General features: G+C 34.0%; 41 protein-coding genes and 1 tRNA gene (2 of these 42 running past the window's edge). 22 read left to right on the forward strand and 20 right to left on the reverse strand.

Going from position 1 to position 57,671, the window contains the following annotated elements; genetic code table 11:
• From J8H85_RS08510 to J8H85_RS08540, 7 genes are all read right to left on the reverse strand, one after another.
• Positions 1-2,080 carry the 5' portion of a glycosyl hydrolase family 95 catalytic domain-containing protein gene (locus tag J8H85_RS08510; RefSeq protein ID WP_209654560.1) on the reverse strand. Its footprint begins 263 nt before the window's first position, so 2,080 of the gene's 2,343 nt are visible here — the first part of the coding sequence; the start codon lies at positions 2,078-2,080; the stop codon falls past the left edge of the window.
• A 310-nt stretch (positions 2,081-2,390) separates the two neighbouring features.
• Positions 2,391-3,866 carry a sulfatase-like hydrolase/transferase gene (locus J8H85_RS08515; RefSeq protein WP_209654562.1) on the reverse strand — a complete coding sequence of 492 codons (1,476 nt, stop codon included), beginning with the start codon at positions 3,864-3,866 and terminating at the stop codon, positions 2,391-2,393.
• Between the two features lie 6 nt (positions 3,867-3,872).
• Positions 3,873-4,694: an alpha/beta hydrolase gene (locus J8H85_RS08520; RefSeq protein ID WP_209654564.1), complete on the reverse strand. Its 822-nt coding sequence runs from the start codon at positions 4,692-4,694 to the stop codon at positions 3,873-3,875.
• A gap of 3 nt (positions 4,695-4,697) precedes the next feature.
• Positions 4,698-6,023, reverse strand: coding sequence for a sugar porter family MFS transporter (locus J8H85_RS08525; RefSeq protein ID WP_209654566.1), 1,326 nt, complete (start codon positions 6,021-6,023; stop codon positions 4,698-4,700).
• Positions 6,024-6,247: 224 nt separating this feature from the next.
• Positions 6,248-7,333 (reverse strand): glycoside hydrolase family protein, encoded by a 1,086-nt coding sequence (locus tag J8H85_RS08530; protein ID WP_209654568.1) that lies wholly within the window; start codon positions 7,331-7,333, stop codon positions 6,248-6,250.
• A 62-nt stretch (positions 7,334-7,395) separates the two neighbouring features.
• Positions 7,396-9,705, reverse strand: coding sequence for a glycosyl hydrolase family 95 catalytic domain-containing protein (locus J8H85_RS08535; protein WP_209654570.1), 2,310 nt, complete (start codon positions 9,703-9,705; stop codon positions 7,396-7,398).
• A gap of 43 nt (positions 9,706-9,748) precedes the next feature.
• Entirely contained in the window at positions 9,749-11,500 is a 1,752-nt protein-coding gene (locus J8H85_RS08540) for an alpha-L-fucosidase (protein ID WP_209654573.1), read from the reverse strand.
• Between the two features lie 417 nt (positions 11,501-11,917).
• Here J8H85_RS08540 and J8H85_RS08545 point away from each other — a divergent pair, with 417 nt between their 5' ends.
• The gene (locus J8H85_RS08545) at positions 11,918-15,121 is read left to right on the forward strand and encodes a SusC/RagA family TonB-linked outer membrane protein (protein WP_209654575.1); all 3,204 of its coding nucleotides are present in this window, start codon (positions 11,918-11,920) and stop codon (positions 15,119-15,121) included.
• A gap of 44 nt (positions 15,122-15,165) precedes the next feature.
• Positions 15,166-16,941, forward strand: coding sequence for a RagB/SusD family nutrient uptake outer membrane protein (locus J8H85_RS08550; protein WP_209654577.1), 1,776 nt, complete (start codon positions 15,166-15,168; stop codon positions 16,939-16,941).
• 503 nt (positions 16,942-17,444) lie between these two features.
• Here the strand turns inward: J8H85_RS08550 and J8H85_RS08555 are convergent.
• From J8H85_RS08555 to J8H85_RS08575, 5 genes are all read right to left on the reverse strand, one after another.
• A complete protein-coding gene (locus J8H85_RS08555; RefSeq protein WP_209654579.1) occupies positions 17,445-18,668 on the reverse strand; it encodes a glycoside hydrolase family 88 protein in 1,224 nt (407 codons plus the stop codon).
• Between the two features lie 262 nt (positions 18,669-18,930).
• Complete coding sequence (locus J8H85_RS08560; protein WP_209654581.1) at positions 18,931-21,465, reverse strand: alginate lyase family protein; 2,535 nt, start codon at positions 21,463-21,465, stop codon at positions 18,931-18,933.
• A gap of 230 nt (positions 21,466-21,695) precedes the next feature.
• Entirely contained in the window at positions 21,696-22,565 is an 870-nt protein-coding gene (locus tag J8H85_RS08565) for a hypothetical protein (protein ID WP_209654583.1), read from the reverse strand.
• A 12-nt stretch (positions 22,566-22,577) separates the two neighbouring features.
• Positions 22,578-23,801 carry a glycoside hydrolase family 88 protein gene (locus tag J8H85_RS08570; RefSeq protein ID WP_209654585.1) on the reverse strand — a complete coding sequence of 408 codons (1,224 nt, stop codon included), beginning with the start codon at positions 23,799-23,801 and terminating at the stop codon, positions 22,578-22,580.
• A 176-nt stretch (positions 23,802-23,977) separates the two neighbouring features.
• Positions 23,978-28,147: a hybrid sensor histidine kinase/response regulator transcription factor gene (locus J8H85_RS08575; RefSeq protein ID WP_209654587.1), complete on the reverse strand. Its 4,170-nt coding sequence runs from the start codon at positions 28,145-28,147 to the stop codon at positions 23,978-23,980.
• A 343-nt stretch (positions 28,148-28,490) separates the two neighbouring features.
• On the opposite strand from J8H85_RS08575, the gene J8H85_RS08580 reads away from it, so the two are divergent.
• The 6 genes from J8H85_RS08580 to J8H85_RS08605 all read left to right on the forward strand — a co-directional run bounded on the left by J8H85_RS08580 (position 28,491) and on the right by J8H85_RS08605 (position 33,065).
• Positions 28,491-28,575, forward strand: a tRNA-Leu gene (locus J8H85_RS08580).
• A gap of 91 nt (positions 28,576-28,666) precedes the next feature.
• Positions 28,667-29,566, forward strand: a complete 900-nt coding sequence (locus J8H85_RS08585; RefSeq protein ID WP_209654589.1) for a MerR family transcriptional regulator — start codon at positions 28,667-28,669, stop codon at positions 29,564-29,566.
• A gap of 45 nt (positions 29,567-29,611) precedes the next feature.
• A complete protein-coding gene (locus tag J8H85_RS08590; RefSeq protein ID WP_209654590.1) occupies positions 29,612-31,078 on the forward strand; it encodes a phytoene desaturase family protein in 1,467 nt (488 codons plus the stop codon).
• Positions 31,075-31,914 (forward strand): phytoene/squalene synthase family protein, encoded by an 840-nt coding sequence (locus J8H85_RS08595; RefSeq protein ID WP_209654592.1) that lies wholly within the window; start codon positions 31,075-31,077, stop codon positions 31,912-31,914. Before J8H85_RS08590 ends, J8H85_RS08595 begins: the two co-directional genes overlap by 4 nt.
• 9 nt (positions 31,915-31,923) lie before the next feature.
• Positions 31,924-32,379, forward strand: a complete 456-nt coding sequence (locus tag J8H85_RS08600) for a sterol desaturase family protein (RefSeq protein WP_209654594.1) — start codon at positions 31,924-31,926, stop codon at positions 32,377-32,379.
• Positions 32,376-33,065 carry a lycopene cyclase domain-containing protein gene (locus J8H85_RS08605; RefSeq protein WP_209654596.1) on the forward strand — a complete coding sequence of 230 codons (690 nt, stop codon included), beginning with the start codon at positions 32,376-32,378 and terminating at the stop codon, positions 33,063-33,065. Before J8H85_RS08600 ends, J8H85_RS08605 begins: the two co-directional genes overlap by 4 nt.
• Here J8H85_RS08605 and J8H85_RS08610 read toward each other — a convergent pair.
• The 6 genes from J8H85_RS08610 to J8H85_RS08635 all read right to left on the reverse strand — a co-directional run bounded on the left by J8H85_RS08610 (position 33,062) and on the right by J8H85_RS08635 (position 36,750).
• Positions 33,062-34,027: a D-2-hydroxyacid dehydrogenase gene (locus J8H85_RS08610; protein ID WP_209654598.1), complete on the reverse strand. Its 966-nt coding sequence runs from the start codon at positions 34,025-34,027 to the stop codon at positions 33,062-33,064. The two genes, J8H85_RS08605 and J8H85_RS08610, sit on opposite strands and share 4 nt — an antisense overlap.
• 70 nt (positions 34,028-34,097) lie before the next feature.
• A complete protein-coding gene (locus J8H85_RS08615; RefSeq protein ID WP_209654600.1) occupies positions 34,098-34,658 on the reverse strand; it encodes a TlpA family protein disulfide reductase in 561 nt (186 codons plus the stop codon).
• Positions 34,659-34,730: 72 nt separating this feature from the next.
• Positions 34,731-35,180: a DUF5606 family protein gene (locus J8H85_RS08620; protein ID WP_209654602.1), complete on the reverse strand. Its 450-nt coding sequence runs from the start codon at positions 35,178-35,180 to the stop codon at positions 34,731-34,733.
• Between the two features lie 55 nt (positions 35,181-35,235).
• Positions 35,236-35,826 (reverse strand): peptide deformylase, encoded by a 591-nt coding sequence (gene def, locus J8H85_RS08625; RefSeq protein WP_209654725.1) that lies wholly within the window; start codon positions 35,824-35,826, stop codon positions 35,236-35,238.
• Between the two features lie 91 nt (positions 35,827-35,917).
• The gene (ruvX, locus tag J8H85_RS08630; protein WP_209654604.1) at positions 35,918-36,328 is read right to left on the reverse strand and encodes a Holliday junction resolvase RuvX; all 411 of its coding nucleotides are present in this window, start codon (positions 36,326-36,328) and stop codon (positions 35,918-35,920) included.
• Positions 36,329-36,441: 113 nt separating this feature from the next.
• The gene (locus tag J8H85_RS08635; RefSeq protein ID WP_209654606.1) at positions 36,442-36,750 is read right to left on the reverse strand and encodes a hypothetical protein; all 309 of its coding nucleotides are present in this window, start codon (positions 36,748-36,750) and stop codon (positions 36,442-36,444) included.
• Positions 36,751-37,079: 329 nt separating this feature from the next.
• Here J8H85_RS08635 and J8H85_RS08640 point away from each other — a divergent pair, with 329 nt between their 5' ends.
• From J8H85_RS08640 to J8H85_RS08650, 3 genes are read left to right on the forward strand one after another with little or no spacing between them, the layout of a single operon-like run.
• The gene (locus J8H85_RS08640; protein ID WP_209654608.1) at positions 37,080-37,895 is read left to right on the forward strand and encodes a 2,3,4,5-tetrahydropyridine-2,6-dicarboxylate N-succinyltransferase; all 816 of its coding nucleotides are present in this window, start codon (positions 37,080-37,082) and stop codon (positions 37,893-37,895) included.
• Positions 37,896-37,907: 12 nt separating this feature from the next.
• The gene (locus J8H85_RS08645) at positions 37,908-38,954 is read left to right on the forward strand and encodes a glycosyltransferase family 9 protein (protein WP_209654610.1); all 1,047 of its coding nucleotides are present in this window, start codon (positions 37,908-37,910) and stop codon (positions 38,952-38,954) included.
• 29 nt (positions 38,955-38,983) lie between these two features.
• Positions 38,984-39,739: a glycosyltransferase family 2 protein gene (locus J8H85_RS08650; RefSeq protein ID WP_209654612.1), complete on the forward strand. Its 756-nt coding sequence runs from the start codon at positions 38,984-38,986 to the stop codon at positions 39,737-39,739.
• A gap of 5 nt (positions 39,740-39,744) precedes the next feature.
• Here the strand turns inward: J8H85_RS08650 and J8H85_RS08655 are convergent, their stop codons facing one another.
• Positions 39,745-40,503 (reverse strand): lipopolysaccharide kinase InaA family protein, encoded by a 759-nt coding sequence (locus tag J8H85_RS08655; RefSeq protein WP_209654614.1) that lies wholly within the window; start codon positions 40,501-40,503, stop codon positions 39,745-39,747.
• Between the two features lie 78 nt (positions 40,504-40,581).
• On the opposite strand from J8H85_RS08655, the gene J8H85_RS08660 reads away from it, so the two are divergent.
• The 6 genes from J8H85_RS08660 (at position 40,582) to J8H85_RS08685 (ending at position 45,791) form a co-directional block, all read left to right on the forward strand.
• Positions 40,582-41,667, forward strand: a complete 1,086-nt coding sequence (locus tag J8H85_RS08660; protein WP_209654616.1) for a glycosyltransferase family 4 protein — start codon at positions 40,582-40,584, stop codon at positions 41,665-41,667.
• Positions 41,651-42,211, forward strand: coding sequence for an L-threonylcarbamoyladenylate synthase (locus tag J8H85_RS08665; RefSeq protein WP_209654618.1), 561 nt, complete (start codon positions 41,651-41,653; stop codon positions 42,209-42,211). The genes J8H85_RS08660 and J8H85_RS08665 overlap by 17 nt, the downstream gene beginning before the upstream one ends.
• 36 nt (positions 42,212-42,247) lie before the next feature.
• The gene (locus J8H85_RS08670) at positions 42,248-42,634 is read left to right on the forward strand and encodes a GxxExxY protein (RefSeq protein WP_209654620.1); all 387 of its coding nucleotides are present in this window, start codon (positions 42,248-42,250) and stop codon (positions 42,632-42,634) included.
• A gap of 25 nt (positions 42,635-42,659) precedes the next feature.
• The gene (locus J8H85_RS08675) at positions 42,660-44,078 is read left to right on the forward strand and encodes a CCA tRNA nucleotidyltransferase (protein WP_209654622.1); all 1,419 of its coding nucleotides are present in this window, start codon (positions 42,660-42,662) and stop codon (positions 44,076-44,078) included.
• A gap of 146 nt (positions 44,079-44,224) precedes the next feature.
• Complete coding sequence (locus J8H85_RS08680; protein ID WP_209654624.1) at positions 44,225-45,238, forward strand: COX15/CtaA family protein; 1,014 nt, start codon at positions 44,225-44,227, stop codon at positions 45,236-45,238.
• Positions 45,239-45,275: 37 nt separating this feature from the next.
• Entirely contained in the window at positions 45,276-45,791 is a 516-nt protein-coding gene (locus J8H85_RS08685; RefSeq protein ID WP_209654626.1) for an IS1096 element passenger TnpR family protein, read from the forward strand.
• A gap of 7 nt (positions 45,792-45,798) precedes the next feature.
• Here J8H85_RS08685 and J8H85_RS08690 read toward each other — a convergent pair whose 3' ends face one another.
• Complete coding sequence (locus J8H85_RS08690) at positions 45,799-46,860, reverse strand: hypothetical protein (protein ID WP_209654628.1); 1,062 nt, start codon at positions 46,858-46,860, stop codon at positions 45,799-45,801.
• A gap of 349 nt (positions 46,861-47,209) precedes the next feature.
• On the opposite strand from J8H85_RS08690, the gene J8H85_RS08695 reads away from it, so the two are divergent.
• From J8H85_RS08695 to J8H85_RS08715, 5 genes are all read left to right on the forward strand, one after another.
• Complete coding sequence (locus J8H85_RS08695) at positions 47,210-48,118, forward strand: ABC transporter ATP-binding protein (protein ID WP_209654630.1); 909 nt, start codon at positions 47,210-47,212, stop codon at positions 48,116-48,118.
• 4 nt (positions 48,119-48,122) lie between these two features.
• Positions 48,123-48,947, forward strand: coding sequence for an ABC transporter permease (locus J8H85_RS08700; RefSeq protein ID WP_209654632.1), 825 nt, complete (start codon positions 48,123-48,125; stop codon positions 48,945-48,947).
• Positions 48,948-48,973: 26 nt separating this feature from the next.
• Positions 48,974-51,697 carry a T9SS type B sorting domain-containing protein gene (locus J8H85_RS08705; RefSeq protein WP_209654634.1) on the forward strand — a complete coding sequence of 908 codons (2,724 nt, stop codon included), beginning with the start codon at positions 48,974-48,976 and terminating at the stop codon, positions 51,695-51,697.
• 184 nt (positions 51,698-51,881) lie between these two features.
• Complete coding sequence (locus J8H85_RS08710) at positions 51,882-56,720, forward strand: T9SS type B sorting domain-containing protein (RefSeq protein ID WP_209654636.1); 4,839 nt, start codon at positions 51,882-51,884, stop codon at positions 56,718-56,720.
• Between the two features lie 55 nt (positions 56,721-56,775).
• Positions 56,776-57,671, forward strand: partial view of a T9SS type B sorting domain-containing protein gene (locus tag J8H85_RS08715; protein WP_209654638.1) — the start only. Its footprint extends 1,414 nt past the window's final position; the window shows 896 of its 2,310 coding nt (coding positions 1-896); the start codon lies at positions 56,776-56,778; its stop codon lies beyond the right edge, outside the window.

The following is a 57,671-nucleotide window of genomic DNA, read 5'->3' on the forward strand; positions in this document are numbered from 1 at the left end:
AAGGTTCTCCTGCTTCACTTTTTATAGATACCCAATCCGTTTTACTGTTATTTCTAGAGGCGCTAACCAAAAATCCTCCTTGTGCTCTTAGTTTATCAAATGATGCTTCATTCCAAGCATCCGGTACAGCTGGAAATACTCTAATTTTATCGCCCCAGCTCTGTAATACTAATTCCATTACAGAAGAAGCTGCGCTCAAGGGTGTTTCAATTACAGGGTTTTTTCCATTATTCTCAACGTAAAATGTATTTGGCAACAATTTTGCTTGTCCAGTTCCTATCTGTTTTGTTAAAAAATGTTGTAGCATGTCATTTGCATCATTTCCCCTGCGTAGAGCGGCATACAAAGACGCTCCGCCAGTATAGGAATATCCAACAAGCCCATTACCTTCTTCTATTTTATGCCAATGAACTACAGATTTATCTACAAGATCACCGTCTTCTTGACTATCAGGATCAAGTTGAAACAAAGGGTATAAAGCTAATAGATGTGAATAATGCCTGTGCGACATATCAACTGGCTGGTCACTACCAATCATCAAACCATTCTCATCAACGGGATAAGGGATTAGGTCTTCTAAAGTCTGTTTCCACTTAGCCACAAGTTCTGCATTGGTGTTTGCTCTTTCATTCGATTCTATTAACGTGTTTAAAAGCCAACGCAAAAGCGCTAAATTGTAATTTGTGTTTTTAAAGGATTTAAACCCTTTGTATTCAGGTGAAGCCATCGAAGTTAATTCAATCTGTCCGTTTTCATTGCGAACTTGCATACTTTCATAAATCTTTGCCACTTCCATAGCTTTAGGCACCCATTTCTTTTGAATAGATTCCCAGTCGCCTTTGTAACTATAAATCAGCCAGTAATTATGTAATGCCCAAGCATAATCTCCTAAGGTTCTTCCGCTGAAATGACTTTTTAGCATGCCATCTCCATGATTATCTATTAATGTGATAAAATTTTTAGCAATTTCTAAGTGGTTACTTGTATTAAAGGGCCAATACGTTAATTGCACATTTAAGTTCCACCATAACCCTGGCCATGAAGTAACCTTTAAAAATGGGCCATTTAAATCTAAAGCAGGGCCATCAGCTCTTGAACTAACTCCCATTTTATAAATTTGAATCCAATAAAACGATTCCATTCTCCCATCAGGAATGGATAAAAATGATTTTTGGTAATACTTGTGCCACCATGATTGATGCTGGTTTTCTATATCAGTAATAGGAAGCTCAAAAGCATCTTTAACTGTTTTCATAGCTACTTTTTCTGAAACATTACTCCCTGGAATTTCATTAGCAGTTGAAAGGTACATGGTTGATTTAGATTCAGAACTTTTTACTTCTTTCCAAACCGTTGCATAATCGCCACCCGCATTCAAACGTTGTACACAAACATTCATATCCTCCTTTTTAGAAACCACAGGCTTAGGATTTAACTTAATATCTTTATATCTATCTGGATTTGTAAGCACTCGTGGGGAAATAGGATTACCTGCTTTCCATTCCCAAGTATAATCTACATATTCCCCATTTCTTTTTTCGGTTGAATTTACCTCAACAACATTTAACATACGATTGTAAGGCGTAAACGCTTTAAAAGTAAGCGCTCCTAAATCCGTAATTATGGTACCTCTAACTTCTGCGTTCCATAAGTGCTGACGAACTTTAATAGACAAAATTTTACCAGCAGGACGTAAGTACATACGACCAATATCATGACGAGAGAAATCCATTAAATTGGCTCCTTTTGTACCCATAGAAGTTTTTTTATTGGGCGCTTTTTGGTGATCGGTAACATCTTGTCTTCCCATATGAAAATCAAGACGATTGTCTTTCATAGTAGCATAAATCATCATCCCTACTTGTCCGTTTCCAGTAAATGCCCCTTCATTCCATTGTAAAGGCGTTTCCTCCCATATTAAATCATGTTGAGCCATAAATTCTGGCCAGTTAATGTTGCGTTCTATCACTACTTTTTTTGAACTGCAAGCGGAAAACAAAAGTGTAGCAAAGGAAACTATGGCTACAAAATGGTGATGTTTCAAGTAGCCCAAAAGGTTGATATATTTTTTATTATTCATAAGTTTTAAAATAAATTAAGATTCATTTTATATCATTTTTGTATTAATTAAATACCCTAAAAAATGGTTAATGTTTTTTTTAAACTGACTTATATATTTTAGAATACTGGTTCTAAATGCTATGCATGAAGACTTTAACGGATGAAATATTTCTGTTTCAGACAATATTTCATCTCTACTCACTTCAGAAGAAATTAAACTTGGTTGTGCTCTTTTAATTCCATTAGGGAATATAAACTGAGAAGCAACGTCTTTCACAAAAAAGATACTGACACAATAAAACAATAAAGAAATTTCTTTTAACATATGTTTATTCTTCCCTAATCCAAATATGAGTTTCGTCCAATAATTTTTTGTATTCTACGTTCAACAGTTGTTTCATGTCTTCAAAAAACTCTGGTTTTGTTGAAGATAAATCTTCCGATTCGTGGATGTCGTTCTTCAAATTAAACAACACATAATCTGTTAGTTTTGCATTTTTTACCAAAGCTTCATTGCCATCATATAAATTATGAAGATTTTCTAACGTTTTACCATCAGCTTCAATTTTTGCCATAATTTTCCAATCGCCTTTTCGCATGGCGACTTTATGATCGTTAATAGCATCATAAAACGCCCAAATTAAAGGTTTGCTTCGGTTGAATTCTCCATTACTTAAAAGTGCTTTGAATGATTCCCCATCCAAATTCCTATTTGGTAACTTAGCTCCTGAAAGTTCTGCGAATGTTGGTAAAAAATCTAAAGCAGATACCACTTTATCTGAAGTTCCCGTAAAGGTTTCTTTACCAATCCAATTGATGATTCCCGGAACTCTAAAACCAGCTTCGTTGGTCCAAAGTTTCATGCCTCGTAATTCACCCGGAGAACCATATGAATGTCTTGCTTTATCACCATAGCGCAATAATGTTTCGGGGCCATTATCTGAACTGAAGACGATTAAAGTATTTGTGATGTTATTTTTTTTGAAATATTCCAATAAACGCCCCACAGCAATATCTACATTTTCAACATTGGCAAAGTATTCCGCCTGTTCTTTGTTTTTTGAAAGTGGCAAATATTTTTGCACCAAATCTTCGGGTGATGCAATAGGCTCGTGTGGTTCGTGAAAAGTCACTTCTAAAAAAAATGGTTTTTGTCTATCTTGTTTATCCAACCAATTCATGGCTTCATTAACAACAATTTGACTGCTATAACCTTCAATTTCACCAACTTCTTCGCCATTACGCACAAAGTTTTTAGGGTTTTTATGGCTTGGAGCTGCATTGTTGTGTGTTGCAAACCAGTGGTCGAAACCAAAATCATTAGGCTGTGGTTGCTTATCAGAATTAAATCTAGACGAACAGTGCCATTTACCAACCAAACAAGTAGCATAACCTACCGATTTTAATATAGCGGGAATGGTTGCTTCGTGTGCTTGAAGATGTACCAAATCTCTATTATCTTCACTCTTTTTTAATCCGGGAATAAAGTCATAAATACCGGCTTTATTCGGACTTCTACCAGTAAGCAATCCTGCGCGAGAAGGTGAACACACTGGCGCTGTAGAATAAAAATTGGAAAGCTTAATTCCTGTTACTGCCAATTTATCTAGATTTGGTGTTTTGATGATGGGATGACCGAATGATGACAAATCACCATAACCTAAATCGTCGCACAGCAACACCACAATATTAGGTTGTGTGTTTGAAATCGTAGTTGGCTCTTGTTTTTTAGAAGTTTCATTGCTTTTACAAGAAAAACTTATAACAGCAAGAATCAAAAAAAGATAAACTATTCTAAAACTCATTACTATTTATTCTTTACCTTGATTGAAAAAATCATTAAAAAAAAGCATTTGATATTTTATGGAATTAGACCAATAATTGTTGGTATGCCCTCCTGGACGCTCTATATAATCATGCGGAATATTGCGTTCTAAAAGCTTTTTATGCAGCCTTACATTGGCGTCATAAAAAAAGTCATCTATCCCACAATCAAAAAGAAACTTTAAGTTTTTTCCGTTTAATAAATGTACTAAATTAATAACGGTATTATTTTCCCAATTTTCAGGATTATCAGCATAATTGCCCAACCTCTTAGATATTTCCCATTGCAAAGGAAAAGGTCTAATATCAACACCTCCACTCATACTTGCAGCGATACCCCAAATATCAGGATGTTTAAAAGCTAAATACAAAGCTCCATGACCACCCATACTGAATCCGGTAATGGCTCTGTTATCTTTATTGAGGGTGGTATTATACTTTTCATCAATTTCTGTAACCAACTCTTTTGAAATGTATGTTTCATATTTCATACTTTCATCCACAGGGCTATCAAAATACCAACTGAATTTATCTCCGTCAGGGCATACCAAAATTACATTGTACAAATCCGCATATTTTTTTATTTTCGGAGCTTTACCTAACCAAGCTTTATAATCTCCATAAGCTCCATGTAACAAATAGACCACCGAATACTTTTTTCCCTTTTCAGGATACGAATCTGGTGTAATAACCAAATTTTTTATGGTCTTATCCATAGATTTACTATACACCAAAAGCGTATCTACATTTGATGCAAATACGCTAACGGTAAAAAGGTAGGTTATTATTAATCCTAATATTTTTTTCATGAATTACTTTTTCAAAATAATATCTTCTAATTCTTCTAATGTTTTTCCTTTTGTTTCAGGCATCATAAAGGCAACAAATAATAGTTGTAATACCATCATTCCTGTAAATACTAAAAATACAACACCTGGTCCAATCATGGGATGACTGAATAAAAACGGAATTAACGATGGAATAATGGCCGCTAAAACCCAATGCGTTGAACTACCAAAAGCTTGTCCAGAAGCACGTAAATGATTCGGGAATATTTCAGAAATAAACACCCAAATTACGGCACCTTGACCAATAGCATGTGCTGCAATAAACAAAAACAAGAAAACAGGCACTGCCATTCCTGTCCAGCCTAAAAAAAACGCTGCAGATACTAAGCCTAAAGAAACTATATATCCTATGGAACCAATATACATCAATGTTTTTCTTCCTAATTTATCAATTAGAAAAACACCAAGCAATGTAAAAATAAGGTTGGTTACACCAATACCGATACTACTTAATAAGGCGGTACTTTCTCCCAAACCAGCTTCTTCAAAAATTCGAGGAGCATAATATAAAAATGCGTTGATACCTGAAAATTGATTAAAAAACGCTATTAAAAATGCCAACATTAAAGGAAATCTGTATTTTTTAATGAAAATAGTTTCAGACTTATCACTTTTATCAGAATGCGCATTGTATTCATGTATCAATGCATCGATATTCGCATTTGGCTCAATAATTTTTAATACGTCTCTTGCTTCTGTTTCTCTGCCCTGAGATAATAACCATCTTGGACTTTTTGGAACTTTCAAAGCAAATAAAATATATAAAACTGCTGGGATAGCTTCAACTCCTAACATCCAACGCCATGCGTTTTCACCTATTCCACTTAATAAATAATTGGACAAAAAGGCAATCATAATACCAAAAACAATATTGAACTGATACATGGCTACTAAACGTCCTCTGTCTTTTGCAGGTGCAATTTCCGAGATATATGCAGGAGCTGCTATCGTTGATGCCCCAACACCTAAACCACCTATAAAACGAGCAAAAGCAAACACAAGAGGATCATTAGCGAAAGCGGAACCTATCGCAGAAACCGCAAATAAAACCCCAATAACAATTAAGGTGTTTTTTCGCCCATATTTATTTGTTGGAAAACCACCAAATATGGCACCAACGACTGTGCCCCATAGAGCTGCTCCCATAACTACCCAACCATGAAAAGAATCGGATGATTCCCAAATTGCCTGAAGTTTTTTATCGGCTCCAGATATAACAACTACGTCAAATCCGAATAAAAATCCAGCAAGTGCAGCTGTGATAGACCATAAAAGAATTTTTTTGTTCATTTTTATATGTTTGTTTAAATAGTTTGTATTGTTTTTTTTTATTAATATTTATGTTTAAAATTTTACCATATTATCCAAAAACAATAATAGTCAGATAAAATAAAAACTTGTATAATTTATGATTCAGAATATATAAACTATTGCCTATTTAGTAGGCAAACCGCTTTATATTGGTGTTTTAAGCTGAAGTATTGAAAGAAAACAAAATTGAATTCTATATTTTATTACTTTAAAGGAATCACCATATTCCAAGTTTTAGTTCCGTTTCCAAAACCTCCGGGACCATCCATGGTAGCGAAAAAGATGTGGGTAGGTTTCCCCTTTTCAACAAAAACGAAAGGTCGTTCTAACTGCCCTTGCTTAATAGTTTTCCCATTATCCCATTTAACGGTTTTGGTATATGCTTTTGGATTTTCATCAACTATCCAATTTATGCCGTCTTTAGAATGCGCTAACAAACCATCACCTGCACCTCCAGTAATAGCACCTCGTTGATCTTTAGCCACCATATGAAAACCAGTATCATCACTCCATAAATGTGGGTCTTCAACTTCTCCAAAATGTTCTAAAGAAAACAATGGTTTATCTCCAATCACGGTATATTTTCCATCGTAAGATGGTGCCGTTGCCACCCCAATGCTCATGTCGCTATTTGAGATACCATCTTCTTTATATGAACGCCCTTTGAATAACAAAACTACCGAACCGTCCTCTTTAATTAAGGGTGAAGGGTTTGAAGTTAAAAAACTATAATATGAATTTGGTTTTACATCTAAAATAGGTGCATCTAAGCGTTTCCATGGACCATACGGACTTTTGGAAGTCGCAATACCAACACGCTTGCCCCAACGCGCAGCAATACACCATTTGCTATTCAAATCAAATGCCGAAACATTTTCGTTGGTAACTTCTTCAAACGGATGGGTAGACCCCATGTAGTACAAAATATAAGTATCTTTATATTTTACGATTTTTGGGTTGTGGCAGGACCTACCATCCCAAAACTGTGCGCCTCTTGCGCCTAAGGCTACATCTTGGTATTTATAAGGACCTTCAGGTGTATCCGAAACGGCATGCACAATTTCTGAAGCAACCATCCACCCAGGGTGAAACGGTAGAAAATTTGGCCACCTAGATGCATACATATGGTATTTACCATCTTCACCTTTTATTACGGAGCTTCCCCATACCCAATAATCATCCATTTGTAAGCCACCGTTTACGGGAGCTTCTTTTAAATTGTTGAAAATTTGGTTTTGGGCACTACAAGACGTACTAAATAAAATTACTAAAACTATTAAAAGTCGCATTAAGTTTTTCATGTGCTTATACAAACTAGTTGTTGTTTTTAAGGTGAATTAGGTTTTCAGATTTACTTTTTATATTTGAATTCTGGCACCGTGTACTCCATTCTATATTTTAAACTCTTACCCTTTTTCACACCATATTGATTGATTTCAGATTTAGAATGCATTATGGGTATGATGCTTATATCTTTTAATCTCTGGTTGGAAGCCAAAACTATGGTTTCCCCTTTTTTTAAATCTATAGCAAATTCGTTTTCTGAAATTTTTTCTATTTTAATTTTTGTTCCTTCACTTATTTGATAAGCTTCCTCCCAATCTGGAACTTTTATAACACAAGGTTTACCTACTAAACTTGTAACAGAAACCCATTGTGTTTGTTTTTCTTGTCTATTTGCACTTACTAAAAACCCACCACTTGCTCTTAAATTTTTAAAAGAAGCTCTATCCCAAGAATCTGGTATTGCGGGAAACACTCGTATTTTATCTCCCCAACTTTGCAACTGAAGTTCCATGACGGAAGCTGCAGCACTCAATGGTGTTTCTATAACTGGGTTTTTTCCATCACCTTCCATATAAAAAGTATTGGCCAATAATAAAGCGGTACCAATTTTACCATCTAAAAAACTTTGCAACAATCCATTGGCATCATTTCCTCTACCTAATGCAGCATATAAGGATGCTGCCCCAGTATATGAATAACCAACAAGTCCTTTACCATTTTCAATTTTATGCCAATGCACTACAGATTTATCAACCAATTCTCGATCTTTTTCAGAATCAGGATTCAATTGAAACAAAGGGTATAAAGCCAATAAATGTGAATAATGCCTGTGTGATATATCAACTGGTTGGTTACTCCCTATCATCAATCCATTTTCATCTACAGGGTAATCTATCAAGTCTTTTAACGTTTCTTTCCATTGGTCAATCTCGGTAGCAGCAGTATTAAAACGTGTATTCGACTCTATCAAGGCATTTAGCAACCAACGTAAAATAGCTAAATTATAATTGGTGTTAGGGAAGGATTTGAATCCCATATATTCTGGAGAACCCATGGGGCTCAACTCAATTTTACCTTCAGAATTACGAACCATTTTTTGTTTATAGCGCTCCAGAATCTCTTTTGCCTTTGGCACCCATTTATTTTGAATGGCCTCATCATCGCCTTTATATTTAAAATACAACCAATAATTATGGGTTGCCCAAGCAAAATCGCCTAGATTACTACCACTTTTATTTTCAATCATATAATCAAAATGATCATCAATTAAGTTGATAAAGTTTTCTGCTATATCTAAATGATTACTTGTATTGAAAGGCCAATATGTTAACTGAACATTTAAATTCCACCATAAACTTGGCCACCCCGTATTTTTATAAAACGGACCCATTAAATCTAAAGCAGGACCATCAGCACGAGAACACGTAGCCATTTTGTAAATTTGAATCCAATAAAAAGATTCCATTTTAGCATCTGGCATTGTTATAAATGACTTTTGATAGTAGTTATGCCACCAGTTTCTATGGGCCGACTCTATGTTTTTTAAGGTTGCTGCTTTCGCATCATTAATGGTTTTAATAGCTACTTTTTCTGAAACATCAGCTTTAGGAACCTCATTTGCTATTGAAACATATAATGTAGAATTATTTTCTGATGTTTTGTTCTCTGTCCATGCCGTTGCATAGTCGCCACCTGCCAATAAAGGCTGCGTACAAATTGAAATACCTTTCTCAGACTTTACTATTGGGTTAGGGTTTGGTTTATAGTTTAATGTATGTGGATGATCAGGCTTTGCATACACACGAGGGGTTATCGGATTTCCTGCCATCCACTCCCATCTATACGATAACTTTTTATTCTGTTTCTTTTCTGTTGAATGAATTTCTATCACATTCATCATGCGATCATAAGGTGTGAAGGCACGAAACGTAATTTCACCTAAATCTGTATAAATAGTCCCTCTTACTTCAGCATTCCATAAATCTTGTCGAATAGATGCTGATTGAATTTTACCAACGGGATACAATGCCATTCTTCCAACATCCAATCGAGAAAAGTCATACAAACCAGTTCCTTTTACGCCCATAGAAGTCTTTTTATCGGGTGCACCTCTGTGGTCGGTAACATCTTGACGTCCCATATGAAAATCTATACGATTGTCTTCCATAGTGGCATAAATCATCATTCCCACTTGACCATTACCTGTAAATGCACCTTCGTTCCATTGCAAAGGAATTTCTTCCCAAATCAAATCGTGCTGTGCCATAAAATTAGGCCAATCAATCTTGTTGGATTCTTGACCATTTACAGTAACGACCACACCAATAAAGATTATAAAAAAGATACTTTTTAAAAAACTGTTATTTTTCATCATTAAAATGTTGATTTTATAAATATTATAATTGTACTTAAATTTTTTAATTCTGTTTTAATGTTACTTCTTTCAAATTAATAGTATGCCATTTTCCAGCTACGGGCATTAAAGAGAACTCATATTTACCAGCTTTATCAATATTGAAATCACCTAACTCTACGGATTTAAAGCGTTTTAAATTTTCGCCACTTGCAGGAATTTTTACGGTTTTTGATTGTCCATTTAGGGTCACCATTATTTCAGTTTCCTTATTTCCAGAATAGCCTGCAACAACGTTTAAACTGCCTGGTTTATCAACTTCAAATGACCAATAAACACGTGCTGTTTCGCTGTCCCAACTTCCTACGCAATCTAAATGATCATCATATTGTGCACCGGGACCTTGTAAGTTTTCATATTGTGCTCTAACCGCTGGCAAGGTTACAATACCTGTTTCATCTTGACCCAGAGGTTTTTGAGGCAAGGCGTTGGGCATTTCCTTTAATTTTAAAACAATTACAGGTACTACGCTATCTGGTGCTTCACCGGTTAATTGCACTTGAATACCATCTTCAAAAGCATTGGTTTTAAACGTTCTTTTTTTATTAGCAAGTAAATAACAGGCTTCTACATTATTTTTAAGTCTTATTGGTAAGGAAGCGCCATCTTTCCAATCGTAAACATGTAGATATAACAAACCTTTATTGTCAACGGTTTTCATGGTAATTCTACCCCACTCTGGAATATTGCTGGTTGGGCTTGCCTGCGTGCCGTAAATAGCTTCACTGTTTTCACGCATCCAGCCTCCAATAGCTTTTAAACGCTCGGTAGCTTCTGTTCTTAAAGTACCCTCACGTGTTGGACTCACATTCAATAAGAAGTTACCTCCTTTACTACTTTGGTCAATTAAGTCGCGGATTAAAGTTTGAACCGAGTTAAAATTGTTATCATCGCTACGGTATCCCCAACTTCCACTAATTGGTTTGCATAATTCCCAATATTTTGCTTCTGGTTGGTATCTTGGTCCGTTTCTTTCAAAGGTTTTATGATCGCCTGGGTAATCATCGCCCAAACGATCGTTGGTGATAATTCTTGGTTGTAATGCGGTGGTGATATGATGTAAACTATCTACGACAGATTTGGTCATAGCTCGTGGCGTATCCCACCAAAAAATGGCAATGGAGCCATATTCTGTTAATAGTTGTTTTACTTCCGGAAGCGCTTTTTCATATACATATTCGTCGCTACTTACACGCTTTAAATCTTTATCCCAATTGTTTCCTAAACCACCTGGATGGTGCCAATCTTGAGCCTGTGAGTAATAAAATCCAAATTTAATCCCTTGTTCTTGACACGCTTTTGCTAATTCCTTTAACACATCGCGTTTAAATGGTGTTGCATCAACAATATTATAATCGCTTGCTTTAGAATCGAACATTGAGAATCCATCATGGTGTTTTGCTGTAATCACCATATATTTCATACCGGCTTGTTTTGCCAAAGCAACAAATTCTTTAGCATTGAATTTTTCCGGATTGAATTCATCTGCAAATTTTTCATACTCCGCAATTTGAATTCTACCTTTGTTCATAATCCACTCCGCACTATTGGTTTGGGCTTCACCTTTATAAAAACCTGCAGGTACGGTATAAATTCCCCAATGGATAAACATACCAAAACGAGCTTCTTCCCACCAAGCCATGCGCTCTTTATCTGAAATCTCTTTTGTTTTTGTTAATTCAGGCTTCACAACTTTTTGCGCACATGCCGAACCAAAAACCAATACAACTAATACCCCACTAATGATTCTTTTCATACAAACTTCAATTTAACTTTTCAATTAATTTAGCTTAACATAAAGATGATTTCAACCTCCTTTACAATACAGTTTAAGCAAATACAATTTTAAAAACTACTACTGTCTTATTGTATAAATTATAAATCATTCCATATGAATTATGGTGTGTTTTATATTTTTTGGATATTTTTCTAAAGAGAGTTCTGCATGTTGCGTTTCTTTTCGGTAAAATCGAATAAATGAGCTATAATTTATAAGAATTGATTTATAATTTATAATTAGCAAAAAATATTATATCTAAAATTGCCTAACAACTAATAAGATGTTTTCTACTTCTAGTGTCACCAATTGTAATAATGTTTTTTGAGTCAATACTTATTACCACACTACTAACTGAAAACTTGTTAATTTATTAAATAAACTAAAACAAAATTTATGATGAAACAAACACACAATCAGACACGTCTGAAAAATTTCAAAAGCCTATTTTGGATGATAGGCTTATTTGTATGCTTTATAACCACCAATGGTTATGCTAACGCTACAAAAGATCAAAACAGAACTATAACAGGAAAAGTCATTAGTGCTGATGACAACATGGGTATTCCCGGAGTTAATGTATTAGTTAAAGGAAGTAATACAGGGGCCGTAACCGATTTTGATGGGAATTACTCAATTAATGTTCCAACTACCAACTCTGTATTGGTTTTCTCTTATATTGGTTTTAAATCAAAAGAAGTAACTGTAGGTAACAATACAACCATTAATGTAACATTAGAAGCTGATGTAGCTGCTTTAGATGAAGTTGTTGTAGTTGGATTTGGTTCTAGAAAGAAAGAATCTTTAACAGGTGCCATCGAGCAAGTAACCTCTGAGGTTTTTCAAGATAGAGCTATAACTAATACAGCCCTAGCTTTACAAGGGCAAACACCGGGCTTGGTGGTTACTAGAAATTCAGGAAGACCAGGTAATGATGATATTGGTTTAAAAATTAGGGGAGCAACTTCAGTTAATGGTGGTAGTCCGCTAATAATTATTGATGGCGCACCTGTTTTTGATGACAGTGAATTTTATCAAATGAACCCTGATGATATAGAATCTATCAGTATACTTAAAGATGGGTCTGCCGCTATATATGGTTCTAGAGCTGCAAATGGTGTTATTTTGGTTACTACTAAAAAAGGTAAAGGAAAATTAACAGTTGAATATAATGGTAATACTAGATTTAATACACTAGGGCTTCGTGCGCCAGTAATATCCATGCAAAATTATGGTAAATTATGGTTGGAAGCTGTAGAGCAAGACGGTACAAATGATTATTGGGGCTGGAAATCAACAGAAAATGCGCAAAGAATGGCCAATGGTGAAGCAGGGTATTATGAAACAAATTTTTGGGGAACTATTTATTTAGCACCATCAGATAGATATCTTGAATTGTATGGGCCAAATACTGGAACCCAACAAACCTTAAGTCTATCAGGAGCTTCAGAGAGCGCAAGGTATCGTGCATCAGTAGGCTATGCTAACAATCAAGGTGCATTAAAAACTGCTTATGATGGCGCTAAGCAATATAATATAAGGTTAAACACAGATTTTGATGTAACTGAAAAGTTTAATGTAGGCGTGGGCATCACATTTCAACGTGGTGTTACATCATCACCTTCTTCACAATTGCAACAACGATTGGTTTCGAATGACCCCCCTCTTTTTCCTTCCAAAAATCCACTAGGACAATGGTATGCTAATTTTGGAATTACTGGGGGTGGTACAAACTCAATTGCAGGAACTACCGATGGAGGTAGAGATGAGACTACCGAAGACTTAACAAAAATATCCTTGAATGGTACCTACGATATAGGTTATGGTTTTAGCATTACTGGTAATGCCACTTATAATCAAATATCTTCCAGGAATGATAAAACCCTACTAACGGTTCCTCAATACGATTGGGAAGGTGCACTTGCTAAAAATCCTATTAATAGCAGGTCGAGTATTGAAGTTGAAAATATCAGAAAATCATATCAAACCTACGGAGGGTTTTTAAATTATAAAACAACAATAAATAAACATACAATAGAAGGTATGGTTGGTCTAACCGCAGAATTAAATAATTACGATAGAGTATGGGCAAGAAGGTATGATATCCCTACCGGAGGACCCTATGACTTGAATGTAGCCACTGGTCTTGAGGATAACGAAGGTAATCAATACCAAGAAGGTCTATATTCTCAATTGACGAGAGTAAACTACGGTTTTGATGAAAGGTATTTATTAGAATTAGTAGGTCGTCGAGATGGTTCTTCTAGATTTGATAAAGGGTTCAAGTATTCAACATTTGGAAGTGTATCTGCAGGCTGGAACATCCATAAAGAGACATTCTTAGAAAACTTTGATCAGTTGAGTAATCTAAAACTACGTGCTAGTATAGGAACCACAGGAAATCAAGCAGGTATAGGTCGTTATGATTATGTTTCAACCATAAGCCAAGGAACAACCGCTTTTGGTGCTTCACCTAGTTTGTATCCAACTGCTAACGTAAGTTCTATTACAACTAATTTGCGTACATGGGAAGAGGTTGAATTGAAAAATATAGGATTGGATTTTGGTTTTTTACAAAATAGACTTACGGGTGCTATAGATTTATTCGAAAAAAACAACAGAGGCATGTTAATACCTGTTGAGTATCCACAAACATTAGGAGGAAATGCTCCAACTACCAATTCTGGTCATTTAAGAACTAAGGGATGGGAAGTTGCTTTAAACTGGAGAGATACCAAAGGTGATTTTAGTTATAATATTGGAGTGAATTTAAGTGATAACAACAACAAGCTAATTTCTATGGAAGGTCAAACCACTGGAAATTACGGTTTGGTTCAAACTCGCGTAGGTTATCCCATAAATTCTTATTTTGCATATGAAACTGACGGTTTATTCCAAACACAAGCAGAGGTTGATGCTTACTATGATACTTATGGAGGTGCAGGTGAGATTCCAACAGAAGGTGGCACATCTGGACTTCGTATAGGAGATACTAGAAAAGTAGACTTAGATGGTAATGGTTACATAGATGATGTTGCACCCGAAGGTGGTGATGTAAAATTTGTAGGTGACAACCAATTACATTATGTGTTTGGTATCAATTTGGGTGCTCAATATAAAGGTTTTGATTTTACAGCATTTTTTCAAGGAGCTCTAGAGCAAGTTGTATTTAGAGATGGTTTTCAAGCTTATCCTTTTGCACTTGTTTGGACAAACCAAACAGACGCTTATTTAGGTAAAACATGGACACCAGAAAATACGGGTGCTACTTACCCTAGGTTAACTACTAATGGTACTAGGTCTGGCTGGAACTGGCGTTATAATGATATTATACAGCAAGACAATAAATATATTCGTCTTAAAACAATTGTATTGGGATATACCTTACCAGAGAGTGTTACAAAAAAGTTGTCTATGGATAAAATACGTGTTTATTTTTCTGGTAATGATTTATTTGAGTTTTCTTCTGTAAAAGATGGCTATGATCCAGAATCTGGCAGTGTACCAACAAGTGTTGCAGGTCCTGATCCTTCAACTAGTAATAGAGAAATCTATCCATTTCAAAGAACTATGGCTTTCGGAGTTAATTTAACATTTTAATCCAAGTTATGAAGAAAATAATGAATAATTTAAAAACAAAACAAATGAAAAAAATACTAATTTTATTTTCAGCAGTAATTCCATTACTCATGGGCTGCGAAAGTACTTTTTTAGATCTTGACCCCCTAGATGCGACAACAGAGTCTGCTTTTTTTAATTCGCCTGATGATTTTGAAGCGGCAGCTAATAGTTTCTATAGAGGTTTACAATCACATTCGCCAAAAAATGCGTATGGTGGTGGTTCATGGAATAGCGGATTTGCTGATATCACTGATTTTGGAACAGATTTTACAGCTTGGGTGCAACCAGAGGGACAAGGTGCCACTACAGTTGGGAATACAGATATCTATTGGCATAACTGGTATGGCTACCTTAGAGAGGTAAATATTCTATTAAAAAAGGCAGAAGAGTATAACGGTAACCCCTCAGATATTTCTAGACATGTAGCAGAGGCATACTTTTTTAGAGCATGGCATCATTTTTCTTTATTGAGACGTTTTGGTGGGGTGCCATTGGCAACTAAACTATTTGACGTAGGTGAAGAAGCACTTTATGGCCCTAGAAATAGCAGATATGAGGTAGTGGAACAAATATTGGCCGACTTAGATTTGGCTATGGCAACAGGCTTGCCAGACGTCATTCCCGACACCGAAATAGGAAAAATAGGAAAGTATGCGGCACAAGCCTTCAAAGCCGAGGTTTTGTTGTATGAAGCTACCTGGGAAAAATATGTTGGTACTGATACCGATGGTGATGGTATTACCGTTGGTGCTGGTTCTGCAAAACCTTCAGGATATCCTACTGTAGATGCTATGCTTGATAGCGCTGTGCAAACTGCAAAATCTGTTATGGATAACGGAGGATATGAAATATGGAATCATAATGATGTACTAGACAATTTAAGCTATCGCCATTTATTTATTCTTGATGATGTAAGTAACAATGCTGGACTAGGAAAGTCTACCAATAAAGAATACATTATACAAAGTGTTTTTGACGGTGTGCTGCAAACACCTGGAGGTAATTTTTCTCATACCACTGGTGGTAGAAATGCACCAACTCGTCATATATTAGATTTATTTTTGAGTTTAGATGGATTACCTATTGATAAATCGCCTCTATTTCAAGGCTATTATTTAATGACGGATCAATTTATTGATAGAGACTATAGAATGATATCCTATTTTGGAGAGAATCTTCCTGTCGGAGGTGGGTCTTTACCTATGACTGGAATTAGCAGCACAAGTTTATCACCAATAACTAATAGAAAGTTCAGAGCATATTCTTACCAAGACGGACGGGAAACATACAATTACCCACAATTACGTTATGCAGAAGTATTATTAACATATGCTGAAGCTTTATACGAAAGAGACGGAGCGATCTCGGATGCTGATTTAAACCTTTCTATCAATATACTGAGAGATAGAGCTGGGGTAGCGCATTTAACCAATGCTTTTGTTACTACAAATAACTTAGATATGTTGGAAGAAATTAGAAGAGAAAGATCTGTAGAATTATATATGGAAAATAATCGTTACAATGATTTGAAACGATGGGGTATTGCAGAAGAAGTCTTAGGACAAGATCTTATTGGTGAAGTCATTGAAGGAACCGAATATGAAACGAATCCCGCATTGTATAATCCAGCTGCTTATATTTATGGTACCAAGAAAGTACAAACTGGCAAAGGTCTTCTTGATGCCGTAATTATTGATCCTGAAAATGTGAGAAACTTTAGTCAGAAAAACTATTTATTCCCTATACCTTCAGCACAGATTACGTTAAATCCAGCATTGAAACAAAACCCTGATTATTAAAAATATTATATAATTTTGAGTTAGTAATTTAGTTTTTAAGCAGCTGTAAACCCTCAAGTTTACAGCTGTTTTTTTTCGAAAATAATCCTCAATAAAATGAAGAAAGCTTTCAGGCTTTTTTTCAAACTAAATCAATATAATAAGGATATTACCCCCACCAAATAAAAAACAAGCACTTGCTTAGGCATAAACTAAACCTATAAAACAAAACACTTTATTGTTATAAAAACTATATCTATGAAAGAATATTTAAAGTCTCTAAGGAGTCCTATTTTTAAAACAAAACACAATTTACTACCATCGTATCCAAACCCCCAGTTACTTAGCTCTAATACACCTATTTTAGTTCATTTGAAACTAAACTAAGAAATCATCAATTAAACTAAATAAAAGGTTTAAAATATTAATTAAGGTACCATAGAAAAACCCTTTAAAACATAATTTTAAAGGGCATCTCAAAATGAAACTAAGTTTCATAAACTAACTAAAATAACAAACTAACTCTAAATATTTTTATTTTCAATTTTTCTTAATCTCAACAAGGCTTCCATAAAATAATAATCGGCATAAATAATTGGCACATCTATCTCAGAATTTTTAGGAAAATGTCCTGTAGAGTGCAATAAAAGTGCATCATTGGTATCACCGCTTAAATAAGTGTTAGAACTTAAATGGGTAATTAAATCTTTAGCTGCATTGAAATACTTTTCTTTTAACTTTTCATCTTTTAATTGTTCAGATAATTCCAACATACCACAAGCTACAACTCCAGCTGCAGAAGCATCCTTTGGTGAATTAGGGATTTTAGGATCATCAAAATCCCAATAAGGAATGCCGTCTTCTGGTAAACGCTCTATAAAATGGTCAGCTAATTTTTGGGCCGTTGTTAAGAACTCCTCTTTACCTGTTTCACGGTAAGACATTGCGAAACCATAAATTCCCCATCCTTGACCTCTGGCCCACATGGAGTCATCTGCATAACCTTGGTGTGTTTTACCTTCAATAAATTCACCAGTTTTTTCGTCAAAACAAACAACATGAAAGATAGAATAATCTGGACGCACTAAACGTTTCATAGAAACTTCAGCATGACTTACGGCCATGTCGTATAGACTTTTATCACCTCCATTTTTAGCTGCCCAAAAAAGAAGCTCTAAATTCATCATATTATCAATAATGGTGTTGTGCTTAAACTCATGTTTCATTCCTGGCCAAGACAAAATAGTACCTGCTTTAGGATTAAAAAGTGTCGCTAAAGTATCAGCCGCAGCCAATAAAACTTTTTTGTACTCTTCATTACCTGTAAGTCTATAGCCATTACCATAACTACAGTAAACCATAAAACCCACATCATGGTTATCAGCTGGTGTATAAGCAATGGTTTTTAAAGGTGCAGTGAATTTTTCGGCTCCAGCCTTCAATGTTTCATCACCTGAATATTCATAAGCATACCAAAGTACCCCAGGCCAAAAACCAGAACACCAATCTCTTACATCTACAAAATTCCATTCTTTATGTCCTTTAGTAATATTTCTTGGAAAACTATCGGCATATTTTAAACTTTCTAAAACATCCTTAATCTTCAATACGCTTTTATCAAGCACAACCTCTTCATTAGTTTTTGTGGTTACCAATGCTGTATCAACATTTTCCTTTTTGTTTTGATTATTACAAGATAACAGGAATGTTATACATATAACCACTGAAGTAAGTTTAAAAATCCTCATATACTCTCTTTGTTTTTATTCTACTTGTTCTATAAATTTTTAAAAAAATACATATCTAAATTCTAGCTGTATGTTACTATGCAAGTATATTAATACTTGTTTATATTGGATATAAACTATGAATCATTTTCAATAAATTAATACCCTTTTAAGATCAAAACCCTACTGTTTACTAGCTAAATCTTTTATTAACTAAATTTTTTCACGTTTTATTTGATGGCATTTGGCTTGTGTTAAAATCAAAAGAAAAGAGCATTTTAAACTAGTTTTCAGTTTGCATCATTTCTGATTGTTCAGATTTAATTAGTTTCCCATTTACAAACTCTTTTATAGCTATCTGAACATTTTCGTTTTGCATATTTGAAATCTCAATAGTTTGTTTCCGTCCATCTTTTAGATATACACTTAATTCATTTGAATTATTGGATTCTATTTTTAAAATTGTACTTTCACCTTTATAAGGCTCTATAACATTTAAAAATTGCACTTCTTTTTCATTAACGCGAACACCATACGTTCTTCTATCCGGATTATTTCTGATATCTCTTTGCTTACCTCCATTGGGGTAATTACATAATAAAACATCTGCCTTTTTAGGCCAAAGTGTGTGTACGTCTAGTTTCATCCCGTTTTCATCAAACTCAACTTTGGTTTCGCTTTTTGAAGTATACCATTGGGCATTTTCAAAATATTTATATGGCGATGTGTTTACTGTACTTAATTTATCTAAAGTAGAACCTTTCTTTTTAGCACCTACAATATTTTTGAAACCAACAGGGTGCATTAACCAATCGTAATTGTGTTTTTGATCGGATTTCATATAATCTGCAAGAACTACATAATCATCAGTTACAACGGATAGACGTCTTTGTTGAATGGGTTTGAAGTTAGGGTCGTAATCGGTATCATCCCAAGGTGGAAACTTATCTGCATTCCAAGTTGGTATTTTACGCCATCTGGCATTGGTTTCAACTACAGATGCCTGCATTAATTCACCTTTATAAAACAACAACAGTTCAGATGGTACGGCTTCTTGTTGTAATTCGTCTACAACAACCATGTTATGGGTGGCCGATGTTTGTACACATTCTTTATATCCAGGATTTCCATAACCAAACCACACCATTTCAGTTCCAAAATATTTATGCCCAAAACGGTCTAAAGCTACTAAACTGGCTCTATCAAACTGTCCGTGCCAGCCACCATGTGTACCATATTTTAAAAAAGCTTGAATTTGATTTTCTGGTGTATTAACTTCCGCCTGCGATCGTAAAGCCACTAAACCAATATTTGGCGCATAGACAGATTCTGCTCGTGGGTCTTCAGTTTTTGGTAGTTCAGGTACACCGTACATTAAAGACACCCAAGAATCGCGTTTGGTTTTACTAATTACCCATGCCAAATCGGGGTTTTTATATTCACGATAAGCTAATTCATAAAATTCATTCGGTTCTTTTAAATCGGAATCGTTGGTAGATACCAAATATGCATTTTCATCCATAAAGGGTATATATGGAGTTACCATATCTTCTAAACCTCTGGTGTTTTTTCCGGTTGGCCCCCAATTATCAAACTTCATTCCCGTAAACCCTTCTTTGACATTATCAAAATCTTTACTTTTAAATTTAGCAGGAAAACGTCTGTGGTATAAATCCAATCCGTAATTTTTGAATGCCTGTGCCACTAATGTATAGCGTTGCACCACCAAATAACAATAGTTTCCCGTACCTTCAAACCACCATCCATCTGCCATAACACCCTTACCTATTTGGTCTGCCATTCCACCATCAGCTTCTGTTAAATACTCTAATTCTGGAATATCTTGCAAAAACAGCGCTACAAAAATAGCTCCTGCATTGGCACTGGCTTGATGATTCATAATCCCTAAACCATCCATGTGTTTTTTATTCAATGCTAAGTAGTAACGGAACGTGGCTTCTATGTTTTCTTTATCTTGTTTAGAAAATTCAGATTCATTAAAAATAATATCACAAGCTGCAGAAAGAAACAAAAAGAAATTACCTTCATGCACTTGTACGCCATTTGTTGCTGCTCCTATAGATAAATAGCCTTTTTCTTTATCGCAAACCGCTTTTATTAAAGCTACGACTTTGTTTTTATAATTTACATTGCCTGTTAATTTGTAAGCCAAGGCCAATTGAAAAGCTTTTTCTCCATCGCTCGCACTATAATTTAAACTGGACCATACTTTTGTTGGGCGTGGTTTGGTAACAATTTCACGTTCTGGAAACTTGAAACCATCCAGTTCCTTGAGCATGTTATCTAAATTTTGCTTTGCCCAATCGTATTTTGCTATCTTTTGTTTAGCTTCTTCAATAACAGGGTTTGTAACTAATAAAAACGGATGTGGTTTACTACGAACTGTTATGAATTCTAAGGTTTCTAATAATTCTTCTTTTTCGTCTTTGATTAAAATGATACTCGATTCGTGGCCTCCTAAAGGCATTCTATCGCTTACTATTACAGACAATGTTCCATTATAAATAGCATGAGGTTCTAAAGTTACTTTTGAAATGCTTAAACTGTTAATGCATGCCAACTCGCGTGGATTTTTAACACTTAAATAATAGGTTTCTGAATTTTGAGAAGCATTTTTTAATTGAAAAGTGTACGATATTGTATCATTTGCTTTAGCTGCTCTGGTTTGTAAAGCACTGCTTAATATGCTTTCTATTACATTTGGCTTAGCGGAAAGTGTAGTTCCAGTAGCTATAAAAAATAGGAGTAAAAAAAGATGCTTTGGTATTTTATTGAATTTTGAAGTGTTATTCTTCATTTTGGTTTTATTTTTTTTTGACTGCTTACTATTACTTATAATCTGATGTCACCTCGAGCCTTTCGACTGCGCTCAAGATAAACTAAAGTCGAGACCTCATTATTACTCAAATTAATATAATAACCTCTCGACTGCGCTCGAGGTGACACAAAAATATTTCAGAGTAAACTTGAATTGATATAAATGGTACAAACAGTTAATTTTATTAATTCTGCATTGAAGTTTGAAACCTATTTCACTGCACTTTCAATAATAGCTTTAGCATCATCTGGATTTGTTTTTTGTTTACCTGTTAACAAATAGATAATCATACCAGCATCAGAAGGATCAAAATCACCTTTTTTAATACACGTTAATTGTCTAGAGTATAACCAATCTAATTGTTTTTGATTTTCTGCGGAATTTTCACGAATAGGAGATGTTTTAATCCAATCGAATTGTTCTTTAGGCGCTTTCAAACCTTCGTAATCTGTACCTCCGTTTTGATCAACTATTCTATCTACGATAAGTCCTTTTGGTTCAAACTTTTCTTTTATTTCTTTCCATGTCCAACCTGAATGGTGTTCCCAATCATGCGGTTTGTCTGAATGGTTATCGTTCCAGTTTGAATGGGAAATGATGCGAACGTATTTCAATTTAGAACTATTTGCCTTTTGAATAGCGCTCCCTACAACTTGCATGGGGCCTGCAGCAACAATAGTTAAAGGATCTTTTTTGCTAGATTTATTAATTTCTTTGGTAATCGCGTTGATGGCCTTGGTTGAGTCCTGAACGGCTTCAATAAAATTTGATTTCTTAAAATTATAAATATCTTTTCCTTCTAAAGCACTTTTAAGCATTTGTTCTTTACCATCGCTTTTGTCGTGATTGCTCCCCCAAATATGGTCGCTAAACGTATAAACAGTTAACTTATCCTGTAAATTTCTAGCTGCTAATAATGCCAAGGTTAATGGTGTTGCTGCCCAATCATCATGATCGTGCTCATTTCCATCGGAGCTTACTACAATTCTACCAATACTATAAGGAATGGTTTGCCCATAAAAAAAATGTGCGTTACTTAACAGAAAACATACACAAACAATGGTTTTAAAATTTCGCATAGTGATTAGATTTTAATTGTTGGTTTGAACCACTTTTTTATTGTTGGATTTTAATTTTTCCAATCGCATTAATGCTTCCATAAAATAATAATCGGCATAAATAATTGGCACATCAATTTCTGAACCTTTAGGATGATGCCCTGTTGAATGTAACAATAATGCATCATTTGTTTTTCCACTTAAATACTTATCAGAAGAAAGAATTTCCACAAATTTTTTGGCGGCATTGGTGTACTTTGTTTTTAATTTTTCATCTTTCAACACGTTAGCCAACTCCAGCATGCCACAAGCTGCAATGGCTGCAGCTGAAGCATCTTTGGGTGCATTTGGTATTTTAGGGTCGTCAAAATCCCAATACGGAATACCATCTTCAGGTAAACGGTTTAAAAAGTGGTCTGCTAACTTGATAGACGTATTTAGAAAATCTTGGTTGCCAGTTTCTCGGTAAGCCATTGCAAAGCCATAAATACCCCAAGTTTGTCCACGTGCCCACATAGACTCGTCTGCATATCCTTGGTGGGTATGTCCTTTAATAAATTCACCTGTTTTATCGTTAAACTCGCCTAAATGGTATGTAGCACTATCTGGTCTCACAATATGTTTCATGGTTACTTTTGCATGACTTTCCGCAATATTATAAAGTTCTTTATTTTCTCCATTTTTAGCAGCCCAGAACAACAACTCTAAATTCATCATATTATCAATAATGGTGTTGTGTGGGTAAATCTTTTTCTTTGAAGGCCAAGACTGAATGGCTCCAACTATAGGATTATATAAAGTAGCTAAAGTATCGGCTGCTGCCAACATGATTTCTTTGTAGGCTTCATTTCCTGTTAACCTGTAGCCATTTCCAAAACTGCAATATACTTGAAACCCGATGTCGTGATCATCGGCTGGTGAATAGGCAATGGTTTTTATGGTTTCTGTAAACTGTTCTGCTGCTTTTTTAATTTCTGCATCATTAGTATATTCATAACCATACCATAAAACACCTGGCCAAAAGCCGCTACACCAATCTTTAACACCTACTAATTTCCAATGTTGTTTCCCTTTTGGAATATTTCTTGGGAAACTATCAAAGCTATTTAAAGATTTTAATGCTTCTTTTATTTTAACAGCATTTTGGCCAAGTACTGTTTCAACGTCCGTTTTTGGTGTTTTCTTTTTTTCGGCAGCGCAACCTGCAAAAAGAGTAGATACTAAAAAACCAACACAAATAATTTTTAAAATTCTCATATTACAATTCTTTAAATGAAAAAATACTACTACCCAAGTAAGTATTTTTCAAAGTTAAGTTATAACTACAAGTATAAAAACTCTATGTTGGAAATACTATAAAATATGAATCAAATCAGGTAAATCAACACCCATTTATGTTATAATTTCTACCTAAATTAAGGTTTATTGATTAATTATGATTCTTCTTTCTTGTTTTGTTCTAAGTACTCGCTAGGCGTCATATTATACAATTCCCGGAACGTTTTACCGAAATAAGCAGCTGAATTAAACCCAGACATGTGCGTAACTTCTTTTATGGTATATCCGCCTTTAAGCAATAATTCTGAAGCATATTTTAAACGGATAGTACGTATAAAATTACTTGGATTTTGCCCTGTAATAGATTGTATTTTTCTGTAAAACTGAGATCTACCAATACCTATATCTTTTAGTAAATGCTCTAATTTAAAATCAATATCACTAATGTTATCCAAAATAACTTTGGTTGTTTTTTCAAGAAATGCTTCATCTATAGAATTACTTGTTACTTCATTTGAACTTATAACAGCTCCTAATTTTGAAAATTTCTCTCTAATAATTCGCTTCGATTCCAACAAATTAGCAATTCGAGCTTTTAAAACATTCACATTAAATGGCTTACCTAAATACCCATCAGCCCCTGTTTTATAACCTTCAATCCGATCCTCTTCCAAAGCTCGTGCTGTTAATAATATTACTGGTATGTGGCAGGTTTCAAATTCTGATTTTATTTTTTTACATAATTCAAAACCATCCATTTTGGGCATCATCACATCACTAACAACAATTTCCGGGTAATGTTTTAAAACTTTTTCCAGACCTTCTTCACCATTAACAGCTTCAATAATATTATAACGCCCTTTTAGTTCATTTCTTAAATGCTCTCTAAGTTCTTTATTGTCTTCTACAATTAACAACTTTGGCAAATCACCTTTCCCAGATATATCTTCTTTATCCTCGTACATCTGGGTAGCATCGGATATTAGCATATCATACTCTGCAGATTTCATGGAGTTTATTAAAAATTCATCCTTTACATTGTCTACAACACTAGACTCTGCTGTTTTATTAAATGGGATTCTAACCACAAATTTACTGCCCTTATTATACTGGCTTTCCACAAAAATTTCGCCTCCATGTATCTCTACCAACCCTCTGGTATAATTTAAACCAATTCCGGTTCCTGTTTTGTTGGGGTCTACATTATAAAAACGGGAAAATATTTTTTTAAGTTGCTCTTTATCAAGACCTATACCTGTATCTTCCACAACTATTTCAATGTAGGATTCTAATTTTTTTCTATCCTGCTTTAAAAAATTTAAATTTCTGTTTTTCTCTGTAAACTTATTTACCGATACTTTTATTTCTCCGCCACTTTCTGTGAATTTAACAGCATTTGAAATTAAATTGGTAAGTATCTTTTCCATTTTATCAAAATCGAAAAAGGTAAACAATTGCTCGGAAGTGGATGAAAAACTATAATCGATCCCTTTTTTGGAGACAACTTCTTTAAAAAGAGCATAAATATCATGACTAAACTTGATAATGTCTCCTTTTTGAACCTGAAGCGGTGCCATACCTACTTCCATTTTTCTATAATCCAACAACTGATTTACCAGATACAACAAGCGTCTTGCACTTCGTTGAATAGACAATGCTGATGTTCTTACAATTTCACCATCATTATAGCCCGTTAACAACTTATCTAATGGATTTAAAATTAAAGTTAGGGGCGTTCTAAATTCATGGGACACATTAATGAAAAATTCCAGTTTCATCTGGTCAAACTCACGTTCTTTTTCACTATTTACACTTTCGGTATAATACTTTTGTAAAAACCATAATAACACTCCCGCAACTATTATATAAAGGGCGTAGGCACCCCAAGTTTTCCAAGGTGGTGAATTGATTGTTATTTTAACTGATGATACTGGGGCCGAATCCCAATCACCATCAACCGAAGCTTTTACGTTAAAAGTATAGGATCCTGGTTGTAAAGTAGAGTAATTAATTGTCCTATTAGTTCCAGCAACAACGTACTCGTCATTAACGCCCTCCATTTTATAAGCATACTTAACTTGCTCTTGATTTTGGTAATGAAGTGCTATAAAATCAAATGATAAATTGGACTGATTATACTTTAATATAATATCGTCTGCTTCTGAAAGTGATTTTGTTAAAGTATAACCACTATTTATTTTTTCACCAACTTTAACATACTTGTCGTTTATTTTTAACCCGGATATGGTTGGGGTAAGTTTTGCTGAAGAAGTAATAGTAATATCTTTAGGGTTAAAAATATTAAAACCATTAATACCACCAATTAAAATACGACCATCTTTTGTTCTTTCTATCGATTTACTTTGGTATTCCATTCCTTGTAAACCATCGTGTGTGTTGAAGTTTTTAAATTGATTGGTTTTAGGGTTTAAAAACGACAAGCCACTTCGGGTAGTTATCCAAAAATTATGAAAAGCATCTTCTTTTAACGCTGTAATTAAATTATTGGGCAATCCATCTTGTGTGAAATAAGATTTTAGTAAGTTTAGATTGGAGTCTAATTTATAAATACCAATATCGGTCCCTAACCAAATGTTATGTAAATGATCTTCTTCAATGTAGTTTATTCGGTTTCCTGCAATACCTTCAATATTAATATCATTAAATTGAATTTCGCTAGGGAATTCACTCTTCAACTCATTAAGATTGATATAATTTAACCCTAAAGTAGTTCCAACTAGCAACCTTTCTTTTGAATCAATAAATAGTGAAAAAACGAAATTACTTAGCAACCCTTCTGTATTACTATTTCCTATTTTGTAATGATGAAACTTATTGTTTTTTGTATCCAGTAAATCCAACCCTTCATCTCTAAGTCCTAACCAAACTCTACCTTTTTTATCTTCTACACCTGTCCAAACCGAATTTTGACCAATGGTAGAATCATCAAATTCGTTGTGTAAATATCTTTTACTTATATATGTTTCTGGATTAAATTTATTTAATCCACCATCTAAGGTACATACCCAAATATCGCCATCTTTATCTTCAAAAGTATACATCATTCTATTGGAGCTTAAAGATTTTGGGTCATTCGGGTTATAGCTAAATGATTTAAACGTTTTATCCTTTTCATTAAACAAATTCAAACCACCGTTGTAAGCACCTATCCAAATGCGTCCCTTAGAATCTTGAAGTACAGATTGTACCTTTTTATCATTTAAACCATTTTCGGTTCCTTTTTTATAATAATAATGCCCGAAGTTTGATTTTGTTATGTCTAATTTACAAATTCCCTCATCATAAGTACCAAACCAAAAAATCCCGTCTTTATCTTGAATCACATCAGATATTTGATTCCCAGGTAATGAAAAAGGGTCAAATGGATTGTGTTCTAAATGTTGTGTTTCTCCATTTTTTTTATTGTAAAGAAAAACACCAGCGCCATCGGTAACAATCCATATAATTCCTGAAGCATCTTGATAAAATTCATAAAACGGAACACTTTCTTTTGTTAATGAAATTTGTTTGAAAGTGTTTGTTTTCTTTTCCCATAAGATAAAATTTGAAGTATCATTACCTATCCAAAAATCATTATCAGAATCAATAAAAAAGCGTTTTGGTATATGATTTAACTCGTAAGGTGTTTTACTTTTAATTAAAACTCTTTTAAAATCATCTGTTTCTGGATTATATTTATTTAAATGTTGACCATTGGTTCCTACCCAAATAAAACCATCTTTATCTTTTGCAATTACATTTACATTATTGTTATCTAAACTAGTAACGTCTTTATATTTAATAGCATAATGCACAGGGTTTAAATCATTAATGTTACTAGTATCATCATGTAATGATAGCTTCACCAAACCACTGCTTGTTCCTACCCATAATTGGTTCTTCTCCTTATTGTAGAGCAGGGCATTTATAATCTTTTTAGGATTGAAGGACCTAAGAGGTTGTTTATATAAAGGTATGTGCTTAAATATGTTTGTGTTTCTATTATAAAAATTCAAGCCATTATTTGTTCCTATCCAAAGGTTACCTTGCTTATCTTCTTGAATGACATTTATTCTATTATTGCTAATGGAAGTTGAATCTTTAATGATAGGCCTAAAAATTTCAAACTCGTAACCATTATATTTATTTAAACCATCAATAGTACCAAACCACAAATAGCCTTGACTGTCTTGAAACACTTCCAAACAGGTACTACTAGACAATCCCTTGTCTGTGCTTAGGTTTTCGAACTTAAGATTAGTGTACTGTCCGAAAATAAAATTACAGCAAAAACTTAAAATAATAAGACATAAATTCTTGTTCATTCCTAGCTTTTTTTTTTGAGAATATACAATGATAATAAATTTAAAATTAAATTATGGAAAGGTGATTTTTCTTTTGAAATTATATTTATCAAATAGCAATAAAAAATAAATGATAAGTTAAAATTACACTTTGTAAAAATAAGGAACTAAATTAAGTAATTCTATTAAAAAAAAACAAAGGCAAGGACACAAATAGCACATTGTTGATTAACACATATTTATACTGTAAACCATTTTTTATAATTATTCCATATTCCAATCAAAACATATTTTTTTATACAAAAAACACTTTTGGCTTTCATATAAAAATGATTAGCTTTGATGCCCTGTAAAATGTATTAAGGCGCACGTGGCGGAATTGGTAGACGCGCCAGCTTGAGGGGCTGGTGTTCGCTTAGAATGTGGAAGTTCGAGTCTTCTCGTGCGCACTTTTCTTCATAAAATCAATTAAAAATTTCCTTCTAAAATTGATTTAATCAATGGATTCACATACTTTTGTTTAACCATAAACAATTATTGATGAACAATATTAAGGTTAACTTCAGCATTAAAGATCTTGAAAATCTTACCGGAATTAAAGCGCACACCATAAGAATTTGGGAAAAACGCTATAATTTACTCACCCCGAATAGAACTGATACCAATATTAGAACCTATAGTATTGAAAGCTTGCAAAAACTGCTCAATATTACATATTTAAACAACAATGGTTTAAAAATTTCAAAAATTGCTGAGCTTAAAGATAAAGATATTCCCGAAAAAGTTAAGGAAATAGCATCTATTGGCAAAGCTGAAGACCATGCAGTGAACACTTTTAAACTGGCCATGTTCAACTTTAACCAAACACTTTTTAATAATACGTACAACAGTTTGCTTGAAAGCAAAACATTCAGCGAGATTTTCTACACCGTGTTCCTACCTTTACTAGACCATATTGGGGTTTTATGGCAAACCAACACCATCACCCCTGCACACGAACACTTCATATCGGTACTTATTAAGCAAAAAATTCTTTTAAATATTGAAAACACACAAAACTTAACTCCCAAACCCAACACCAAAACTTTTGTTTTGTTTTTACCAGAACACGAGATACACGACATTGGCCTACTTTTTATAAATTACCAATTAAAAAGTAAAGGTTACCACACCGTGTTTCTTGGTGAAAGTGTTCCAATGGACAATTTGAAAGATTTATTTAACTTTTTCAAGGATATTTCGTTTATTTCTTATTTCACCATTTATCCTGAAGAAGAAAAACTCACCACTTATCTTAATGAATTCAATAATTTACTTTTAGAAAACAGTAACGCTACATTGATTTTATTAGGACAGAAACTATCAAATTACAGCAACAATAAGCTTCCAAAAAGCATATCCATCTATAAATCAATAGAAAATTTAGTTAAAGATTTATAAATATACTTAATATTGTTTAACTTTAAACTATATTTGTTAAACAATATGAATAAACATATACTTATAATAGGTTCAGGTTTCTCATCCTTATCCGCTTCATGCTACTTAGCTAAAGCAGGATACAAGGTTAGCATACTTGAAAAAAACAAAACCATTGGCGGTCGTGCCAGACAATTAAAAAGAGAAGGTTTTACTTTTGACATTGGACCAACTTGGTATTGGATGCCCGATGTTTTTGAACGCTTTTTTTCTGATTTCAATAAAAAACCTTCCGATTATTATTCATTGGAAAAATTGAATCCAGCATATAGTGTGTACTTTGGAAAAAACGATTTTATAACTATTGAAGACACGTTAGAAAAAATAAAAACAGCTTTTGAAAATGAAGAAACTGGTAGTTCTAAAAAACTAGACACCTTTATTAAAAAAGCCAAAAGCAATTACGATATTGCCATCAAAGATTTAGTTTACAACCCTGGTGTTTCGCCTTTAGAATTGGTCACCCCTAAAACCATGACTAAACTAAATCAGTTTTTTAGCACCATAAAAAAAGATGTTAGAAGAGAGTTTAAAAATGAAAGGTTAGTAAAAATCCTAGAGTTTCCGGTGCTTTTTTTAGGTGCAAAACCAAGCGACACACCGTCATTTTATAGTTTTATGAATTATGCCGATTTTGGTCTTGGCACCTTTCACCCCAAAAAAGGCATGTACCAAGTTATTTTAGCCATGGAACAACTTGCAAAGGAACTTGGTGTAACCATAAAAACAGAAAACCCAATTGATAAAATTATCGTAGATAATGGTAAAGCTGTAGGGATCATTACAAAAGAAACCACATATAAAAGTGATATTATAGTAAGCGGTGCCGATTACCATCACACCGAAACTTTACTAGACCAACCGTATAGACAATACACCGAAGCTTATTGGAGCAAAAAAACCTTTGCACCTTCTTCCCTACTTTTTTATGTAGGTTTTGATAAAAAACTGATTAATGTAAATCACCATACCTTATTTTTTGATGTAGATTTTGATATACATGCCGAAGCCATTTACGACAACCCAAAATGGCCTGAAAACCCATTGTTTTACGCAAGTTTCCCTAGTAAAACAGATGATAGTACCGCACCAGAAGGCAAAGAGGCTGGTATTTTTTTAATACCGCTTGCTCCCGGTTTGGAAGATACTCCCGAGTTACGAGAAAGCTATTTTAACAAAATTATAGACCGTTTTGAAAATGTAACCTCCCAAAATATAAAAAAACATGTTATATTTAAGGAAAGCTTTTGCATAAATGATTTTGTGAAAGACTATAATTCCTACAAAGGAAATGCCTACGGTATGGCTAATACGCTAACACAAACCGCCTTTTTAAGACCCAAGTTAAAAAGTAAAAAAGTTAAAGGTTTATATTTTACAGGACAATTAACAGTTCCAGGACCTGGAGTTCCGCCTTCTTTAATTTCGGGAAAATTAGTAGCCGATTTAATATTAAAACATCACACCCTATGAAAGCATTATTCGACACAGTGTCTTACAATTGCAGTAAAATTGTAACTAAAACATATAGCACTTCGTTTTCATTAGCTACTAAAATGCTTTACAAATCCATACGGCATGACATTTATAATATTTATGGATTTGTAAGGTTTGCAGATGAAATTGTAGACTCTTTTCACGACTACAACAAAGAAGAATTATTCCATAGATTTTCTGAAGATTTAGAACATGCCTTAAAAGATAAAATAAGCTTAAATCCTATTTTAAATTCTTTTCAATACACGTATCACAAATACAATCTTGATAAGAGTTTAGTTGATGCATTTATGAAAAGCATGCAGATGGATTTACATAAAACCACCTATTTAACTGATGAAGAATACAAAAATTACATTTATGGATCTGCAGATGTGGTAGGACTTATGTGCCTGAAAGTATTTGTAAAGGGCGACAACGACAAATACAATGAATTAAAGGAAACCGCTATGGCATTGGGTTCTGCTTTTCAAAAAGTAAACTTTTTAAGGGATTTAAAGGCAGATTTTGATGAACTGAACAGAAGCTACTTCCCCAATGTGGATTTAAGCCAACTCAACGAAAACTCAAAACAAAAAATTATTGATGATATTGAACAAGATTTTGAGAAAGGTTTAAGTGGTATTAAAAAGCTACCTATTGAAGCAAAATTTGGTGTTTTTATGGCTTATAGGTATTATAAACAACTCTTAAAAAAACTAAAAAGAACACCTGCGTTACAAATTAGAAATGCCAGAATACGTGTTTCAAACCCTAAAAAAGTAGAATTATTGATGCGTAGTTACGTAAAGTATCAATTAAATTTAATGTAAATTTATAGCATGCAAACGGCACTATTTATACTCATTTTTATAGCAACTTATTGCTTTATGGAATTTATGGCGTGGTTTACCCATAAATACGTCATGCACGGTTTTTTATGGAGTTTACACAAAGACCACCATAAAAAAGACCACGATAGTTGGTTTGAACGTAACGATGCTTTTTTTGTTTTTTACGCCGTAGTTAGTATTGGCTGCTTTTTACTTTGGAAATACGATATATTTTGGGCCGGCCTACCCATTGGTATTGGCATTTTTGCATACGGATTGTCTTATTTTTTAGTGCACGATATTTTCATACATCAACGTTTCAAATTATTTAGAAATGCCAATAATTGGTATGCAAAAGGTGTTAGGCGCGCTCATAAAATGCACCATAAACATTTAGGAAAAGAAGATGGTGAATGCTTTGGAATGCTGTTTGTGCCATTTAAATATTTCAAAAATAACAAATGACCTATTTGTACCTACTTTTAAATTTAGGCTCGTTATCTGTTCCTTTTATTTTTAGTTTTCATCCAAAACTAAAATTCTATAAATATTGGAAATCTTTAGGCATTGGCATTTTAGTTAGTATGCTCATTTTTATTCCTTGGGATGTATTCTTTACTATACACGGAATTTGGGGCTTTAACCCCAATTATTATTTAGGCGCAAAACTATTTAATTTACCTATTGAAGAATGGTTGTTTTTTATATGTATTCCGTATGCTTGTGTATTCACACATTACGCGCTATTGCATTACTTCCCAAATTTAAAATTATCAAGAAGTATAACTAAACTAATTAGCTATACTTTGATTCTTTGTTTTTTTATTATATCCATATATAATTACGACAAATGGTACACGTTTGTAAACTTTACTTTGGCAACTATATTGACACTTATAGTGGTTAACAAAAAGCCAGAACTTCTTCAATCTTATTTACTAACATTTTTAGTCATGCTGATTCCTTTTTTTATAGTGAATGGTATTTTAACAGGAAGTTTTATTGAAAATGAAGTGGTTTGGTATAATAATGCTGAAAACCTCAATATTCGATTATTTACAATTCCTATTGAAGATGCTGTTTATGCTTTCACACTTATTCTTTTGAATCTTTTCATTATACAATCTATAGAAAAACCAAAGTCTAATTAAGCGTTTATTACATTTTCAGGGTTTCCACTTAAATACGCTTTTAGATTATCAACTACAATTTGTAATAAACGTGCCCGCGATTCTTTTGGAGCCCAAGCAATATGCGGTGTTATAATACAATTTTTTGCTTTTAATAGTGGGTTATTTTCCTGAATAGGTTCCGATGAAATCACATCAACGGCGGCACCTGCTACTTTACCCGAATTAAGTGCTTCTTTTAAATCCTCCTCCACAATTAAACCGCCTCTTGCAGTATTAATTATCATAACGCCATCTTTCATTTTGGCAATATTCAGTTTATTGATAATGCCTTCAGTACTTTCAAACAACGGACAATGTAAACTTATAATATCTGATTTTTCAAAAAGTTCCTCCAATTCAACATATCGACAGGTATCCGTTTCCAATGAGATATCTTTACTTCTATTATACGCCAAAATATTCAACCCAAACGCCTGCGCAATTTTAGCCGTTGCCTGCCCAATACGTCCAAAACCTATAATGCCTAAATTTTTCCCTGCCAGTTCAATCAATGGCGTATTCCAAAAGCAAAAATCTAATGATTTTGTCCATTCCCCATCTTTAACCGCTTTATTGTGATCGCCTATGTGATGGCACATTTCCAACAACAAACCCATGGTAAACTGTGCTACGGCAGCTGTTCCGTAGTTTGGCACATTGGTTACCACTATATTCAAATCAAGTGCAGCTTCAACGTCCACAACATTATAGCCCGTTGCCAACACACCTATATATTTAAGATTGGAAGCTTGGGTAAGCACTTCTTTTGGAATGGGTACTTTATTCGTAAATATAACTTCGGCATCACCAATGACTTCGATCACTTTTTTTGGATAGAAATCGGTACGATCAAAAACTTTTAAATCGCCAAATTGCTTGAGGCTTTCCCATGTTAAATCGCCAGGGTTTAAGGTATACCCATCTAAAACTACCATTTTCATTGTATCTGAATTTTTAATGTTTTTAAAATTAATGAAAAATGAATTCTGATAAAAACACAATGGGTTTTAATTATTTTAATAAATTATCAATGGTGCTTCTTACTTTATGGCTATTCCAATTTGCGGCACCACTTTCGTCTATAATAACGTTTCCTTCTTTGTCTATTAAAAACGTTCTTGGAATGGTGGTTATATTGAAGAATTCTGGATAGTCGGTAACTGGTCTGTACACTTTAAACGTATAGTTGTTTTTAGCTAAAAACGGATCTATCTCACTATACCCATCGGTTGTAACAAAAAGAAATTGAACTTCATCACCATAATCGTTGTAAAGTGCTTGCATACTGGGCATTTCAGCAATACAAGGCGGACACCAAGTTGCCCAAAAATTGATTAAAACGACCTTTCCTTTGGTATCTTCAAAATCAAAAATCGAATTGTCTTTATCTGTTAGTTTCCAATTATAATTGGTGATTTTAGTGAGTTTTTCGTTGTTTACGCTCACTGGTTTTACTAACGCAACAGCTTTATGCAATAACACTTGAATTGGTTTTCTTGTTTGCGGAATGATTAAAACTGCTACTAGAATAAAAAAAACAATATTCTTTAATTTGGGCTTTGTTATGTTCATATATTTCAATTAAAAAAGGCACAATTTCTATGTCGAAATTATGCCTTATATCTAACAAAACAAAAAAGGTTTCTATTCTTCTTCGTCTTTAACTGCTGCTTTTTTTGCCTTTTTGGGCTTAGAATCAGAATCATCTTCTAAATCTAACATATTGTGTTCTAACAATAAGTTATACCATTGAATTACCTTTTTAATATCGCTAGCATACACACGGTCTTCATCGTAATCCGGTAAAACTTCAAAGAAGTACTCTTCTAGTTTGTCTTTACTGTCTTTAGCTTTTACTGAAGTTGCTCCGCCGTTTTCCTTTTTCTTAATGTTTTTAAACACTTCTTTCAAAGGCACTTCTTCCGTTAAAGTATAAATAGCTATTTCACTTAAAACACTTACATTTTGCTGAATATTAACAGATAATCTTTTTTTATCAATTAACGATTCTGCCACAAAACCACCACGGGTTTGGGCTACCAATTTATATAAACCTGGTTTTCCTGTTATAGCTATAACTTTTTCTAAACTCATAAATTATTTTTTTGAAAAGGGCAAATATCAACTGTTTATTGATGTCTTGCAAATATTATCGTTTCTTTTTTTGGTCTGGAAAACGCATGCGGTAATCCACATCTATCTTTCCTTTTGATATGTTGCCAAGCCTTCCTTTTATCAAACGTTTTTTTAAACTAGATAATTTATCGGTAAACAACACACCTTCAATATGGTCGTATTCATGCTGAATAACCCTAGCAATTAAGCCATCAAAAACTTCGGTATGCAACTCAAAATTTTCATCAAGGTATTCAATGGTCACTTTTGGTTTTCTAAAAACATCTTCACGAACATCTGGAATGCTTAAACACCCTTCGTTAAACGCCCACTCATCACCTTCTTCTTTTAAAATGGTAGCATTTATAAAAACACGTTTAAATCCATTTAAAGCTTTTTGTTCTTCATCGGTTAAATCTTCATCATCCGAAAACGGTGTGGTATCTACTATAAATAGTCGAATGGCCAAACCTATTTGAGGTGCAGCTAAACCAACACCACTAGCATTATACATGGTTTCAAACATATTATCTAGTAATGTATCTAGGTTTGGATAATCTTTATCTATATCAACGCCTACTTTTTTCAAAACAGGGTCGCCATAGGCTACAATGGGTAAAATCATGGTTGAAATTTCTGTTATTGACTGCAAAAATACAATACTTCTAATTTATTAAATGTAATAATGGAAAATTTATTCTTTTTTTAAGAATCAACTATTTTGAGTATAAATAGCTTTGTAATATAAGTGTAGCGCTAATTTCATCAACCAATGCTTTATTTTTTCGTTGATTTTTTTTCAATCCACCATCAATCATAGATTGAAATGCCATTTTAGATGTAAAACGTTCATCAACACGTTGAATAGGTATATTTGGAAACTGCGCTTCCAACTTCTTTAAAAACGGCACAATTAACGCTTCACTTTCAGAGGCTGTATTATCCATCTGTTTAGGCTCGCCAACTATAAATAACTCAACAGGTTCTTTAGTTGTATAATCGTTTAAAAACGTAAGCAACTCATTGGTGTTAACCGTGGTAAGTGCAGACGCAATAATTTGTAACGCATCGGTTACCGCAATTCCAGTGCGTTTCATACCATAATCAATTGCTAAAATGCGTGCCATATATAAATCTTTGTGCAAAAATAGCGTAAAAAATAAAAAAGGCTCTCTTTTTGGAGAAAGCCTTTTAAATAATTTAACCTTATGTAATATTTGAATATGAACTCTTGTTTGGTTTACGCTTTAAACGGTTTGTTAATTTTAGGAAATAACAAGTTTAAATTATCAACATTTCTTAAGCGATTAAAGTAAAGTCTAATATCACTGCTACGTGCAATAGATTCTTTTAAATCTGAAGCATCAATTAAAATAGCTTCGTTTTCACTTGTAGTAGTTGTTGCGTTTTCAACAGTTACTTGTTTGCTATCTTCAGAAACAGAAACAGTATTATTAATCTCAACATTTACAGTTTCAGTAGTATTTTGTGCGTTACCAAAAGAGAATGCTAGTAAGAAGATTATTAATATGTAGAAATTTGTTTTCATCTGTTCTTGTTGTTTGATGAGACAAATATATAGGCACAACAATGCTCACACACAATAAATTAGATATACACGCTGGTATTTTCGTTTAGTAGTGGAATTGCAAATTTTCACCGTTTAATAGATAAAATGCACGATTCAAAAGACCAAAAACTTTAAAATTGTATTTAATCGGAATATTTTTGAATTTGAAAGAACAAACTAATACCTGACTGATTAAAAGATACCGTTAAACGACACTATTTACATCCTTTAAAATTCGTATTATTAAGTGTTTCATTCCCGTTTTTTATTAGATAGGTATTATATTTGCCAAAAAATAAAATACAAAAATGACCGAATTAAGACAAACCATAGAACAAGCTTGGGATAACAGAGATCTTTTAAAAGAAGAAAAAACAACATCAGCTATTAGAGAAGTCATCGAGCTGTTAGATAAAGGAAAGTTAAGAGTTGCAGAGCCTATTGATGGTGGATGGCAAGTAAACGAATGGGTAAAAAAAGCCGTTGTTTTGTACTTCCCTATTCAAAAAATGGAAACTTTAGAAGCAGGTATTTTTGAATATCACGATAAAATGCCTTTAAAAACCAATTACAAAGAACAAGGTGTTCGTGTGGTTCCAGGTGCTTCTGCAAGACAAGGTTCTTATTTATCTCCAGGTACTATTTTAATGCCTAGTTATGTTAATATTGGGGCTTATGTAGATGAAGGCACTATGGTTGATACGTGGGCTACTGTTGGAAGTTGTGCTCAAATTGGCAAAAACGTGCATTTATCTGGTGGTGTTGGTATTGGTGGTGTATTAGAACCATTACAAGCTGCTCCAGTTATTATTGAAGATAACGTTTTTGTAGGTTCTAGATGTATTGTGGTTGAAGGTGTGCATGTTGAAACCGAAGCTGTTTTAGGCGCAAACGTAGTTTTAACTATGAGTACCAAAATTATTGACGTAACGGGTGATATCCCTATTGAAATGAAAGGTCGCGTACCTGCGCGTTCGGTAGTAATACCTGGAAGTTATACTAAAAAGTTTGCTGCCGGTGAATACCAAGTACCATGTGCCTTAATTATTGGAAAACGTAAAGAAAGCACCGATAAGAAAACCTCTTTAAACAACGCACTTCGTGATAACGATGTAGCAGTTTAATCAATTTTAAAATTGAAAATACTTGTTATACAACAGAAAATGATTGGTGATGTTTTAACATCAAGCATTTTGTTTAAGGTTATAAAGGATGAAATTCCAAACGCCGAATTGCATTACTTGATAAACACCCACACATTTTCTGTTGTTGATAACAATCCTTTTATTGATAAATTTATTTACTTTACCAAAGAAGCTGAGTCAAGTAAAAAAGAACTTTTTAAACTTGCTAAATCCATAAGAAAGGAAAAATTTGATGTTGTTATAGATGTATACTCCAAATTATCAAGCAACATCATCACGCTTTTTTCTGGAGCAAAAACAAAAATCTCTTATCACAAGTTTTACACCACATCAATTTATACTCATAATGTAAAACGCCATAAAACAGCTTCAACCAAAGCTGGATTAGCAATAGAAAACCGATTGCTATTATTAGAGCCTCTAGGCATTAAAATAGCAACCGCTCAACCAAAAATCTATCTTAAAGAAGAAGAAATTACAAACGCTAAAACCTTCTTAGAAAAGAATAATATACATTTAAACAAACCTATATATATGGTAAGTGTATTGGGTAGTGGCCTTAGGAAAACATATCCTTTTGAATACATGGCAGAAGTAATTGACACTATTGCAAACCAAACAAAAGGGTCTATATTATTCAACTACATCCCTAATCAATTAACAGAAGCTGAAACTGTTTTTAATTTATGCAAACCAGAAACTAAAAAACACATAAAATTTGATGTTTTTGGTAAAAGTTTGCGCGAATTTTTAGCCATTACTTCACATTGCACTGCTGTAATTGGAAATGAAGGAGGTGCCATCAATATGGCTAAAGCATTGAATATAAATACCTTTGCTATTTTTTCTCCATGGATTGATACAGCTACATGGGGAACTTTTGAAAGTAACCATCATATAAATGTGCATTTAAAGGATTATAAACCTGAACTATATGCCAATAAAGCAGAAAAAGAAATGAAAAATGAATCTTTAGAGCTTTACAAAATATTTAAACCCGCATTTTTTACTGATAAGCTTAAGACTTTCTTAAATTAGCTTTGCATTTTTATAATAAGAACCAATAAATGACCAAGCTTACAGCTATTATACCTACTGGAAACGAAATTCATAATATTGAAAATGTTATGGCCTCAGTAAGTTTTGCTGATGAAATTTTAGTGGTAGACAGTTTCAGTACAGACGGTACGTATGAAAAAGCAATAGAACTTGGTGCTACTGTAATTAGGAGAGCGTTTCAATACCCTGCTTCCCAAAAAAATTGGGCCATTCCACAGGCAAAACATGAATGGATTTTATTGGTAGATGCCGATGAGCGTGTTACTCCCGAGCTTAAAAATGAAATTTTAGAAATCCTTGAAAATCCCAAAGAAGGCATGGTGGCTTATTGGATTGGTCGGCTTAATCATTTTATGGGAGAAACCGTAAATTATAGTGGTTGGAGAAACGATTCGGTAATCCGATTATTTAAAAGAGATTTTTGTAAATATGAAGATAAGCATGTACATGAAGAAATTATTGCCCAAGGCCCTGTTGGAAAACTAAAAAACAAGCTCTACCACAACACGTATATTACATTTGATAAATACATAGAAAAAATGAACCGCTATGCCACTTGGCAAGCTAAAGATTATGACAAAAAAACGGGAAAATTAACTCCTTATCATTTTGTCATAAAACCATTTTGGGGGTTCTTTAAGCATTATATAATACAAAGCGGATTTAGAGATGGCGTTGTTGGGTTAACCATTGGTTACATTCAAGGCTATGTAGTTTTTATGCGCTATGTAAAACTTTGGCTATTACGAAAAGGCAGAAACTAACTTGCTTATTTCCAAAATTTCAACTTCTTTTTCAAACGTCTTTTTCTATGGAATTTTTCCTGGAATTCTTCAGTAGATTGCCACATAAGATTGAAAACAGCTTCATAATCATCACCTGAACATTTAGCATATTCGTCACTCATTACTTCTACCATGGATTTATGAATGGTCAACCTTGAAAAATTCTTGATTTTGGTTTCAAAATCCATAGGTTCAAAATTCATTCTATTCAAATCCACTAAATAAAATTTATAATCACCATTATTCAACTGTATAAGTGTATTCCCCGGAGAATGGTCTAAAAAATGAATATTCTGTTCATGCAATTTATAAGTAAACCTTGTAAAGGCTCTCAAAATAGCTTCGTGGTTTGGGTAATTTAAATCTGTTGTTAGTTCTCTATAAGTTATATCATAATCTAAATGCTCACTGATGTAATAACTTTTTTTGAACAAAAAAGGCGTTTTAAACTCATAAAAAGCAATGGGCTGCGGTGTACCAATATGTAATGCCTTAAGCTTATTTGCATATTCAAAAGAGCGTTGTGCCTTGCTTTTTCTAAAAAATCTATAAGCAATTTGGTTAACTATATTGGGGATTCTAAACGATTTTACATTCAAAGTTAAACCGTTCAATTTAAACAACTTTAAAGAGTTTCTATCTTGGTTACCGAAATCTTCACCTTCAAACTCAAACCTATCAATAAAATGGTCTAATTGTTTTGTTTGATTTTTAAAATCATCATGAATTACAGCCTGTTTCATATAGCAATATTACAATTACTTTTTATTTTATCACGAGTTATATTAGCCCAAATTTGTTACTTTGCATAAAAAATAAAAATGCACAACGTCTTTTTAGAAACCCATAACATAAAGAATTTATATTCGGGCTTTGGTCAATTCAATATGCAACTATTGAAAGCCATAAAAGAAATAAATGATCCAGATTTAAAATTCACTATACATACCAGTTTTGAAAATTTAATCAAAAGAAAATTTGGAACTTATTTCACATATAAAGTTTATCTGGGTGCAAGACGCTATAAAATGACCCGCGTTAGAAAAAAATATGACGTATGGCATTCCGTAAACCAAAACACAAAAATAGAACCTTTTAATAAAATTCCGTACGTGTTGACCGTACATGATGTTAATTTTATTGAAGAAATATCAAATAATATGGACCATGAACGAAACATATTATTTAAAGAAAAAATAGAAAGAGCACATGCTATTACTTACATTTCGGAATTTGCTAAACAATCTACCCATCAACACTTTAAAATCCCAGAGGGGATGCCAGAATATGTTATTTATAATGGCAACCCAACCAGTGAATTCATAGATCTAACAGGTTTTACAACAAACATTAATACGGAACAGCCGTATTTGTTTGCATTGGGTGACTTTTTAGAACGGAAAAATTTTCACCTATTAGTTGAAATGTTACAGCATTTGCCAGAACTCAATTTAATTATTGCAGGAAACAGCGATCGCCCATATGGTGCCGTGGTTTTGGAGAAAATAGAAAGTCTGTCGTTACAAAACAGGGTTTTTTTAACGGGAAGAATTTCAGAAAAAGAAAAACAATTCTATTTAAAAAACTGCACAGCATTTGTATATCCATCGCTAAGGGAAGGTTTTGGATTACCAATAATAGAAGCCATGAAATTTGGAATTCCCATTATGCTAGCCAATACATCATCATTACCAGAAATTGGAGGTGAACATGCATTCTATTGGAACGAACTAGAACCAAAAAAAATGGCTCACACACTTTTAGAAAGTCTTAAAACATACAACAACAACCCTTCATTTTATAAAAACAAATATATTGAAAGAGCAAACAGTTTTACTTGGGAAAACGCTGCAAAACAATATATTGATGTCTATAAAACCGTCATTAAAAATGCAAAACGAAATTAAAAAAGCCTTAGATATATTAAAAAATGGTGGCCTTATTCTATATCCAACCGATACCGTTTGGGGTATTGGTTGCGATGCCACAAACCCCGAAGCCGTTAAAAAAGTGTACGCCCTAAAACAACGGGAGGATAGTAAAGCCTTAATTTGTTTAGTTGCTGATGATAGAATGCTGAAGAAATACGTAAAAAACGTGCCGGAAGTTGCATTAAACATTATAGATATTACCGATAAACCTACAACGATAATTTATGATGATGCACAAAATTTAGCTTCAAATTTGGTAGCCGAAGATGGCACAATAGCCATTAGAATTCCAGATGATGAATTTTGTTTTCAACTTTGCAGAAAGCTAAATGGCGCCATTGTTTCAACATCGGCAAATATTAGTGGGTTCCCAACCCCAAATTCGTTTAAAGAAATACAACAAGAGGTTTTAAAAGGTGTAGACTATGTTGTAAATTTGCACCACGAAAAAATTTGCAACAAACCATCGTCAATTATTAAGTTAAGTAATAATGGTGTTGTGAAGATTATTCGGGAATAATATTACCGCGAATTCGCAAATTATTTTTTATTATAAATGGAAGATGATTACATTTTCAAAGAGGAAAACTATCAATTAGTTGGTATTCTTTTTGAGGTTCATAAAAATCTTGGTAAAGGTTTCTCTGAAATCGTATATAAAGATGCTTTAGAATATGAATTCAATAGAAACAATATTCCCTTTGAAAGAGAAAAAGAATTTAAAGTTAAATACAAAGACACTTTTTTAAAACACAAATTTTATGCTGATTTTGTTGTGTTTAATAATATTATTTTAGAAATAAAAACAGTAGAGTGCTTTAATGCTAACCATTATAACCAATGTCTTAATTATTTAAAAATATCTGGTTATAAATTAGCACTTTTGGCCAATTTTAACTCAATTTCCTTGGAATACAAACGCATTATAGATTCAAAGAAATAATAATTTGCGAATTTGCGGTAAGAATATGAATTACAAACAAGCTTTACAACATCCCATTTTTAAAATAATATCAAAATCTGCCAAAGAACTAAATGTAGATAGTTACGTTATTGGCGGTTTTGTACGCGATTTTATTTTAAAACGTGGCACAGCTAAAGATATTGATGTGGTTGCCATTGGCGATGGCATAAAACTTGCCAAACAAGTGGCAAAAAACCTGCCCAACAAACCAAAAGTTCAGGTTTTTAAAACCTATGGTACCGCCATGCTTCTTTACGATGATATTGAGGTAGAATTTGTTGGTGCCAGAAAAGAATCATACACCGAAAATAGTAGAAATCCTGCCGTTGAAAACGGCACTTTGGAAGACGACCAAAACCGTAGAGATTTTACCATAAACGCCTTGGCTTTAGACTTAAATGAGGCTAATTACGGCAACTTGCTAGACCCTTTTAACGGCATTGCAGATTTAGAAAACAAAATCATCCGTACACCGTTAAACCCCGATATCACCTATAGCGATGACCCATTGCGAATGATGCGCGCCATAAGATTTGCAACACAACTGAATTTCACCATAGAAAAAAGCTCTCTAGATGCCATTTCAAGAAATTCCGAAAGAATAAAAATCATCACCAACGAGCGTATTGTAGTAGAACTGAATAAAATTTTAGAAAGTGAAACTCCTTCAATTGGCTTTCTTTTACTTGAAAAAACAGGATTATTACAATACATTTTACCCGAACTTATAGCCTTAAAAGGTATTGATGAAGTAGATGGTCAACGCCATAAAGACAATTTTTACCATACTCTAGAAGTCGTAGATAACATTGCCCAAAACACCAATGATCTATGGTTACGTTGGGCTGCATTATTGCACGATATAGGAAAAGCGCCTACAAAAAAATTTAGCAAAAAAGTAGGTTGGACATTTCATGGGCATGAGTTTGAAGGTTCTAAAATGGTATACCGTTTATTCAAAAGATTGAAAATGCCTTTGAATGAAAAAATGAAGTTTGTTCAGAAAATGGTATTCATGAGTTCGCGCCCTATTGTATTGGCTAACGATGAAGTTACAGATTCTGCTGTTAGAAGATTGGTTTTTGATGCCGGTGAATTTGTAGACGATTTAATGACGCTATGTGAAGCAGACATCACCACGAAAAACCCTAAAAAATTCAACAAATACCATAACAACTTTAAAATTGTTAGAGAAAAAATTATTGAAGTAGAAGAACGTGACCATGTTCGTAATTTCCAACCTCCAATTTCGGGTGAAGAAATTATGAAAACCTTCAATTTAAAACCTTCAAAAGAAATTGGCATCATTAAAGAGACCATTAAAGAAGCCATTTTAGAAGGCATCATTCCTAACGAACATGACGCCGCTTATAAATTGATGTTGAAGGAAGGTGAACGACTTGGATTAACAATTAACAATTAACAATTAACAATTAACAATTAACAAAACTAAAAAAACACTCTCGCGCACTACTGAGAGGATCTATAAAAAATTTATCCCCTCGAGCGCAGTCGAGAGGCTATAAACATTAAAAGGAATAGGTCTCGACTGCGCTCGACCTGACAAAAATGAAAAAGGATAACAAAAAAGTCATCTACTGGCTATTAACAGGCTGCTTACTGATATTCATTATGGTCATTGTTGGTGGCATAACACGATTGACCGATTCTGGTTTATCAATCTCCAATTACAAACTGATTTCTGGCACCATTCCACCTATTGGTGAACAAGAATGGCAAGAAGCATTCGACCTATACAAACAATATCCCGAATACAAAAAACTCAACTATCACTTTGAATTAGATGATTTTAAAAGCATTTATTTTTGGGAGTGGTTCCATCGTGTTATTGGTAGGGTAATAGGTTTGGTATTCATCATACCGTTCATATACTTTTTAATAAGAAAACAACTAACTAAAAAAACCATTTTAAAATGCTTGGTTCTTCTCGGGCTTGGTGCGTTTCAAGGGTTTTTAGGTTGGTACATGGTAAAAAGTGGCTTGGTAGATATGCCCGATGTAAGCCATTTTAGGCTCGCCGCCCATTTAACAACAGCATTCCTAACATTTGCTGCCACACTATGGGTAGCCTTAGACCTCATGTTCCCAAACCAAAAACCAGCCAACAAACCCATGAAAAACATCATCATGGTAAGTTATGGCGTGCTGATTTTTCAAATTATTTACGGAGCATTTGTGGCAGGTTTAAAAGCAGGACTACTTCACAACCATTGGCCCTTGATGAACGAAGGCCAATTTATCCATTTTACAGCTTACACCTTAGAGCCATTTTACAAAAACCTGATTGAAAATCCAAGTGGCATTCAATTTATACACCGAACAACTGCTTATTTGGTGGTCTTTTCTATATTCTTAATTTGGAGAAGATCAAAAAAATTCCAATTAACGCTACAACAAAAAAACGGTGTTAATGCTTTAGTTTTTCTAGTAATAGCCCAATTTATTTTGGGTGTATTTACTATTATTTTACAAGTACCGTTATGGTTAGGTATTGCACATCAAATAGGGGCTTTTTTCTTGTTAAGTGCCATGACTTTTACCTTACATCGTTTCACTAAATAGCATAAAATAACATACATTTGCAAAATATTTTTTAGTTATGATTTACAGATTTAGAGTTATACTTGATAACGATGTTGACGATGATGTATTTCGCGATTTAGAAATTCGTGAAACCGACACTCTTGAAGATTTACACAATATCATCACCCAATCTTTTGGGTTTGATGGTACCGAAATGGCTTCCTTTTATGTAAGCAACAACCAATGGGATCAAGGTGAAGAAATTTCATTATTCGATTTAAGTGAAGATGCTTCGGCGCGTTTAATGAATGAAACAGTAATTAACGATGTGGTTCACGAAATGCAAACACGACTTATTTACGTATACGACTTTTTAAGTATGTGGACATTTTTTGTTGAATTAGCCGAAATTGTGGATGAAGCAAAAGGTGTAGATTACCCAAACCTCATGTTTGTGCATGGGCAAATACCTGATGAAGCCCCAGAAAAACTATTTGATGTTGATGACGACTTTGATGATTTCGACGAGTTTGAAGACGATTTAGATATTGAAGATTACGAAGGCTTAGATTTTGACGAAAACTGGAATTAACCCTAATTTATTTAAAATTAATGGGGTTAATATTTTCATAGTTCTGGGTTAAAAATTCCAACGATTTTTTCAGTATCTGTCCCATAGAGGTACATTTCATAAATTCAGCATCTAACGTATAATCAAATATTTTCCCCTTAAGTAAATCTATATTTTCAGGATTCGAAATCACATCTTCCACCATACAATCTATAAGCTCATCAATACGTCCATGAAAACTTTTCAAACGTTTCACTAAAATAGAACGTTCTTCAATTTTATATTGGTCTATGGATAGCTTTTGGAAGGTTTCAGAAACCAACTCAACCATTTTTAAATTCTCTTTAAAAAACTGAGGGCGGTACACATTAAACTTTCCTTCGTATGATTGTTGATCAAAATCAATGGCCCTTATTTTATAAACCACATGGTCAAAATCGTGCGTCGGGACAATCACGTAATTATACGAACGCATATCGCCCAAAAGCCGAATCATACAGCGCTCATTAAACTTTACAAACTCTTTGGCTATTTGCGATTTTTCTAATTTATCACATTTTGGCAAATGGTTTTTAATAAACTCATCACCCGGTATACCCGCAATATGCTCTTCAATCAAGGTATCTTTATAAACCAAAAAATTCAAATTATAGGGAGAAAGCATATGCTCCAATTCCAAACCATAAACCCTGGACGCATCGGCAGTTTTAATATAGAAATAGGTATAATTATCATTTAAAATATTTCTTATTTTTATTCTAAAAGGTTTCGAATTTCCAAACGTGCAATAATCAATCGCATCCACACTTAAAAACGGAAGGGTGTTTTCATTTCCATCCGAATGCAAAATAGTATACACCTTCTTCAACGACAACTCAATTTCCTGACGTTCATACTCATTATAATACACCCGAATCCAAAGGGTATCATTATCCTCTTTATCATAAACCACGATAGACCCTTGAAAACGCAATAAATCATCATAAAAAATAGGAATTTTTATATTCCTATTATACTCCGTAAGATACTCATGTAACTTAGTTTTTATTGGGAAAGAAGGTTTCTTCTTAGAAATTTTTAAATCGTCCATAGCATATAAAGTTAATCAAAAGTAACAATTTTTAGGGCGTTACCACAAGGGTCGGGCTTTCGGCTATATCTTTTGGTTTTTTTGTCATTCCTGCGAAAGCAGTAATATACAATTAAAACTAAATCTTTCCTTTTAAGGTTATTTCCTTATCAAAAGAAAACCAAAAGGATGCCGCCTCAAATGCGAAGCATTCACGATTTCTTTAACTTAAGATAAAATGCCGAGTAATCCCTAACACATCACAAAATATACTTATTTTTTTCAAATATGTAACAAAACCTACACACTTTCGTCATATTTTTAAAACTAACCAAAACAGAATCTTAATTCTGAATTAAAATTTTTCATCTTGAAACCTATACTTACTATTAACAACCTCACCAAAAAATTTGGGAATTTAACAGCCGTAAGCAACTTAACTTTCACTATAAACAAAGGCAATGTTTATGGTATTTTAGGACCCAATGGCAGCGGAAAATCCACCACTTTGGGCATAGTTTTAAACGTAGTAAATAAAACCAGTGGCGATTTTAAATGGTTTGATGGCAACACTACAACCCACAACGCCTTAAAAAAAGTAGGTGCCATTATAGAGCGCCCCAACTTTTACCCGTACATGACGGCTACCCAAAACTTAAAACTCGTTTGCAAAATTAAAGGTGTCGATTACGGTAAAATTGACGAAAAACTGGAAATTGTTGGCCTTTTAGAACGAAAAAACAGCAAATTCAGCACCTATTCGTTGGGCATGAAACAGCGTTTGGCCATAGCCTCTGCCCTACTAAACGACCCCGAAATTTTAATTCTAGACGAACCCACCAATGGTTTAGACCCACAAGGTATTCACCAAATACGGGAAATTATAAAACAAATTGCCGCCAAAGGCACCACTATTTTATTGGCATCGCATTTATTGGACGAAGTTGAAAAAGTATGCTCGCATGTGGTAGTACTTCGTAAAGGCGTAAAATTATATTCCGGCAGAGTAGATGAAATGATCTCCAGTTACGGTTTCTTCGAACTTAAATGCAACAACCAAAATGTATTGGTAACACTTTTAGAAAACCACCCCAGTTTCGGTAGAATAAAAGTGCAAGAACATTTAGTCACCGCCTTTTTGAAAGAGCCCATGAAATCGGAAGAATTAAACAAATTTCTTTTTGAAAAAGGCATCGTTCTCACCCATTTAGTGCAACGCAAAGAAAGTTTAGAAGAACAATTTTTGCAATTAACCGATGCTGTACAACACCAAAACTAACCCTATGTTACGACTTTTAAATTTAGAATTACAAAAACTTTTACTTAACAGAACCAGTAAAATACTCATATTCATATCTTTTATTTTACCGTTTTTTGTTATTCTTCTTTCATCATTAAAAATAAACGTTTTTGGTTTTTTTACATTAGAGTTAGGTGAGTTAGGCGTTTTCAATTTTCCCATCATCTGGCATTTAACCACATTTTTCGCATCACAATTCAAATTCTTTTTTGCCATTGTTGTGGTGAGTATGATTGGTAACGAATACAGCAACAAAACCTTAAAACAAAACCTTATTGATGGGCTAAGTAAAAAGGAATTCATTCTTTCTAAATTTTATACTATTGTATTCTTTTCATTGGTTTCTACCATATTAATTACCCTTATTTCTTTTTGTATTGGCATGTATTATTCCAGCTACAATGAAATTTCCATCATCTTAAGGGAAACTAATTTTTTAGTAGCTTACTTTGTTAAACTTGTTGGTTTTTTTAGTTTGTGTCTATTCTTTGGGATGCTTGTAAAACGTTCTGCTTTTGCATTGGCTTTTTTATTCATTCTCTATATTTTGGAATGGATACTTTTTGGACTTCTTGCATGGAAATTTAATACGGATATTGCCGAAAAAATTCAGAATTTCTTCCCCTTAAAATCTATGTACAAACTTATTGATCAACCCTTCCAACGTGTAGCCATGACCAAGTTTCCCGACAAAGCAAATTTGATCTACGATTATAGCGTCCATTCTTACGAAATAGCTATTGTATTGTGTTGGACAACTTTATTCATCTTTTTATCGTACAGATTATTAAAACAGCGGGATTTATGATATCTTTGATAGCTTTGCTATCTAAAATGAAAAAAAACTTATTAATATTAACATTTTTTAGTACCATTCTCTGTTTCGGACAAAAAGAAGCTTCCAACTGGTATTTTGGAGACAATGCTGGTATTCGCTTTAATCCAGACGGTACTGTTACCGAATTAACAAACGGAAAATTAAGCACCATTGAAGGCTGCACCACCATTTCAGACGCCAACGGCAACTTATTGTTTTACACTGATGGTGTAACCGTTTGGAACAAAAACCACACCATGATGCCCAATGGTTTTGGGTTATTTGGAGACCCTTCAAGCACCCAATCTGCTATTGTGGTTCCAAAACCCAACGACCCAAATATATATTACATATTTACGGTTGATACATCTACAAGTAATAGCGATGCTAACTACGGCTTTAATTACTCCATAGTTGATTTAAGTTTAAATGGTGGCTTGGGAAACATCACTTTAAAAAACGAAAACCTGCTTGACCAAAGTTCTGAAAAAGTAACGGCGGTAGTAAAGGATTGTGTGAGTCAATCCATTTGGGTTATAACCTATGCACCATTTGATATAGGCTTTAATAATACTTTTTTTGCTTATGAAGTTAGCACTGCCGGTTTAAATACAACACCTGTGGTATCGCCTTTTTCAACATTTGTTGAAGATTCTAGAGGTTATTTAAAGCTATCACCAGATGGCACCAAACTTGTATCTTCCAACGCTTCTTCTGGATTATACATTTATGATTTTGATAAAGACACCGGTATAGTAAGCAACGAAAGAGCTATCTCCATTAATTTTTCACACAATGGATTCAATCGTCAAATTTCTTATGGAGTTGAATTTTCCCAAAGTAATGAATTACTCTATATCTCAACCTATTTGGAAACAGATAGAGATAACCAAAATAATCCTTCAGCTCAATATGGTGCTTTGCTTCAGTACAATTTAACGGCACCCAATATAAGCGCCAGTGAAATTGTAATTCATGCTGGGGTTACCTACAGGAGCGGACTTCAATTAGGACCTAATGGCAAAATTTATAGAGCCATGAATGCCACTTATGGTCAAGGTTTACCCTATTTATCGGTCATCAATGCGCCAAATAACATAGGAGCTGCCTGTAACTACACACATAATAGTTTTCAATTAAGCAATAATTCCAGACAAGGCCTACCGCCCTTTATAACTTCTTTCTTTTCAGAAAAAATAGATATTATTAGAAACACCACAACAACCACATCTACCGAATTGTTTTTATGTGATGGAGACACTTATACTTTAAGGTCCGATGTTATTCCAGGGGCTACTTATACATGGACACGCAATGATGTTCTTCTGTCTGAAACCAGCCCTAACCTAGATGTTGTAGAAGATGGTTTCTACAGAGTATTCATAGACCCCAATACAGGTGATTGCGACAGCACTTTTGAAGGCGTTGCTTATGTTACTTACAACAGAAACCCTGTAGCTTATGATTATACTTTGACACAGTGCGATGAAGATGCCATTGTTGGCGGTTTTACAAGGTTCAATTTAATAGAGGCAACCAGTTATTTAACAGGTGGTGTTACTGAACTATCCGTTAAGTTTTATACAGACACGGCACTAACAAATGAAATAACCAATAGTAGTGCCTACAGCTTTAATGCCGATAATCCGTCACCCGTTTACGCAAAAGTTTATAATGAAAAAACAGGGTGCTATGCTACCTCTGTGCTTAGTTTAAACGTAAACACGACTCCATTTGATGATTTTACACCAACCCCATTATGTGATGAATTAGGTTCTGAGGATGGTATTAACACTTTCAATCTTGATACAGTAACAACTGAAATTCAATCTACCTATAATTTTGTATATGGAATAACTTATTACAAAACATTTGATGATGCACTTTTTGAAAAAAACAGTTTAAACACAACATTTACAAACACACATCCATACGCTCAAACTATTTACGCCCGTGCTGAAAATGCAAATAGTTGTTTTGGGATTATAAAAGTTATTTTAACTGTTAATAAATTACCAAACATAAACACCCAAAGTTCTACATATTATTGCCTAAACAAATTTCCTGAAACCATTAATATTGATGCTGATATAACTAACGGTTCGCCAAATAACTACACGTACCTTTGGTCTACAGGCGAGAACACTTATAATATAGACATTAACCAACCAGGAACTTACACCGTTACAGTTACCAATGCAAATGGCTGTAGTAAAGACAAAATTATTACTGTAGAACCTTCAAACATAGCAACTATTGAAGATGTTGAAATTAGTGATGCTTCAAAAAACAATACGGTTAGCGTCATAGTTTCTGGTGAAGGCACTTATGAATACAGATTACTGGATGAAAACAATATAGTATATGCCGATTTTCAAAGCAGTAATGTTTTTGAAAATGTAAAACCAGGGTTCTATTCAGTTTCCGTAAAAGACATTAAAAACGATTGTGGCATGGTAAATAGCCAAATTTCGGTTATTGGTTTTCCAAAAGTATTTACTCCAAACGGTGATGGTTATAATGATTCATGGCAAGTGTATGGGGTTTCCCGTATGTTTCAACCCGGTACCAAAGTTCATATTTTTGATAGATATGGAAAATTAATAAAAGAACTAACACCTTTAGGCGAAGGCTGGAATGGGTTAATGAACGGAAAACAATTACCAGTAGATGATTATTGGTTCTCGGTAAAACTTGAGGATGGCAGAGTATATAAAAACCATTTTACTTTAAAAAGATAGACTTTTACTTAAAAACAGCTAAAAATGTATTTCCGCCCTTTTTTTTTCATTTCGTTTAAAATTTACTTAATTTCCATCTCAATTTAGCCCAATAGCACAACTTTTTTTACCCAAATAAAACAAAGTGAAAAAAAACCTGCACAACTGTCTCATTGTAATTCTACTTTTTTGTAGCTGCAATTTTATGTTCGCTCAACAGATTACAGTTGATGATAATGTTGGTTTACAACAACTTATATTAGATAACTTAGTAAAAAACAGTTGTGTTGATATTACCAACATCTCATCATCGGTAAATGGAAGTGCAAGCGGTTTTTCTAGTTATGCATATTTTGAAAAAGGCAGTTCCAACTTTCCATTTCAAAACGGCATCATGCTCACCACTGGAAATGCCAGGTCTGGCGGTAACGGCGTTATTACACCAACGCTAAGCGAAGGAGCTTCAAATTGGGGAACAGATCCCGATTTAGAAACGGCTTTAGGTATTTCCAATACATTAAATGCTACCTCCATAGAATTTGATATTGTTTCCATTTCAAACCAACTTCAATTTAATTATTTATTAGCTTCCGAAGAATATTTTGGAATTAATCCATGTCAATTTTCCGATGGGTTTGTATTTCTTATTAAAGAAACCGGTAGCCCCGGCCCTTACCAAAATATAGCCTTGGTACCAGGAACCTCAACGCCCGTTAACACCAACACCATTCACGATGAAATTTTTGGAGTATGTGCCGCTCAAAATGCCCAATACTTTGATGGGTACAATTTAGGAGACACCAACTATAATGGTAGAACTAAAGTATTAACAGCATCTACAACCATTACACCATATGTTCAATACCATATTAAATTAATTATTGCCGACCAAACGGATATCCAATCAGATTCTGCCGTATTTATAGAAGGCGATAGTTTTAAAATTTTAGATTTAGGCGCCGACATTACCACCTGTTCCAGTATAGCCACTTTAGATGCCGATATTCAAAACCCAGCGGCATTTTACCAATGGTTTAGGAATAACAACCTGATAGTTGGTGCAGTAAGCCCTACTTTAAATGTAACTCAAAATGGCACCTACAAAGTAGAAGTATCCGTCTCTTTAAATGGTAGTACGTGTGTTGAAGAAGATGAAATTGAGGTTGTATTAAATACGGAAGAACCCATAGCTTCCATAACTAATTATCAACTTTGTGATGATGCATCAGGTAATGGTATTGAAATATTTGACCTTTCAACAAAAACAGCCGAACTTGTAGCTAATATTCCATTTACAAATTACACTTTTAGTTATCATTATTCCGATTTGGAAGCTAGAAGTAACATAAACCCCATAACAACACCTATTCCAAATACATCCAATCCGCAAACCATTTATGTTAGAATCGATGATTCTAGTAGTAATTGTTTTGCATATACCACTTTTGATTTGGTAGTTAATGAAGTACCAAATATTGTAAATCCAACACCACATGAGGTTTGTGATACTGATGATTTCCCTGATGGTTTCGCAATTGTTTATTTAACCGAAAAAGATGATGAAATTACTAACGGGCAAAGCAATTTAGCCGTAAGTTACCATTACACACCTGCCGAGGCCAATACAGGAAATAACCCTATAGAATCTCCATACATCAATGCTGCCACACCTACCAGCACCGTGTATGTACGTGTTATCAATACCCAAACGGGCTGTGTAAATACCACGTCTTTAAATGTTAACATTACGGTGAGTCCCATAGTAAATCGAGATACAAGATATTTAGATGGTTGTGATGCCGACCATGATGGTTTTGACAGTTTTGACCTAACAGAAGTGATTGCTGATATTGAAGGCGGATTAACCAACGTAACAACCACTTTCCATGAAAGTTATGACGATGCGCAAACAGGCACCAACCCTATTGCCAATGCTACCAATTACCAAAATATAAACCCCGAAGAGCAAATTATTTACGTAAGGGTTGAAGATAACACAACAGGCTGTGCCTCTATTGTTCCTTTAGAAATCCATACCAATTTATTGTTGACAGCTACCGATACCGGAGATTTTGCTTTATGCGACACCAATGATGTTGATAATGATACTCTAGAGTTTAATTTAAATACGCTTGAAGCTTTTATAGGAAACGATTTGCCTTTCCCTATTGAAGTTACATTTTTTGAGTCTGAATCTGATAGAGATGCAAACATAAACCCGATTCCTAAAACTGGTTTGTACAGCGCCACAAGTCCAAAAGTACTCTATATAAGATTACTAAATACAGATAGCGGTTGTGAGGATGTTGCCGATGTAACCCTATTGGTAAACCCTATATTGTTATTCAACCCTGCAAATCCGTTACCATACTGTGATACAGATGATGATGGCATTGTAGATATCGATTTACATTCTTTAGACGATATTGTTACCAACGGCAATCCAGACTTTTCAGTTAGCTATTTTGCCAATGAAACGGATGCTAACGACAATATATCGGAACTACCTCCATTTTATACCAACACACAGCCCATTGAAACTTTATTTGCACGGTTAGAAAATATAAGTTCAGGTTGCTTTACTGTAAATTCTTTTCAGATAGAAGTGTTAACAGCACCTTCAACCAATACGCCTACCGATGTTATTATTTGTGATGACAATCAAGATGGATTTTCAATAATTAATCTTAATGACAAAATTGATGAAGCTGTTAGCGATAGAACAGGTTTAAACATAACTGTTCACACATCTTTTAATGATGCGGATGCAGGATTGAACCCAATTCCCAATTCCGATTTAAACACCTACAATTCCAACACACAAACTCTGTATATTCGTGTTGAAAACACAGTTTCTTCAACAGGATGTTATGCTATCGAACCCTTTGAAGTTATTGTAAATACGCTTCCAGATTTCCCTGTAATAAGTCCGTTTCAAGTATGTGTTTCTAACGGTGGCAACAATACTAATTTTATATTATCTGAAAAAGATGACGAAATACTAAATGGCCAAACGGGAAAAGAAGTATTATACTTTGCAGATGCCGCTTTTACTTCACCTATTGATAAAAACAACAATTATCAAAATACATCAAGTCCGCAAACCATTTATGTAAGAGTCGAAAATATAACCGATCGTAGCTGTTTTGGTACCTCATCATTTTTATTATTAGTATCTCCAGATCCTGTTTACAACACCAATTTTGAAGATTACTTAATCTGTGACGACTCTAGTAACGACGGTAAAAATGTTTTCAATTTAGATGAAAAAAGAAATGAAATTGCACTAGGTTCTACCGATAACTTAAATATTTCTTTCCACCTTACACGTACCCAAGCAGAAAACAACACAAATCCTTTAGCAAATCAATACACCAACGCAACAAATCCCCAAACCTTATTTGTTAGAATTGAAAGTAGTGATTCATTATGCTTTATTGTTGAAGCATTGGGGATAAATATTATTGCTGCCCCAGATATTTCGGAAGTAAAGGCACCAATAATTGAATGTGATACCGATTATGATGGCATTACTACCTTTGATTTAGAAACCGCCGATTTTGATATAAACGATCGTGTTCAAAGTAATCTCATCATAAATTATTTTGAAAGTTTAAGCGACATCAACCCCAATGATGGCTTGGACAATTCCAATGAAATTCCAAATCCAACCGCTTACAATTCTAATGCAAAAACAGTTTATATTAAAGTAGCCAATACACTAACTGGTTGTTACAGCGTCATTCCCTTAGAGCTTCAGGTAATTTTACCAGCCCCCACCAACACCATTGGAACTATTGAAATATGTGACAATGACACGAATACTTATGATTTATCATTGGTAAACGCCATGATTGTAAACGATAGCAGTGGCGTCACCATATCCTACCACGATTCCCAAAACGATGCCGATACTAATACAGCCCCTTTACCAAATATTTATAATTACACTGCAAATAGTCATACTATTTATGCTAGAGTTTTAGACAATACAACGGGATGTTATAATGTACAAGCTTTCATTTTACAAATAAACGCGAATCCTATTGCTAATACACCGCCAAATTTAGTTTCTTGTGACGATGATTTTGATGGCTTTTTCGAGTTTAATTTATCGGCAGCTACAAATGCTATATTAGGCGCACAAAACCCCAACACCTATACGGTTACTTATTATACGGATTTAGCAAATGCCGAAGCTGGCACGAATGCTTTAGGGAATTTACATGCCGCTGTTAATGGCGAAGTTATTTATGCCAGAATACAAAACAACAATACAACGTGTTATGATATCACGCAATTTTCAGCTATTGTAAATCCGTTACCCGTTATTCCTATTAATGATATTGTTCCTTTATGCACAAACGATTTACCATTAATTATTGATGCCTCTACTGGAAATGCAGGTGACAGCTATTTATGGACAACAAGCGACAATCCATCTGTAAACAATTCAACAGCTTCTGAAATTCAATTAGACATTACAGACCTGGGCATTTACTCTGTTACAGTTACAACCCCGAGTAATTGCCAATACACAAAAACATTTTCGGTTATCGAATCTGAAACCGCTACCATAAACCTAACAACCACAGTAGATTTTGCAGATCCAAACAGCATTACGGTTGATATTAGCGGTATTGGCAATTATGTATTTATTTTAGATGATGGTGAACCCCAAACATCTAATGTGTTTCAAAACGTTTCTTATGGTGTGCACTTGGTAACTATTAGAGATTTAAATGGTTGTGAAGATGTAACCAAGGAAGTAGTCGTTATAGACATTCCTAAATTTTTCACACCAAACAACGATTCTTATAATGATACTTGGCATATTGTAGGCATTGAACAACTCCCTGGCACCATTGTTTACATTTACAACCGGTACGGTAAGTTAATTAAAACCTTGCTACAAACATCCGATGGATGGGATGGCACCTATAATAGTGAAAATATGCCTTCAGACGATTATTGGTTTGTGGCCAAAGTAATCCAAAACGGAAATGCTTTTGAAGTGAAAGGACACTTTGCACTAAAACGCTAAAATTGGCAACTATTTCTAGTTAAGTGGTTATCTTTACGGCAAGAGTTTATTAATAATGAAGCACTTTTGTTTTTTAAGTTTTTTCTTCACCAGTCTTTTTACTTTTGGACAAAATGTTCTGGTTAATAGTAATTCTTATACACCACAACAACTTATAGAAGATATTTTAATTGGAAGTAATTGCATTTCCAACGTGGTTGTTACTAACGTAAGCGGTGGTAATTTTGGTGGTTCGGACCAAAGTTATGGCGCTTTTGATGCTAATGGCAGTACATTTCCGTTTCAAAACGGTATCGTTTTAAGTACAGGCCGATTATCAAATGTAGAAGGCCCTAACAATTCTTTAAGTGACGATGATGCCAACAATTGGTTTGGAGATTCGGATTTAGAAAACATTCTCAACGAGAACAATACCACCAATGCCACCGTTATAGAATTTGAATTTACCTCCATAGCATCACAGGTTAGCTTTAGGTATCTTTTTGCTTCCGAAGAATACCAAATAAACAATGCCAATACATGTCAGTACTCCGATTTGTTTGGGTTTTTAATTAGAAACGTTAACGATACGCAGTACACCAATATTGCTCTCATTCCAAACACACAAACGCCCGTAAAAGTAACCACGGTACACCCAAACATCCCCAATGGTTGTGCGGCGCAAAACGAAGCCTATTTTGGAAGTTGGAACAACGCCTCAGCGCCTATTAATTTTAATGGGCAAACAGCTATTCTAACCGCTACAGCAAATACAATCCCAAATGAAACCTACCATGTAAAACTGGTTATTGCCGATGAGCAAAACTATCGTTACGATTCGGCAGTATTTTTAGAAGCAGGCAGTTTTCAGCTAAGTACAGATTTAGGGATAGACCGATTAATTTCAACAAATAATCCGCTTTGCGAAAATGAAACTTTACAACTCGATGCGAATCAGCCCAATGCCACATC

Source organism: Mariniflexile gromovii, from assembly GCF_017814435.1.
GTDB classification, from domain to species: domain Bacteria; phylum Bacteroidota; class Bacteroidia; order Flavobacteriales; family Flavobacteriaceae; genus Mariniflexile; species Mariniflexile gromovii.

Bases quoted from the DNA above. Each gene is read 5' to 3' on its own strand.
- J8H85_RS08515 (WP_209654562.1), bottom strand. From the start codon at position 3,866: ATGAGTTTTAGAATAGTTTATCTTTTTTTGATTCTTGCTGTTATAAGT.
- J8H85_RS08520 (WP_209654564.1), bottom strand. From the start codon at position 4,694: ATGAAAAAAATATTAGGATTAATAATAACCTACCTTTTTACCGTTAGC.
- J8H85_RS08525 (WP_209654566.1), bottom strand. From the start codon at position 6,023: ATGAACAAAAAAATTCTTTTATGGTCTATCACAGCTGCACTTGCTGGA.
- J8H85_RS08530 (WP_209654568.1), bottom strand. From the start codon at position 7,333: ATGCGACTTTTAATAGTTTTAGTAATTTTATTTAGTACGTCTTGTAGT.
- J8H85_RS08535 (WP_209654570.1), bottom strand. From the start codon at position 9,705: ATGATGAAAAATAACAGTTTTTTAAAAAGTATCTTTTTTATAATCTTT.
- J8H85_RS08540 (WP_209654573.1), bottom strand. From the start codon at position 11,500: ATGAAAAGAATCATTAGTGGGGTATTAGTTGTATTGGTTTTTGGTTCG.
- J8H85_RS08545 (WP_209654575.1), top strand. From the start codon at position 11,918: ATGATGAAACAAACACACAATCAGACACGTCTGAAAAATTTCAAAAGC.
- J8H85_RS08550 (WP_209654577.1), top strand. From the start codon at position 15,166: ATGAAAAAAATACTAATTTTATTTTCAGCAGTAATTCCATTACTCATG.
- J8H85_RS08555 (WP_209654579.1), bottom strand. From the start codon at position 18,668: ATGAGGATTTTTAAACTTACTTCAGTGGTTATATGTATAACATTCCTG.
- J8H85_RS08560 (WP_209654581.1), bottom strand. From the start codon at position 21,465: ATGAAGAATAACACTTCAAAATTCAATAAAATACCAAAGCATCTTTTT.
- J8H85_RS08565 (WP_209654583.1), bottom strand. From the start codon at position 22,565: ATGCGAAATTTTAAAACCATTGTTTGTGTATGTTTTCTGTTAAGTAAC.
- J8H85_RS08570 (WP_209654585.1), bottom strand. From the start codon at position 23,801: ATGAGAATTTTAAAAATTATTTGTGTTGGTTTTTTAGTATCTACTCTT.
- J8H85_RS08575 (WP_209654587.1), bottom strand. From the start codon at position 28,147: ATGAACAAGAATTTATGTCTTATTATTTTAAGTTTTTGCTGTAATTTT.
- J8H85_RS08585 (WP_209654589.1), top strand. From the start codon at position 28,667: ATGAACAATATTAAGGTTAACTTCAGCATTAAAGATCTTGAAAATCTT.
- J8H85_RS08590 (WP_209654590.1), top strand. From the start codon at position 29,612: ATGAATAAACATATACTTATAATAGGTTCAGGTTTCTCATCCTTATCC.
- J8H85_RS08595 (WP_209654592.1), top strand. From the start codon at position 31,075: ATGAAAGCATTATTCGACACAGTGTCTTACAATTGCAGTAAAATTGTA.
- J8H85_RS08600 (WP_209654594.1), top strand. From the start codon at position 31,924: ATGCAAACGGCACTATTTATACTCATTTTTATAGCAACTTATTGCTTT.
- J8H85_RS08605 (WP_209654596.1), top strand. From the start codon at position 32,376: ATGACCTATTTGTACCTACTTTTAAATTTAGGCTCGTTATCTGTTCCT.
- J8H85_RS08610 (WP_209654598.1), bottom strand. From the start codon at position 34,027: ATGAAAATGGTAGTTTTAGATGGGTATACCTTAAACCCTGGCGATTTA.
- J8H85_RS08615 (WP_209654600.1), bottom strand. From the start codon at position 34,658: ATGAACATAACAAAGCCCAAATTAAAGAATATTGTTTTTTTTATTCTA.
- J8H85_RS08620 (WP_209654602.1), bottom strand. From the start codon at position 35,180: ATGAGTTTAGAAAAAGTTATAGCTATAACAGGAAAACCAGGTTTATAT.
- def (WP_209654725.1), bottom strand. From the start codon at position 35,826: ATGATTTTACCCATTGTAGCCTATGGCGACCCTGTTTTGAAAAAAGTA.
- ruvX (WP_209654604.1), bottom strand. From the start codon at position 36,328: ATGGCACGCATTTTAGCAATTGATTATGGTATGAAACGCACTGGAATT.
- J8H85_RS08635 (WP_209654606.1), bottom strand. From the start codon at position 36,750: ATGAAAACAAATTTCTACATATTAATAATCTTCTTACTAGCATTCTCT.
- J8H85_RS08640 (WP_209654608.1), top strand. From the start codon at position 37,080: ATGACCGAATTAAGACAAACCATAGAACAAGCTTGGGATAACAGAGAT.
- J8H85_RS08650 (WP_209654612.1), top strand. From the start codon at position 38,984: ATGACCAAGCTTACAGCTATTATACCTACTGGAAACGAAATTCATAAT.
- J8H85_RS08655 (WP_209654614.1), bottom strand. From the start codon at position 40,503: ATGAAACAGGCTGTAATTCATGATGATTTTAAAAATCAAACAAAACAA.
- J8H85_RS08660 (WP_209654616.1), top strand. From the start codon at position 40,582: ATGCACAACGTCTTTTTAGAAACCCATAACATAAAGAATTTATATTCG.
- J8H85_RS08665 (WP_209654618.1), top strand. From the start codon at position 41,651: ATGCAAAACGAAATTAAAAAAGCCTTAGATATATTAAAAAATGGTGGC.
- J8H85_RS08670 (WP_209654620.1), top strand. From the start codon at position 42,248: ATGGAAGATGATTACATTTTCAAAGAGGAAAACTATCAATTAGTTGGT.
- J8H85_RS08675 (WP_209654622.1), top strand. From the start codon at position 42,660: ATGAATTACAAACAAGCTTTACAACATCCCATTTTTAAAATAATATCA.
- J8H85_RS08680 (WP_209654624.1), top strand. From the start codon at position 44,225: ATGAAAAAGGATAACAAAAAAGTCATCTACTGGCTATTAACAGGCTGC.
- J8H85_RS08685 (WP_209654626.1), top strand. From the start codon at position 45,276: ATGATTTACAGATTTAGAGTTATACTTGATAACGATGTTGACGATGAT.
- J8H85_RS08690 (WP_209654628.1), bottom strand. From the start codon at position 46,860: ATGGACGATTTAAAAATTTCTAAGAAGAAACCTTCTTTCCCAATAAAA.
- J8H85_RS08700 (WP_209654632.1), top strand. From the start codon at position 48,123: ATGTTACGACTTTTAAATTTAGAATTACAAAAACTTTTACTTAACAGA.
- J8H85_RS08705 (WP_209654634.1), top strand. From the start codon at position 48,974: ATGAAAAAAAACTTATTAATATTAACATTTTTTAGTACCATTCTCTGT.
- J8H85_RS08710 (WP_209654636.1), top strand. From the start codon at position 51,882: ATGTTCGCTCAACAGATTACAGTTGATGATAATGTTGGTTTACAACAA.